This window comes from Thermus brevis (genome assembly GCF_026427635.1).
In the GTDB taxonomy this organism is placed as follows: Bacteria; Deinococcota; Deinococci; order Deinococcales; family Thermaceae; genus Thermus; species Thermus antranikianii.
The window spans coordinates 57,672-109,901 of record NZ_CP102606.1 but is presented as its reverse complement, the minus strand read 5'-3'; the positions used below and the strand labels follow the sequence as shown (position 1 = coordinate 109,901).

Below are 52,230 nucleotides of genomic sequence, written 5' to 3'. Positions count from 1 at the left end.
TTCGGGCCTTATACTCTTTCCATGCTCAATCTAGCGGTGTTGGCGCTGGTCCTGCTGGGGGTGGGGCTCCTCTTTACCCCTAGCCGGAGGTATGGTGCTGCCCAGCGCCGAGTCATTGAGGCCCAGGGGAATGGGATGCGGCCATTCTGCGGGCGGAAGGGGAGGCCAGGGCCATAGAACTCAGGGGCCGGGCTTTGAAAAGCGCTCCCGAGGTGGTCCAGCTCACCTTCGCCGAGAAGCTGGCTCCTGGGGTGCATACCATTTTTGTCCCCAGCACGGGGAACTTTCTCCTGGACCTGAGGGGGATGCAACAGGCCCCTCAAGGGCGCTAGGGTGGGTTGCGGGCAGGCTTAAGGCCTCACACGGTCCCCAGGGGCGATTTCCAGGAGGCCCTCCCGCACCTCCAGCACCCCCCGGTAGGCGAGGCCCGGAGCGTAGGTTTCCCCAGGCTGGAGCCTGGCCACCTTGAGCACCCGGCCTTTGGCGTCCAGAAAGGCCAGCACCACCGGGAAGCGGTAGCCCTGGGCGTTGAAGGAGGCGTCGGTGGCCTCGGGGAACAGGTAAAGGAGGGCCTCGAGCTCCTCCTTCCGCACTCCCAGGCCCCGGCTCCAGGCCTCCGGGGTGCGGGCTATACGGGCCTGGAGCACCCTTTGGCCATGGGCTGTATCCACCACCACCTTTTGGGGTGGAGGAGGGGTTTGCAGCCTCCTGGCGGCGAGCAGGTAGCCCATGAAGGAAAAGACGGAAAGGGCGATCAGCAGGGCAAAGGCCACCAGGGGGAAGAAGGGGTTTCGTTCCACCTTACTTGGGCCAGAGCTTCAGGGCCTCACCCCCCACCCTGGTCCCAGGGGTGAGGCCCCGCCTTTGGAACCAGCCTTGGTTCACCTCGAGGGCTCCTTGGTACACCACCCCAGGGTAGTACACAGGGCAGGGGTCTTTGCGGCAGGGCTCCATGTCTAGAATGCGGAGGATCTGCCCCTGACGGTCAAAGAAGGCGATGGAAAGGGGGATGAGGGTGTTCTTCATCCAGAAGCCTCCGGCCGTGGGGGTAGGGAAGAGGAAGACCATGCCCTCATCCTCCCCCAGGCTTTTGCGGAACATAAGGCCCTGGGCCTGGCGCTCGGGGGTGTCCGCCACCTCCACCCTTAGGAAGTAGCGCTTGCCTCCTTGCTCCATGAAGAGGGTGCTTTTGGGAAAGGTAAGGCCCTGGCCTAAGGCCCAAAGCCCCAGGGCGAGCCAAAGGGCCCCAAGGCTGAGCCGGCAGGCGGGAGGAAAGGGGCGCATAGGGTCATTATGGCAGAAGGGGAAGGATGCCGCTTTGAATGGCGGCCTGCACCTCCTCCACGGGTCGGGTGGCATCCAGCACCCTGAAGCGCTCGGGTTCCGCCGCCGCCAGCTCGAGGTAGCCTTGGCGTACCCGCTGGAAGAAGGGTAGCCCCATCCTTTCCAGGCGGTCCGGGGCCGATACCCGCTTAAGGGCTTCCTCCGGGGGCAGGTCCAGAAGGAAGGTGAGGTGGGGTTTCAAGCTCAGGGTGGCCTCCTTGGCCACCTCCTTAAGCCAGGGGAGGGGAAGGCCTTGGCCATAACCCTGGTAGGCCAGGCTGGAGTCCAGGTAGCGGTCGGAGATGACCCAAAAGCCCTCCTCCAGGGCGGGAAGGATCACCTTGCGCACATGCTCCGCCCGGTCGGCGCTGAAGAGGAGGTACTCGGCTTCCGGGGAAAGGGCTTCTCCCTTTAAAAGGAGGTCCCGCACCCCGGGAAGCCCCCCGCCGGGCTCCCGGGTCAGGCGCACTTTTATCCCCTTTTCCTCCAGGAACTGGGCCAGGAGCCGGGCCTGGGTGGTTTTGCCCGAGCCGTCCAGGCCCTCGAGGGTGAGGAAGAAGCCCTTCATAGCCCTGTGGGATGGTCCAGGAAGACCCAGGGCAGGCCGAAGCGGGCCTCCAGGTGCCGGGCCAGGGCCTTGACCCCGAAGACCTCGGTGTCGTAGTGGCCGGCGTAGATGACGTTTAGGCCCCGCTCAAAGGTTTCGTGGAAGACGCTATGCTTGGGTTCCCCGGTGATGAAGAGGTCCGTGTCCACCTGGCCGATGAGGCTCGCTGCCCCGCCGGATACGATGGTCACCGTTTCCACCAGGCCTTTGCCCCCTTGGTGGACCAAGGGCTGCATCCCGGTGAGCTGGCCCAGCATGTCCGCCACCTGGACCAAGGGAGTGGGAAGGGGAAAGCGTCCTTTCACCCCCACGTCGAAGGGCTCCAGCTCCACCAGGCCTAGGGCCCGGGCCAGCTCGTGGTTGTTGCCCACCTCAGGGTGGGCGTCCAGGGGAAGGTGGGCGGCGTAGAGGTTGATGCCCCCTTGGAAGAGGAGTTCCAGGCGGCGCTTGTGGTGGCCCACGATGGGAAAGGGTTTGCCCCAGAAAAGCCCGTGGTGGACCAGGAGGAAGTCCACCCCCTCCTCGAGGGCCTTCTGGAAGATGGCCTCGGCGGCGTCCACCGCCGCCCCCACCTTGCGCACCTCCTTCTTTCCCTCCACCTGCAGGCCGTTTAAGGAAAGGTCCTGGGGGAAGTCCTTCAGGCGCAGGTACGTGTCCAGGTAGCGCACCAGCTCGTCCCGGTCCATGGCGCCCAGCTTACCGGAAAGGCGGACCTGGGGGCAGGCGAATGACCGGTCAGTATTATGGAGGCATGGAACCGGAAATCCTTTTCAAGCTCCGCTTCCTGTCGGACCTCACCCCTGGCCCCGATGGCTTCCCCCTTTTCCTGCTGACCGATATCCAGGAGGGGGACCCGCCCCGGTACCGCTCGAGGCTGGCCCTTTTTGACGGCACCTTGCGCTTTCTCACCCAGGAGGAAGCCAAAAAGCCCCGCTATGCCCATCCTTACGTCTACTTCCTGCGCAAGGTGGGGGAAGTCCAGGAGCTTTTCCGCCTGGACCTAAGGGGTGGGGAGGCGGAGAGGCTTACGGAAACCCCGGGGGTCTTGGACTACGCCCTAGGTCCTGAAGGGGAGGTGGTTTTCCTGGCCCTGAAGGAGGCTCCCAAGCCGGGTAGCCCCCGCGTGTACGAGGGGTGGCCCTTCAAGTTCGACGGCCGGGGCCTCCTGCCCGAGGGGAATGTGGCCCTTTATGCCCTCGAGGAGGGTCAGCAGAAACTTCTTCTGGACCGCTACCCCGTCCCTAAAGAGATGGTGCCTTCCCCCGAAGGGCTCTACCTGGTGATGGCCGAGGATAAGGGGGCGCAGGCGGAGTGGCGGGATACCCTCTACCTGCTTAAGGAAGGCAGGTTGCAAAAGGTCTACGGCGGCTTTGGCCCCATCTTTGCCCTGGAGTGGAGCCCGGAAGGGCTTTTCTTCCTGGGCCACGCCTTTGAACAGGGAGGGGGCACGGAAGCCCGGCTTTACCACCTGCATGGCGGGGGGGTTCGGGTTCTCTTCGAGGGTAGCCTGCACAACTCCATCAACTCCGATCTCCGCCACGGGGCCCATACCCAGGGGCCCAGGTGGGCCGGGAATGGGGTCTATATCGTGCGCACGGAGGAGGGAACGGGAAGGCTTTACCGGGTGGGCCTCGAGGGGGAGGCCGAGGCCCTGCCCGTGGAGGGGAGCGTCCTCTCCTTTGCCCACACGGAGCGGGGCCTCTTCCTCCTCATCGAGGACTTTACCCATCCGGCCCGGCTTTGGGGTCCCCTGGGGGTCTACGACCCCAACGAGGGGGTTTCCCTGCCCCTGGCCGAGCCCATCTACACCGAGTGGCCGAGCCCGGAAGGGCACCGGGTGCCGGGGTGGGTCCTGCTTCCGGAAGGGCAAGGACCCCACCCGGTCATCCTGTACATCCACGGGGGGCCCCACACCGCCTTTGGGCGGGCACCCATGCTGGAGCTCCAGCTCTTCCGCCAGGCGGGGTATGCGGTGGCCTTTGCCAATCCAAGGGGGTCCACCGGCTACGGCCAGGACTTCACCCTGCTCCAGGGGGAATGGGGGGAGCGGGACGAGCGAGACCTCCTGGGCTTCTTGGACCACGTTCTGGCCCGCTTCCCCCTGGATCCTGGCCGCGTGGGGGTGGCGGGGGGAAGCTACGGGGGCTATATGGTGAACTGGCTCACCGCCCGCCACCCCGGTCGCTTCAAGGCGGCGGTCACCGACCGGAGCATCGCCAACTGGTTCAGCTTCTTCGGGGCCAGTGACATCGGTCCCCGCTACACCTTCATGGAGCTTATGGCCAGGCCCTGGGAGAGGGCGGAAGTGCTTTGGGAGAAAAGCCCCTTGCGCTATGTCCACCAGGTGCGGACGCCCACCCTGGTGGTCCATTCCGAGCAGGACCACCGCTGCCCTATAGACCAGGGGGAAACCTGGTACACCGCCCTCCTCCACCTGGGGGTGAAGGCCCGCTTTTTCCGGGTACCCGAGGAGGGGCACGAGCTTTCCCGCTCCGGAAGGCCAGACCGCAGGATCGCCCGGCTCAAGGCCTACTTGGACTGGTGGCGGGAAAACCTCTAGGGCTACCCCGCCCTGGCACAAGCCAGGGCGGGGACCCGTGGCATTCCTTTAGGCCTGGCTTTCCGCCACCGGCTCGGGAATGGGGCCGAAGGTTTCCTCGTACCGGGCCACGTTTTCCGCCAGGCTCCGGAGAAGGGCCTTGGCGTGCTGGGGGCTCGTGATCACCCGGCTGACCACCATGGCCCCGCCCTGGGGTTGCAACAAGGCGAAGTCCAGGATGAACTCGTTCTTGGTATGGGCGATGAGGGCCAGGTTGGTGTACCGGCCCAGGGCCACGTCCTTGTCGATTTGGATGTCCAGCTTTAGCTCGCTCATCGAAGCGCCTCCTCCAACTTGGGTACGGCCCTTTTCAAGGCTAGGCGTACCCGCCCCAGGCTTCTCACGCTGTCCAGAAGAAGGAGCAGGTGATAGCCAGGAAGGGGCACCAGTAGCAGGGCCCCCTCGGGGTACTCTACCATGACCTCCTCCACCCCTTCCTGGCCCAGGGTCTGGGCCAGGGCCTTGGCGGTGCCCAGCACCGTGGCCGCCCGGGCAGAAAGAAGGCTGGCCTCCGGGGCATCCCCTTCCCGGGCCTCTTCCACCACGAACCCGTCCTCGCTGAGGAGGGCGGCCACCCGTACCCCCTTGGTGGCCTTGAGTTCCTGTAGGGCTTGCTCCACCATGCCTCCTTAACCGTCAGAGGTTCTGCACCTTAAGGGCGATGCGGGTTAACTCCTGGCCCACGGCCTTGCGGTCCATGCCCCGCTCGATGACCGCCCCCAGGACGTACTCCCCCACCCTGAGGGCCAGGATCTCGTGGTTTTCCGTGGCCAGGGTGAAGCGGCGCACCTCCCCGGAGAGGGCTTCCGCCAAGGGGGTCATGTGCCGCACCAGGGAGGCCAGCTCCGCCGCCAGAACCTCAGCCGGGGGGTTGCCCCGGCCCAGGGCCTCGATGACCAGGCCGTCCAGGCCCGTGAGCACCGCCCTCTTGACGCCAAAGGGGGCCAGGCTCTCTAGGTAGGCCATCCCGCCACCTCCGCCAGCTTTTCCACGGCCTTGGCTGTTTGCAGGCGCGCCTGGCCCAGGTTGGCTTCCGGTGCCATGAGAAGAAGGAGGAAAAGTTCCTCGTGTCCCTTGCCTCGAGGCACGGGTCCCTGGGGTCGTGGGCCTGCCCTACGCACCACGTGGACATAGCCTACCACGGGGTGGCCCCCCACCAAAAGCTCGTGCACCCGGGGGGTGCCCAGGCTTCCGGCGTAGGCGGCCTTGGCCTGGCGCAAAAGGGCGGCGTGCTCCGCCACGGCCGCCTCGAGGTCCACCCGCCTGCGCCTGGCTCCTTCCACCAGGAGCCCGTCCAGGGTGCCGATGGCGGCGGCAAAGGCCCCCTCCACCTGGTCCAGGAGGTGTTGCAGAAGCTCCTCCATGCCCTTTCCCCAGGGCCTAAAGGGGTTTCCTCCCCTCCAGGGCCCGGCCTAAGGTTACCTCATCCACGTACTCCAGGCTTCCCCCCACGGGGAGGCCGTAGGCCAGGCGGCTGGCCCTGATCCCCCGGCGCTTGAGCTCCTCCGCCAGGAAGAGGGCGGTGGCCTCCCCCTCTACGGTCATGGAGGTGGCCAGGACCACCTCCTCCACCCTGGAAAGCCTAGGCCAGAGGCTTTCCAGGTTGAGCTCCCTTGGACCCACTCCTTCCAAGGGGTTCAAGGCCCCACCCAGCACGTGGTAAAGCCCGTGGAACTCCCCGCTCCGTTCCAGGGCGTACAGGTCGGAGACCGTTTCCACCACGGCGATCACCGACCGGTCCCGGCTTTCGTCCTGGCAGATGGGGCAAAGTTCCCCCTCCGCCAGGTTGCCGCAGACCCGGCAGACGCCCAGGGCCTCGAGGCCCGCCAGGGCCCTTTCCAGCTCCTCGGCCTCCTCCCGGTGGAAGGCCAGGTGAAGGGAGAGCTTCTGGGCCGTCTTGGGGCCGATCCCAGGTAGGCGGGAGAGGGCGCGGGTGAGCTTAAGGAGGCTTTCCGGGTACCTCATCCTAGAAGAGCTTGCCCAGCATCTGCCCCACGCCGCCAAGCTCCCGGGCCATCTCCTTCTCCGAAAGCTCGTGGGCCTTTCTCTGGGCGTCCTGGATGGCCACCAGCAGGAGGTCTTCCAGGCCCTCGAGGTCCTCTTGGAAGTTCGTGAGCACCTCGGGCTTCAGGCGGACCGCCAGGATCTTGCCGTGGCCGTTGGCTTCCACCTCCACCAGGCCCTGGGCCGTGCCCACCACGGTCATGGTTTCCAGCCGCTCCTGGATCTCGGCGGCTTTCTTCTGGGCTTTCTGCGCTTCCTTCAAGAGCTTCTGCAGGTTCATGCTCCCTCCTCCCTGAGTATAGTGGAAGGCATGGAGCGCCCAAGAAGGCTGCGTTCGCCCCTTTTAAGGCCCTTGGTGGCGGAGGTGGAGCTTAGCCCGAGGCACCTGGTCCTGCCGGTCTTTGTGAAGGAGGGAGGGGAGCCGGAGGAGGTTTCCTCCATGCCCGGGGTCTTCCGGCATCCCCTGGCCCAGCTGCCCCGCTTGGCGGAGGAGGTGCTCAAGGCGGGCCTGGGCGGGGTGATTCTCTTCGGCGTGTTGCCCGAGGAAGAGAAGGATTCCCTGGGGCATGGAGCCTATGCGGAAGAGGGCATCGTCCAGCGGGCCATCCGCCTTCTGAAGCGGGAGTTTCCCGAACTTCTCGTCATGGCCGACACCTGCCTTTGCGAGTACACGGACCACGGCCACTGCGGGGTGGTGCGGGAAGGTCCCTTGGGGTTTTACGTGGATAATGACGCCACCCTGGAGCTTTTGGCCAAGACCGCCCTTTCCCAGGCCCAGGCGGGGGCGGATGTGGTGGCCCCCAGCGCCATGATGGACGGGCAGGTCAAGGCCATCCGGGAGGCCTTGGACCAGGGGGGTTTTGCCCACGTGCCCATCCTTTCCTATGCGGTGAAGTACGCCTCCGCCTTCTACGGCCCCTTCCGGGAGGCGGCAGGGAGCGCCCCCCAGTTCGGGGACCGTACGGGCTACCAGATGGACCCGAGGGCTGGCCTCTGGGATGCCTTGCGGGAGGCCAGCCTGGATGACCTCGAGGGGGCCGACATGCTCATGGTCAAGCCGGCCCTTCCCTACCTGGACGTGCTTTTTGCCCTTAAGGGGCGGTTTTCCAAGCCCCTTTTCGCCTACCAGGTATCCGGGGAGTACGCCATGCTGAAGGCGGCAAGCCAAAGGGGCTGGCTGGACGAAAGGAGGGCGGTTCTGGAAAGCCTTTACGCCCTAAGGCGGGCTGGGGCCCAGGGGATCCTTACCTACTACGCCTTGGAAGTGGCCCGCTGGCTGAAGGAAGCCTAGGTCAAGCTTCCTGGGTTTGGCGGGTTTCCTGGGGTGCGGGGATGCCCCCGGTGAGGAGGGTATAGCCTGCCGCCAGGCTCACCATGGCCCCTGCCAGCAGGAAGACGCGGGGGGCTCCCATCCATCCCTCCAAGGCTCCGCCCCACAGGGTGCCCAGGAGAACGGCGGCGTTCATCACCGCACTGAAGGCGGCAAAGATCCGTCCCCGCATCTCCTGGGGGGTGTTGAGCTGCAGGATGGAGCGGGCGGGGACGATGAAGGCCATGTTGAGGAAGCCGCTTACGAGGAAGGCCAGGAGCACCCAGGCGAAGAGGGGGAAGGCTCCGATGGAGGCTTCAAAGAGGCCAAAGAGGAAAAGCCCCAGGAGGAAAAGCCTCTCCCGGGGAAGGCGCTTTAGGAGATAGGGGATGGCAAGCCCCCCCAGAATGGCCCCTAAAGCCATGGCCGCTTCCATAAAGCCGAATCCCGCCGAGCCCACCTCGAGCCACTTGATGGCCAGCACCACCCCCAGGGCAGTTTCCACGGAGCCGAAAGCAGCAGCCATGAAGAGGGTGCCCACCGCCCGGCGGAGGGCGGGATGGCCTGCGAGGTGGCCGATTCCCTCCTTCACCCGGGCGAAGAAGGTCGCCTTGGGAAGCCTTTGGGGCTTTAGGGAAGGGAGACCCGACAGGATAAGCCCCGAGGCCAGGTAGGTGGCGGCATCCAAATAGAAGGCAAAGGCAGGCCCCACCGCCGCCACCAGCACCCCGGCCGCCCCTACGAAAAGCACCTCGGAAAGACGGTCGGCAAGAAGCACCAGGCTGTTGGCCTCGTCCACCTCTTCCTTGGGGACCAGGTCCGGGACCACGGCGTTTTGGATGGGGTCATGGAGGTCCCGCAGGAGTTCGATCAGGAAGACTAGAAGAAGCAAGATGGGAAGGCTCTTGGCCCCAAGGAGAGGGATAAGGGCCACCAGGGGAGCCCGAAGGAGGTCGGACCACACCAGGAGCCGCTTGCGGTCCTGGGTGTCAGCCCAGGCGGAAAGGAGGGGGGAGAAGACCACGGTGCCCACAAGCTGGACTCCCAGGACCAAGGAAACCCAAAGGGCGTTTTTCGTGAGTAGATAGACCAGCACCAGGAGGGCTACCCGGTGCACCTTGCTCCCCGCCTGGGAAACCAGGTAGGAGAGGATCAGCCGGGCAAAGACTTTGTGCCGCAAAACTTTCATACTACCCCCTTGCTCGGGAGTATACCAGGAATGGCTTTAAGTCAAGGGTTCGCCATGACCAGATACGCAAGCCGCCTTCCCTCCCGGGCCAGGATCACGGTTCCTTCGGGGAGGCGGTAGACCAGGAGGTCCTTGAGCCTTTGGGGTACCTCGCCTGCCTGGCCCACGTAAAGGACGTCCTCCTGGGGGTCGCCGGAAGGGGCGTTCCTGGGACGCAGGGAGAGGACGGTTTGTCCCACCTTGAGGGCCAGGGGTTCGGCCCCGATGGAAAGCAGGTGCACTTCCCCCCCCAGGGTTTCCCGGGTGGGGGGGCGACGGCCCAAGTACTCCCTTAAGGCCTCCGCCAAAACCAGGGCTTCCCGCTCCTGCCCCAGGGCCTGGCCCACCTCCTTGAGGAGGGGGGTGGGGTCCGCCCCGCCCAGGCGTTTCAGGGCGAGCTCCAAAACCTTGCGGGCGAAGTCCTGCAGGGCTTCCCAGGGGGCCTGGCGGTACTTCTCCGCCAGCTCGGGGCCAAAGGCCTGGGGGCTGAACTCGCCTTTCAAGCGGGCGGAAAGGGCCCTGAGGAGGCGCAGGTAGACGTAGTCCTGGTTGGGGCTTAGGAGAAGGGCCAGCATCCGCCCCTCGGCCAGGAGCTCGTAAAGCCTGAGCCCGCTTCGCGCCTCGAGCCTCAGGTGGAGGAGATCCCCCTCCCGCACCGCCAGGACCTCGAGGTCCTCCCAGGGGATCACCAGGGTATCCTCCAGCACATAATCCTCCCCGCCCAAACCCAGGTGCCAGGTCCCTTCCACCTGGCTTAGGGTGAGGGTGAGGGGTCCCAAGGGGATCCGGCCTGGCCTCAGGGGCAAGGTAAGGAGACTTTCCTCCCCCTGGCCGGGCTCGGGAACCCGGGGCCAGGGGGTCTCCCCTTGCGGGGTGGGGAGCAGGTTCAGGAGGGCGATGACCTTTTCCAGGGCCACGCGGAAGCGGCGCCCTTCTTCTTCCAAGAGGAGCTCCCGCCGCCTTTCCTCCTGGGCCTCTTTCCTAAGGCGTTCTTCCAGCCTGGCGATCTCCAGGGCGCTCGCCCCCAGGCGCTTGGCTTCCTCCAGGGCTTTTTTCAAGGACATGAGGTCCCGCTTGGGGGGGAGGCCGTAGGCGTCGTCCCACTCCAGGATGCGGTTCAGGAAGCGGCGGATATAGGTGCGGGTTTCCTCAGGGGGCAGGGGGAGGTCCTTCGGCAGGTGCAGGGCGGTTTCCAGAAACTCCATCACCAGGGCCTCGGCCACCTTGGGGTCCTCGAGGTCCATTAGGCTATCGGAAAGAGAGGGGATGGGGTGGGTGGGGTGGAAGCGGGAGAGGTTGAAGTCCCTCTTGAAGGTTTCCTTTTCCCGGTACTCCAGGTAGTTCTGCAAGAAGGCGTGGATGAGCCTGAGTTCTTCCCGCCTCCCCGCCAGGAGGTCCTTGGCCCGGGCCTTGGCCTCCCGCTCTGCCAGGAGGCGCCATACCTTTAAGGCGATGGCCCGCAAGGGGGAAGGCTTTTGGGTGGCAGGGGGTTCCTCTAGGTTCTCCAGGGCCGGGGTGGGGAGGTCCAGGGAAGGGGGCTCCGGGGGCGGGGAAGGGGTAAGGCTTTGCCGCAGGGCCCGGAAGCGGGCATCGGCCTGGCGGAAGCGCTTGGCCAAAGGCCCTGGCAGGCGGGTTTGGATGAGGAAGGCCCTCAGTTGTAAAAGAGCCCTCTTCCCCCCCTTAGGGGTGCGGCCTGCGGCCAGGTCCTCTACCCGGTACTCGTAGAGGTCCACCAGGTCGGCCAGGTGCTCCACCCATTCATCCTATAATGGGTCCGATGCGCCTTGCTCCCCGGTACAGCGTGGCCGCGGTCTCCCACGTGGGCCGCCGCCAGAACAACGAGGACTTCCACCGGGTGATGCGCCTCGAGGTCCCCCAGGGTAACCTCCTCCTCCTGGCGGTGGCCGACGGCATGGGGGGGATGGAGGCAGGGGAGTGGGCCAGCAAGGTGGCCATAGAGGCTATTTCCGAGGCAGTGCGGGCCTATGCGGAGCACCTGAAGGGAGGCCGGCCAGCGGTGGGCCTCTCCAAGGTGATGGAGAAGGCCTTCACCCTGGCGGCCAGGCGGGTGGAGAAGGAGGCGGAAAGGCTTGGGAAGAAGGGCATGGGCACCACCCTCACCGCCTTCCTCTATGCGGACTGGCTCAAGGAGGGGGTGGTGGGGCACATCGGGGACTCCCGGGCCTACCACCTCACCCCCAAGGGGCTTAAGCGGCTCACCGAGGATCACTCCTGGGTGGCGGAGCGCTTGAGGGAAGGGGTTCTGACCCGCACGGAGGCCGAGCGCCATCCCTACCGCAACGTCCTCACCCGGGCCTTGGGCCTGCCGGAAGCTCGCTTTGACCTCAAGGAGGTGCACTTGGGTCCGGGGGAAGGGGTGCTTTTGGTCACGGATGGGCTTTACGGCCTAGTGCCCGAGGAGGAGTGGGTCTTGGGCAAGGACCTGCAGGCGAGCCTCGAGGGGCTCCTGGCCGAGGCTTTGCGTCGGGGCGGGGACGACAACGTCACCGCCGTGGCCTTACGGGTGGAGTGATGCAGGGGCTTCTGGCCTTCCTCCTGGTTCTCCTCACCGCAGCCCTGGCCTCTCGCCTTTCCCCTTGGCCCCTTTGGTTCCTCCTGCTCCTCCTCTCGGGAGCCGCCTGGGCCACGGGGGCCCGGGCGGAGGTGGTTTTCCCCTGGCTGCTTATGGGCCTGGGGTTGCTGGCCTCACCCCGGGTCTACCTGGGTCCCCGGCGGAGGGTTCAAAGGCGTTCCCGTACCCAGGGACGGGCTTCCTCCGGTTCCAAGACCACGGAGGAGGCCCGGGCTCTGGAGAAGCAGTACGAGATCCTGGAGAAGGTGGGCGTGGGGGGCATGGCCACCGTGTACAAGGCCAAGGATAGGAAAACCGGCCGCCTGGTGGCCCTCAAGGTTCCCCAGGAGCGCTTTGTGGGCGACCCCCGCTTCGTGCGCCGCTTCCACCGGGAAGCGGAGGTCCTGGCCAAGATGGACCATCCCAACATCGTCAAGGTCTACGACCATGGCCAGGTGGATGGAGTGCACTTCATCGCCATGGAGTACCTGGAGGGGGAGGGTCTGGACAAGCTTATAGAGGAAAGGCGCCTTTCCCTGAAGCAGGCGGCGGCCATCCTCGCCCGGGTGGCCGATGCCCTTAAGCACATCCACGCCCAGGGGATCGTCCACCGGGACATCAAGCCGGGGAACATCATGGTGCTCAAAGGGGCCCTCAGGGAGGATGGCGTGGACCCCAGGGGGGTGCGGCTCATGGACTTTGGCATCGCCGCCGGTAAGGTGCTCACCCGCCTCACCATCACCGGGGCTCGCATCGGCACCCCGGTCTACATGAGTCCGGAACAGGCCAAGGGCCAGAAGCTGGACCACCGCTCGGACATCTACTCCCTGGGTATCGTTCTCTACGAGGCCCTCACCGGCCAGCCCCCCTTCACCGGGGGGTATGAGACGGTGATTCACCAGCAGATCTTCCAGGTGCCCACCCCTCCTAAGCAGCTCAATCCCCAGATTCCCCAGGTTCTTTCCGACTTGGTCTTGAAGATGCTGGAGAAGGACCCGGCCAAGCGCCCCTCCTTGGACGAGGTGATCCAGGGCCTTTCCGCCTCCTGGGAGGAGGAGCGGGGCCTGCCCCACCCCTTCTACCTGCTCTTGGGGGTGGAGGCCAAAAAGGGCACGGTGCGGCTTCTGGACCTTTCCGGTACCGCTGCCCGGCTCCTTTCCGGCATTGGCTCGGGGCCGGGTTACTTCCCAGCTCCTCCCCTCTCCGTGGCCGCCGATGGGGAGGGGGGCATCTGGATCTCGGTTTTTGAGCACGGGGCCAAGCTCCTTCACCGCTTTTCCCCGGAAGGGGAGCTCCTCCTTTCCGCCGGGCCTTACGGCATGAAGCCCGGGGAGTTCCTCTTTCCCGCGGCCCTGGCGGTGGCCAACGGTAGCCTGTTTGTCCTGGACTCGGAGACCGCCACGGTGAGCCGGCTCGATTTGAAGGGGCAGTACCAGGAGCGCTTTGGCGGCCAGGGGCCGGGCCGGGGCACCTTCCAGGATCCCAAGGCCCTGGCGGCCACGCCGGAGTTCCTTTTCGTCCTGGACTACGGCAACCGCCAGGTGCAACGCCTGGCCCTGGATGGGCGCTACCTTTCCCGTTATGCCTTCCGCCGTTCCAAGGAAAGCGAGGAGCTGAGGCTTCTCGGTGGGGTGGGGGTGGAGGGGGAGAGGCTTTACCTCTACGATGTGGAGGCGGCCAAGGTGCGGGTGCTGGATCTGGCGGGATCCCTTCTCGCCTCCTACAGCCTGCCCCTGTTGGAGGGGGAGGACCGCATGAGCCTGGTGGAGCTTCTGCCCTTCGGGGGCATTCTCTATGCGGCCAGGCGCGGGGCGAGCCGCATCCATCGCATAGACCTGAAGACCGGGGAGGCCCTGCCGCCCTTGGAGGTGTACGCCCCCGTGCGGGCCCTGGCCCTTTGGCGGAACCCGGCATGAGGGTGCTTCTGGTGGAGGACGACCCAGGGGTTCGGGAGGCCTTGGAGCTTGGGCTTTCCCTCGAGGGGCACGAGGTCAAGGCCACGGAAAGCCCAAAGGAAGCCCTAAGCCTCCTTCCCTGGGCGGAGGTGGTGATTTTGGACGTGCTTCTGCCCGAAAGGGATGGCTTTTCCCTGCTTAAGGATATCCGGGCTCGCTCGGAGGTGCCCGTGCTGATGCTTACCGCCTTGGATGCGGTGGAGTGGCGGGTGAAGGGCCTCAAGGAGGGGGCGGACGACTACCTGGTCAAGCCCTATAGCCTCTCCGAGCTCCTGGCCCGCCTCGAGGCCCTCTGGCGCCGCGCCCATAGGGGGAAGGAGGCCCCGGAAGTTTTGGCCTACAAGGACCTGAGGCTTTATCCCAGGCGCATGGAGGCCTTCCGGGGGGAGAGGAGGCTTTCCCTTCCCCCCAAGGCGTTCCTCCTCCTGAAGGCTTTTCTGGAGTCCCCGGAGGAGGTGCTTTCTAAGGAGGCTTTGATGCTGAGGGTCTGGGGGGAGGAGGTGGATCCCGCCACCTTGGAGGTGCACCTCTCCCTCTTAAGGAAGGCCCTGGGGGAGCCCAACCCCATCCAGACGGTGCGCGGCTATGGCTACCGCCTTTTCCTCCCTTAGGGGGAGGCTTTTTGCCCTTCTCTTCCTGGCCCTCTTGCTTCTGGCCCTGCCCCTGGCCTTTCTTTCCGCCAGGGAGGCGGAAGGAGCGGCCAGCGAGGACCTGCGCCGGGCCCTTTACACCCGGCTTTACCTCCTTGGGGAGGAGGGACCTGGAGAAGAGGAGGCCCTTCTTCTTGAGCTTTTCCGCCTGGCCCAGGTCTATGGGGGCGGCACGGGCTTCGTGATAGGGAAGGAGGGGGTGGCCTTCACCGAGGTGCCCTCCCCCAACCTTCCCCCTGGTCTCCTCGAGGCCCTTGCTCAGGGACGAGCCTACCAGGGAGTGTGGCGGGGGGTACTCTACGTGGCCCTGCCCCGGGAGGAGGGAGGGTTCGGCCTGGCGGTCCCCTTGGAGGGGGTCGCCGGCCTGGGGCGGAGGCTTCTCCTCCTCTACGCCACCTGGGGTGGAGGGGTGCTTTTGGCTATCTTTCTGCTTTCCGCCCTGGGGCTCGCTTGGGCCCTTCGCCCCCTGGGGCAGCTGGCCAAGCTCCTGGAGGCCCGGCGGCCTGAGGACCTAAGCCCTCTTCCCGACCCGGGCCTGGCGGAACTGAGGCCCTTGGTGGAGGCCTTAAACAGCCGCCTGGCCCAGGTGGGGGGGCTTCTTAGGGAGCTTTCCGAGAAGGAGGAGGCGGCCCGCCGGTTTGCCCGCCATGCCTCCCACGAGCTTCGCAATCCCCTGGCTGCCTTGAAGGGGTACTTGGAGGTGCTCCTGCGCAAGCCCGAGCCCAGGGCCCTCACCGGAGCCTTACGGGAGGCGGAAAGGATGGAGGCCTTGCTCTCCGGGCTCCTCAGGTTATCCCGCCTCGAGGCCACCTCCCCCAGGCTCATCCCCCTGGACCTGCGGGCTTTCCTGGGGGGATGGGGCCTGGAGGTGGAAGGGGAAGGCCAGGTTCTGGCGGACCCCGAGCTTCTCGCCCTGGCGGTGGAAAACGTGTTGGACAACGCCCGCCGCCACGGGAAGCTTCCCCTTAAGGCCAGAATCCAGCGGGACAAGGAGGGGGTTTGGCTTTGGCTTGTGGACTCCGGGCCCGGCTTCCCCAACGAGCTTTTGCCCCGGGCCCTGGAGCCCTTTGTCCATGGGGGAAAGGGCACGGGCCTCGGCCTCGCCTTGGTGGCGGCGGTGGCCCGGGCCCATGGGGGAAGGGCGTGGGTGGACAACCAGGACGGGGCGGCGGTGGGGCTCTACCTGCCTTTGGCTTCCCTTAAGGTTTCGCCCGATGCGCCCTTTAGCCAGAGGGGATAGCCTCCAGTTCGGAGGTGATAGGGAATGAAACAGGTGCTCATGGGTTTGGTTCTCCTGATGGCGGGCCTTTCCTTGGCCCAAGGCACGGATTACCAGCAGGCGGCGGTGGCCTCGGCGGCCTTGGCCAGGCTCCAGGCGGTGGCCCAGGGGGCCACGGGGGAGGAAAAGCTTCTCGCCTGGGCCAAGGAGGTGAAGGCTCGGGCGGAGAAGAGCTACGAGGCCAAGGCGTACTTCAAGGCGGCGCGGGAGGCCCAGGCCGCCCTTCTCCTTTTCCGGGCAGCCTCAGGGGAACCCCAGGTGCAGGCCCGGGGGCCGAGGCCAGCCCCCCGTATGGGGATGGGGATGCACCATCCCTTTGGACCCAGGGGCCATGCCTTTGCCCCGTGGGGTAAGGGGCGGCCGGGCCCGGATGCCCGCTTGACCCAGCGGGTCCCGAGTGTGGTGGACCGGGCGGAGAAGGAGCTCGCCTACTACCGGGCCCAGGACAGCCTGGTGAAGGATCTGGTGGCCGAGGCCAAGAATAGGCTTTCCAAGGAGCCTGGACGGGCCTTCCTGTTGGCCCGGGCGGCCTTGGCCCTGATCTCGGCGGAGCGGGGCTTCTAAGCCCACCCCACCCTGGCCAGGCCAGGGTGGGGACCCTGGTTAACCCCATCCCGGGACGGATATGGGCGAGAAGGGGTACAAGGCCAGACCGGTCAAACTGGGAAGGATGCGGTGGCTTGGGGTCTTCCTCCTCCTGGCCCTCGGGGGCTGGGCCCTGGGGGAGGAGGGCCCCAAGGGCTTTGGCCCCTCGCCCGAAGAGGTGCTGACCCAGTGCTTTAAGGTGGTGCGGACCCTCGAGGTCCAGGCCCTCTACCGGGAAGGGGATACCCTGGTCCTGGTCCTGGGCCAGCCGGTGGGGGAGAGGCCCCTGCTTCTCTTGGCCCTCGAGGGGGGCAGGCCCATGCCCTACATGGGCCCCATCCGCGGAAAGCCCATGCGGATGCGCCCCTTCTTCTTCCTGCGGGAGCTTTCCCTGGCCCGGCGGGTGCTGGTCCTGCCGGAGGGGTACCGCTGTTTCGTCCTCCACCGGGGGCGGGTGGTGGGGGTGTTGCGCCTGGGCTTGGATCTCACTCCCCTGCCCCTTTCCCCGGAAGCCATTCCCTGATATAGCGCCAACCTGGTTTTCGCCAGGTTGGAGGCCCCGGAAGATCCCTTCCGCAAGCCTTTTTCTTGGAGGGTGTAAGGGGTAGGGTTCGGCACGAAAGGGTATCACGGGTTCCCGGGCTTTCCGGTTTTAAAATGCCCCCATATGAAGCCGGGCCTCTATCCCCTCCTGGGCCCCCCCGCTTCGGGGAAGACCACCCTGGCCCGGGAATGGGCCCTGGAGGTCCTGAAGCGGCGGGGGAGGGTCTACTGGGTGGGCCTGCCCCACCAAAGGGCCTACGTGTACCGCCTTTTCGGGGGGGAAGGGGCGGTGCTGGGCCTGGAGTTCATGTCCTTCCAGGCCCTTTACTACCGGGTGCTGGCGGAGGTGGGCCGGCTTGGGCCCTTGCTTCCCGGGGCGGGAAGGGTGGCCCTGGTGGGGGAGGCCCTTAGAGACCTCTACGGGGAAGGGGTCGCCCCCGGGGAGGCCCGGCTTTTCGCCCGGGCCATTGCGGAACTCAAGCGCTTTGGCCTTTCCCCCTTCGCCCTGCCCAAGGAGGGGGAGGCGGGAAGGCTCAGGCGGGTTTACTTCGCCTACGAGCGCCTGAAGGAAAAGGCTTTGGACTACGACGATTTCCGCCACCGGGCGGGCCGCGTGCCCCTCCGCCTTTTCCCTAGGCCCGATCTGGTGGTGGTGGACGGCTTCCGGGAGGTGGGTCCTTTGGACCTCCGCTTCCTTAAGCGCCTGGCCCGGGAGGTACCCGTCCTCCTCACCCTGGAGCTTCTTCCGGAGGGGCTGGAACCCTGGCAGACCCTTTCCCAAAGGCCGGTGAAGAAGGAGGTCTGGGCCCTGGCCAACCCGGTGGAGGAGGCTCGCCACCTCCTGAGGGCCCTCAAGCGGGCTTTGGCTTCGAGGGACCTGGGGGGCGAGGGTTTGGACCCCTTTGAGGTGATGGTGGTGGCCCCGGAGGACCGCATCCCTGGGCTTCTCCTCTTTCAGGACGAGTACGGCTTGCCCCTTTACGACGGGCGGGAGGGGGCCTTGGCGGACACGGAGGAGGGGGAAAGGGTCCTGGCCCTCCTGAACCCCATGCCCACCGGGCGGGACCTTCTGGCCCTGGGGTTTTCCGCCCTGGGCCGGAGGGCCCTGCGGCTTGGGCTTGCGGGGGAAGAGGCCCTGGCGCTTTTGGCGGAAAGGGAGGGCTTGCTTCAGGAATGGCAGGCGTTTTTGGCCCTGCGCACTCCCGGGCCTGATCTCCTGGCCTGGGCGGAGGAGGTCTTGGAGCGGCTTGGGGTGGCGGCCAAGGAGCTCTTCCTCTCCCGGCTTCGCCTGGCTTTGCGGGCGGATGGGCGAAACCCCTTGGCCTGGTGGCGGAGCCTCCTTCTGGATGAGGCCCTGCCTAAAGAACCCCTCCGGGGGGTGGCCCTCCTCCCCCCGCTTCGGGCCATGGGGGTGCGGGCCAGGCGGGTTTACGTGCTGGACTGGGTGGCGGGGCGCTACACCCTGGGAGAAGGGGAGGACTACTTCCTTTTGGAGGAGTTGCGGGAGCGGGGGCTTCTCAGGAGGCTCCCTCGGCGCCTCCGGGGCCTTGACCCCCTTTTCCTCCAGGCGCTTTCCACCCGGGGGGAGGAGGTCTATCTCCTCTACCCAGAGGCGGGACCTTCGGGGGCCTACGAACCCCTGGAGAAGGGAATGAGGCCCGAGCCCCTGCTGCCTTCAGGCCGCCTCGAGGCCCTGCCGGAGGAATCCTTCACCCCACCCCTCCCCACCTCCCACGCCCCCCCAGCCCACCTGGAGGTTCTCCGCCGCCACGGGGAGTGCCCCTTTCGGACCTATCTGGAGCGCTTTCCCCTTCGCCCGGAGGATGGGGCCTTGGGCTGGCACCTCTTCCCCGAGAGGGTAGACGAGCTTTCCCAGCATCCGGAGGTGGGTCCTTGGCTGGCTCTCCACCAGGAGCACCTAAAGGGCATGGTCTTTTGGGCTCGCTGGCCGGGGGAGCGCTTCACCCTGCGCCTGGACGGGGTGCGCCGGGAAGCAGGGGGGCGGGTGGTACACCTCTACCGCCTCCTCCCCCCAGGGGGGGATCCCGATCTGAGCCCCCGGCGGCGCTGGACGGAGTGGTACGCCCTCGGGGCCTTTTTGCGGAGGAAGGAGGTGGAGGAGGTCCACCTCTGGACCTGGGCCTTTCTGGGGGAACCCCGTCCTTACCGCAAGAACCCCTACCGCAAGGGGGACAGGCCTCCCCAGCTGGAGGAGGTTCGGGCGCTTGTGAAGGAGGCGCTTCCTCGCTGGGGAAAAGGGGGGTTTTCCCCGAGGCCCGGCTACCACTGCTACGCCTGCGGTCTGGCGGACATCTGCCGCAAGGAGGAGGCATGAGGCTCTACGTGGCTTCCGCGGGCACGGGCAAGACCCACGCCCTGGTGGGGGAGCTCCTGGCGCTCTTGCGCCAGGGGGTGCCCCTCCGGCGCATGGCTGCCGTCACCTTCACCCGCAAGGCGGCGGAGGAGCTGAGGCGGCGCATCCAAGGCGAGGTGATCAGGCTCTCCTCCGCTTCTTGGGCAGAGGAGGCGCAGCGGGAGGTCTACGGGGCAGTCTTCACCACCATCCACGGCTTCATGGCCGAGGCCATCCGCCACACCGCCCCCCTCCTCTCCCTGGACCCGGACTTTGCCCTATTGGACGAGCTTTTGGCCGAAGCCCTCTTCCTGGAGGAGGCGCGAAGCCTCCTTTACCTGAAGGGCCTGGACCCAGCTCTGGAGGGGTCCCTCCTCGCCCTTTACCGGAAGCGCTCCCTGGCGGGGGCGTTTCGGGCCCTGCCCGGGGCGGAGGGGCTTCTTGAGCTGTTCCAGGAGGTCCTTTCCGGCTACCATCGGCGCACGCGGGAGGCCCTGGGGCCAGGGGACCTCGAGGCCCTGGCCCTTCGTCTCCTGGAACATCCCCAGGCGGTGAGAAGGGTGGTGGAGCGTTTTCCCTACCTCCTGGTGGACGAGTACCAGGATGTGAACCCCTTGCAGGGGCGGTTCTTCCGGGTCCTGGAGGAGGCGGGGGTGCAGGTGGTGGCCGTGGGGGATCCCAAGCAGTCCATCTACCTCTTCCGCAACGCCCGGGTGGAGGTCTTCCGCCAGGCCCTCAAGGAGGCGGCGGAGGTCCATCGCCTCGCCGAAACCCAGCGCCACGCCAAAGCGGTGGCACGCTTCCTGAACTGTTTCGTGGAGCGCTTTTTCCCCGAGCCCGAGCGGGTGCCGGTGGTGCCCTTAAGGGAGGAGGAGGGCCTGGTGGAGGTCCACTGGGTGGTGGGGGAGGGGGGCTTGCCGGAAAAACGGGAGAAGGAGGCGGCCCTTCTGGTGGAGCGGCTTGCGGCCCTCCAGGGCCAGGGCCATGCCTACCGGGAGATGGCGGTCCTGGTGCGGAGCCGGGCAAGCCTTCCCTTCCTGGAAAGGGCCTTCCGGGCCCTGGGGGTTCCTTACGTCCTCAGGCGGGGGCAGAGCTTCTTCAAGAGGCCCGAGGTGCGGGATGTCTACCACGCTTTGCGCCTCGCCCTGCTGGAGGGTCCCCCAAGCCCTGAGGAGCGCATTTCCCTCCTGGCTTTCCTGAGGGGTCCTTTCGTGGGGGTGGACCTCGGGCAGGTGGAGGAGGCCCTGCAGGCGGAAGATCCCCTTCCCCTCCTTCCCCCGGAGGTGCGGATGCGCCTGGATGGGCTCAAGACGCTTGCGGGCTTGCGTCCCCTCGAGGCCCTGAAGGCCCTTGTGCGGGACGAGGTCTTCCTAAGGCGGCTTTCCCGGAGGGCCCGGGCCAATCTGGACACCCTTCTCCTCCTGGCCGCGGAGGAGCGCTTCCCCGACCTCGAGGCCCTTTTGGAGTGGCTAAAAGTGCGGGCCGAGGACCCGGAAACCTCCGAGCTTCCCGAGGGGGGAGAAGGGGTGCAGCTCCTCACGGTCCACGCGGCCAAGGGCCTGGAGTGGCCGGTGGTGGCGGTCTTTGACCTCGCCCGCCACGAGGGAGGGAGGTCCGAACCCGTGCTGGTGGGCTTAGACGGCGAGGTGGCCCTGGAGGGGACGGAGGGGTACCAAAACCTGAGAAGGACCCTGGCCCGTGCCCAGGAGGAGGAGTCCCTGCGGCTCCTTTACGTGGCCCTCTCCCGGGCCAGGGACGTCCTCCTCCTCACGGGAAGCCTTTCCGAACGGCCTGGACCCTGGGCCGAGGCTCTCATGGACCTGGGCCTGGGGCCTGCGGACCAGGACCCCCTGGTGCACCGCCACCCCTTGGCGGGCCTTCCTCCCTTGCCCTCCCCCCCACTTCTTCCTGAACCCCAGCCCCCCGCCCCTTACGCGGAGCACCGCATCCCGTCCAAGCGCTTTCCCCCGGTCTTTTCCCCCAGCGCTTACCGCAAGGGGGAGGGGGAGCCTTTGGCTCTTTCCCAGGCCCTCGAGGCCGAAACCCTCCCCGAGTACCCCCGGGCCCTGGGCACCCTGGTGCACTACGCTTTAGCCCGCAACCTGCACCCGGGGGACGAGGAGGCCATGCGGGCCCTCCTCCTGCAGGAGGTGGTCTTCCCCTTCTCCGAGGAGGAGCAAAAGCGCCTCCTTGCGGAGGTGCGGCTCCTCCTTTGGAACCACCGGCGCATGCTGGGGGAAGTCCTTCCCGCTTTGGAAAGCCGGGAGGAGGACCACGCTGAGCTTCCCCTGGTCCTGCCCCTTGCGGGCACCGTCTGGTATGGGGTTCTGGACCGGCTTTACCGGGTGGGGGACAGGTGGTACCTGGAGGACTACAAGACCGACCAGAGGATGGCCCCGGAGCATTACCGCTTGCAGTTAGCCCTTTACTGGGAGGCGGTGCGGCGGGCCTGGGGGGTGGAAGCCGAGGCCCGTTTGGTCTATTTAAGGCACGAAAGGGTTCACGTCTTCTCGCCAGAGGAGCTTCAGGAGGCCCTTCGGGAGTTGGAAAAAGCCCCCGGGATCCTCTCCCAGGGGCTTGAGCCGGACCCTCTTTAGCGCTTGGAGTACTGGGGTGCCCGGCGGGCCTTGTGCTTGCCGTACTTCTTCCGCTCCACCACCCGCGCATCCCGGGTGAGGAAACCCAGGGGCTTCAGCTTGGCGCGGTAGTCGGGGTTGTACTGGAGAAGGGCCCGGGCCACCCCCAGCTTGATGGCGTCGATCTGGCCGCTCTTGCCGCCCCCCTTCACGGTGATGTAGGCGTCAAAGCGCCCCAGGGCATCCACGGCCCTCAGGGGCTCGAGGGCTGCCACCGCCCTTACCAAGCCCTGGAAATAGTCCTGGAAGTCCTGGCCGTTCACGGTGACCTTGCCGCTTCCGGGCCTCAAAAAGACCCGGGCCACCGCCTCCTTGCGCCTACCGGTGCCGTAGTACTGCTCCATCACTTGACCTCCAGCTTAACGGGTTTCTGGGCCTGGTGGGGATGGGTGGGGCCGGCGTAGACCTTGAGGCGCTTGAAGAGCCTCCGCCCCAGAGGCCCCTTGGGGAGCATGCCCTTTACCGCATGCTCCAGCACCCTCTCCGGGTGGGTGGCCAGCATCTTTTCCGCGGGGATCTCCTTCAGGCCCCCCTGGTAGCCGCTATACCGGGTATAGATCTTCTGCTTCAGCTTCTTGCCGGTGAGGCGGATCTTGTCGGCGTTGATCACCACCACGAAGTCGCCCATGGGAAGGTTGGGGGTCCAGTCGGGGCGGTGCTTGCCGCGTAGCAGAGTGGCGATCTGCGTGGCCAGCCGCCCTAAGGTTTTGCCCTCGGCGTCAATGAGAACCCACCGGGGTTCGATCTCCTTGGGTATGTACGTCTTGGGCTGCATGCGTTTGGGCCCTCCTTCAACTCTGTGTGCCAGGCACCATGTTCTTGCCGGGGGATCGGGGGACCCCGCAAGAACGCCAAAGAAAACTGTACCATAACCCCGGGGTCTTTTGCCAGATGTGGTAGGCTGAAGTCCCGTGAACGGGGTTTCCGAGAGCACGCAAAGGCCGAGGAAGTACGTGTTTGTCACCGGGGGTGTGGTGTCCAGCCTGGGCAAGGGCATCCTCACCTCTTCCCTGGGAGCCCTCTTTCGGGCCCGGGGGTATAGGGTTACCGCCATCAAGATTGACCCTTACGTGAACGTGGATGCGGGGACCATGCGTCCCTATGAGCACGGGGAGGTCTTCGTCACCGCCGACGGGGCGGAAACCGACCTGGACATCGGCCACTACGAGCGCTTCCTGGACCTGGACCTCTCCCGGGGCAACAACCTCACCACGGGCCAGGTGTACCTTTCCGTGATCCAGAAGGAGCGCCGGGGGGAGTACCTTTCCCAGACGGTGCAGGTGATTCCCCACATCACCGACGAGATCAAGGACCGCATCCGCAAGGTGGCGGAGGAGCAGGGAGCCGAGGTGGTGGTGGTGGAGGTGGGGGGCACGGTGGGGGATATCGAGAGCCTTCCCTTCCTGGAGGCCATCCGCCAGTTTCGCTTTGACGAGGGGGAGGAGAACACCTTCTACATCCACCTCACCCTGGTCCCCTACCTGGAAACCAGTGAGGAGTTCAAGACCAAGCCCACCCAGCACTCCGTGGCCACCCTGAGGAGCGTGGGCATCCAGCCCGATGCCATCGTTCTCCGCTCGGTGAAACCGGTGCCGGAGGAGGTGCGCAAGAAGGTGGCCCTGTTCACCAACGTGCGCCCGGGGCATGTGTTCAGTAGCCCCAACGTGGAGCACATTTACGAGATACCCCTCCTCCTCGAGGAGCAGGGCCTGGGCCGGGTGGTGGAAAGGGCCTTAGGCCTCGAGGCCGTCTTCCCCAACCTTTCCTTCTGGCAGGAGGCGGTGAGGGTGCTGAAGCACCCCGAGCGCACCGTGAGGATCGCCATCGCCGGCAAGTACGTGAAGATGCCGGACGCCTATCTCTCCCTTCTGGAGGCCTTGAAGCATGCGGGCATCCGGCACGGGGCCCGGGTGGAGGTGAAGTGGGTGGATGCGGAGGGCCTCGAGGGAGCCGATTTGGACGAGGCCTTTAGGGATGTTTCCGGCATCCTGGTCCCCGGAGGGTTTGGGGTGAGGGGCATTGAGGGTAAGGTGCGGGCGGCCCAGTACGCCCGGGAAAAGGGAATCCCCTATCTGGGCATCTGCCTGGGGTTGCAGATTGCGGTCATCGAGTTTGCCCGGCATGTGGCCGGGCTCAAGGGGGCCAACTCCACGGAGTTTGACCCCTACACCCCCCACCCGGTCATAGACCTCATGCCCGAACAGCTGGAGGTGGAGGGGCTGGGGGGCACCATGCGCCTTGGGGACTGGCCCATGCGCATCCGCCCGGGTACCCTCCTCCACCGCCTTTACGGGAAGGAGGAGGCGCTGGAGCGCCACCGCCACCGTTACGAGGTGAATCCCCTCTACGTGGACCAGCTGGAGCGGGCTGGGCTGGTGATCTCCGCCACCACCCCGGGGATGCGGGGCCGGGGGGCGGGGCTGGTGGAGGCCATCGAGCTCAGGGACCACCCCTTCTTCCTGGGCCTGCAGAGCCACCCCGAGTTCAAGAGCCGGCCCATGCGCCCCTCCCCTCCCTTCGCGGGCTTCGTGGAGGCGGCGTTAAAGCACGCGGGGCTTTAAAGCAGGCTTCGGGCGAACTGCCGGGCCACGCGCCCGGAGAAGCCTTTTTGCAGGGCAAAACGCAGGGCCTCCCTTTCCTCCTCCGGGGTCAAGGGGCGGCCCAGGTGGTGGGCCACTGTCTTCAGGTAAAGGGTCTTGTCAAAGGGCGGGAAGGTGAGGATCAGCCCGAAGCGCTCGGAGAGGGCCAGGGTGTCCTGAAGCTCGTCCCAGGCGGTGGGGTCGGCCCCGGGTAAGGGGTTTTCCCCGGTTTGGCGCACCAGGTGGCGGCGGTTGGAAGTGGCCAGCAAGAGAACGTTTTCCGGCGGGCCTTCCAGGCTTCCTTCCAGGAGGGCCTTCAGGTGGTGGAAAGCTTCCTCTTTGGGATCCAGGGAGAGGTCGTCCAGGAAGAGGAAGAAGCGATGGGGAAGGAGGGCCAGCCTTTCCAGCAGGTTTTCCAGGTGGGCCAAGGCCTTGGGCTCCACCTCCACCATGCGGGCTTCTCTAAGGTGCAAAAGGCTTTTGGCGGCGGTGCTTTTGCCCGTGCCCCGGGCCCCGTAGAGGAGGGTGTGGAGGGCGGGTTTTCCCGAGAGGAAACGGAGGGCATTGGTCCTGAGGGCCTTAAGCTGCTCCTCGTAGCCCAGAAGTTCGTCCTCCGGGGGCAGGCGGTAGCTTCCCAGGGGGCGCACCTCGCCAGCGAAGCGGAAGGCCTGGTAGAGGGCAAAGGGATAGGGTCCGTGGGTTTGGAGCACCTGGACTAGGGCCTCGGGGTCGCGGGTGAGGAGGGCGGCCAGGGCCCCTTCCTCAGCGGGGTGGGGAGGGCGTTCCCCTAGGTCGGCTAAAGGGTACTCCTTCCGCCTCCCCTCCAGTTCCAGGGAGAGGACCTCGAGGTCCTGCCGTATCAGCTGGAGAAGCCCCGGGGTGGGCCTTAAAGCCCGCCAGGCCCAGGGGGCTTTGAGGAGGCTTTGGGCAAAGGCATAGCTCCAGGGTTCACCCCGGGGCAGGTCCAGGTCCAGGAGGTCCAAAGGGGTCTTGGGAAGCCTCATGGGCCCCATGGTAAAGGAAAACCCCCGGGGAAGGCCCCGGGGTTCCATGGTGGGCCGCACAGGACTCGAACCTGTAACCCACCGATTAAGAGTCGGTTGCTCTACCGGTTGAGCTAGCGGCCCAAGGTGTGCACGGCGTCGGCCTTGACGCCAAAAGCCAGTGTAGCCTTCCCTTAGGGCTCTGTCAAGGCGGCTAGAACAGGTAAAGCACCGCCCGTCCCCTTTCCACCCGCACCCGGATGGGCCCGAGGGCCTGGTTTTCCAGGGTGAGGGTGGTGGCCTTGAGGGGGGTGGAGGGAAGGTTCCAGCATGCTCCTTCCACAGCCAAGGTGGCCTCGGGGAAGGGCAGGAGGCTGAAGGAACTCCCCTTTTCCAGGGGGAAGGCGTGGAGTCCAGCAAGGAGGGGGAAGGCCCGGGTAAGCCCGTCGGTGAGCTCTACCGTTACCCCCTTTTCCGCCAGCAGAAAGGCCAGCTCCAGGTGGGCCAGGGTGTGGTCCAGGCGGCCCCCAATGCCCCCTAGGAGGAGGACTTCTTCGGCTCCTAGCTCCAGGGCCTTTCGCACCAGGGCTTCGCCGTCCGTCCGGTCCTTATCCCGGGGAAGCACCTCCTTGGGGGCGGGAAGGATTTGCTGCAGCCAAGGGGGGCTTGAGTCGAAGTCGCCAAGCCATAGTTCCAAGGGAAGCCCCAGGGCCAGGGCGTGCCGTCCACCGGAGTCCGCCGCCAGGAGGCGGAGGTCCCTTAGGCGTTCCCGCAAAGCCTCCGTCACCAGGAGGGGGCCGCCTAGGAGAAGGGCGAAGCGCCTCATCCCTCCAAGGGTACCGCCTGGGAAAGATCCAGGTGGAGGTGGACCTGGGCTCCCTCCGGGGGGCCTTCCAGGGCCTCGAGGTAAAGCCGCACCTTCCCAAGCCGCACCCAAAGCCCCACCCTGTTTCCGAAGAAAAGCCGTTCCTCCACCACCCCTGGGTGCTCCCCTCCCAGGCGGAGGGCTTTGGGCAGAAGAAGGTGGGGCTTGGCAGGCAAGCCCAGGGCCTGGCTTTCCTCCGGGGAGAGGAGGTTCTTGTGCCCGAGGAAGCGGGCGGTCCAGAGGTCCTTGGGCCTTGCGTACACCTCTTCCGGAAGCCCCACCTGCACGAGCCTTCCCTGACGCAGGAGGGCTACCCGGTGGGCCAGGAGGAAGGCCTCCCCCTGGTCGTGGGTGACTACCAGGGTGGTCACCCCTTCCGCCCGGAGGGTCCTGCGCAAAAAGAAGAGGAGCTCCTCCCGTAGCCTCAAGTCCAGCGCTCCCAGGGGCTCGTCCAGGAGGAGAAGCCGTGGCCTTGGCGCCAGGGCCCGGGCCAGGGCTACCCGTTGCTGTTCTCCCCCGGAAAGCTCCTGGGGTCGTTTTTGGGCATGAGGGGTGAGCTCCATGCGCTCAAGGAGCTCCTTCACCCGTGCTTCCCGCTCCTTCCCGGGCCAGCGGGCCTCCACCAGGCCAAAGGCGATGTTTTCCGCCACGGTGAGGTGGGGGAAGAGGGCATAGTCCTGGAAAAGAAACCCTACCCCCCGCCTTTCCGGGGGCAGGGGGGTGAGGTCCTGCCCGCGGAAGCGCACGAAACCCCGGTCGGGGGAAAAGAGGCCAGCGATGAGCTTCAGCAGGGTGCTTTTTCCGCTACCCGAGGGTCCCAGGAGGGCCAGGACCTCCCCTTCCCGAACGGTGAGGTCCAGGGCCAGTTGGAATCCCGGGAAGCGCTTCTCCAGGGCAAGCTCCAGCACCCCTCCATTAAAACAAGGAACCCGGGGCACGCCCCGGGTTCCTTGCGGGCCCGCCTTACTTCAGACCCAGCTTCTTGCGCTCCTCCAGCACCTGCTGGGGAGTGAGCTTCTTTTCCCGCAGGGCCTTGACCTCAGCGGCGGTGAAGGGCTTGAAGCCCTGGACCTTCTTGTCGTCGCCCCAGGCGGTGGCGATGTGGTTGAGAAGGGCGGCGATCTCCTCATCCTTCATGCCGTTGAAAGCTGGCATCGCCCCGTTGTACTTCATGCCCTTCACCTCAATCGAGCCCTGGAGGCCCCAGAGGAGCACCTTGATCAGGTACTCCCGTCCGCCCTGCTTGCTCAGGATATCGGACACGTGCCCGGCCAGGGGCGGGAAGGCCCCGGGGAGCCCCTGCCCGTTGGCCTGGTGGCATCCCGCGCACTGGCTGAAAAGCTTGGCGCCGTCTGCCTGGGCGAAGGCCAGGCTGCCGATAAGAAGGAGAGCCGTTAGGGTCCGCTTCATCTTTACCCTCCGGGGTATCAGGGTATTTTGTCCCTGGCTCCTTGTCAAGGCCTCTAATGAAGCCAAATCTTTAGCCATTCTTAAGAGTATAGTCCCGGGGGGTACAGGGGAGGGGCCTTCATAAGTGAGTTTTTATGAAAAGAAGGTTACGTGTCAGAGGAGCTTGACATTGCCCCGGTGGGGGTGCTAGGGTACAAATGTCCTTGGGTGTACCCAGGCGGTGTATAAGATGTACGCATACCGGGTACTTTGGTCCCTAGCCCTACTCGCCCTGGCCGCGGCCTGGGCGGCTCCGGACTTCGGCCGGTGGTATCCCTATGGCATGGCGCTGAACTTGGCCCAGAGCCACGGGCGGGTGGTGATGGTGTACTTTCACTCTCCTCACTGCCCCTATTGCGACCAGATGAACACCTTCGTCCTCTCCGATCCCCAGGTAAGCCGCTTCCTGGAGGACCGGTTCGTGGTGGCCTCCGTGGATACCGAAACCCCGGAGGGTCAGGAGCTTTCCCGGCGGTATCGGGTGCCGGGTACCCCAACCTTTGTCTTCCTCGTCTTCCGCAAGGGGGCGTGGGAAGAGGTGGGCCGGTTTTTTGGCAGCCGGCCCCGGGCGCAGTTCCTTTCGGAGCTGCGCCAGATCTGTGCCAAAGGAGGTGCGTGTGAATAGGCGAGCGTTTCTAAGGACCACTGGCGTAGCCCTCGGGGCCGTTGCCTTGGCGGGGCTTCCCGTAAGGGCGCAGGGTTTGGAGGGTGAGGACCTGGCCAACCTGGAGAAGGCCCTGCAGGCGGTATTGGGCAAGGGGTTCAAGGATCTTACCCCCTCCAACGTCATCAAGCTCACCATGCCGGCCATTGCCGAAAGCGGGGCCAACGTTCCCGCCGAGGTGGAGGTGAACCTGCCCTCGAGCCAGGTGAAGGCCATCCACCTCTTCGCTGACAAGAACCCTACCCCGCACCTGGTGGCCTTTATGCCCATGAAGGCCCTGCCCTACTACGCCACCCGGGTGCGCTTGGCGGAAACCACGGCTATCCGGGCGGTGGTGGAGACGGCGGACGGCAAGTTCCTTTTGGCATCGGCCAGCACCCGCGTGACCGTGGGTGGCTGCGGTTAAGGAGGTAGAAGATGGCCATTCGTACCATTGTTCGTTTAACCCCGGCCAAGCCCAAGGCGGGCGAGAACTTCAAGCTCCAGGTAGTCGCCCAGCATCCCAACGAGCCTGGCACCCGCCGGGATGCCGAGGGCAAGATCATCCCCGCCAAGTACATCAACCAGGTGGAGATCTACTTTGAAGGGGAGAAGGTGGCCGAGGCTAAGCCCGGTCCCTCCACCAGCGCCAACCCCCTTTACGGCTTCATGTTCAAGGCGGAAAAGGTGGGGACGTTCACTGTAAAACTGAAGGACACCGACGGAGATACCGGCGAGGGCACGGTAAAGCTAGAGCTGGCTTAGAGGTGGCGCCCGGGGGGAACCCCGGGCGCTGGGCATGGCGCGGAGGTAAGGGTATGCTCTTACGGTCCTGGTGGATGGTGGGCGTGCTTTTCCTGCTTGGCCTGGCCTTGGCCCAGGGGGAGGTGGATCCGCGGGAGGAGGCCAAGCGGCAAAAGCAACTCCTTTTGGAAACCGCGGGGATCCTGCCCACGGAGCTTATCGTGGAGCAGGGCAAGGAGCTCTTTAACCGCAAGGGGCCAAGCGGAAAGACCATGGCCGAGTGCGACTTTGGCCTGGGGAAGGGAGTTCTGGAAGGAGCGGCGGCCAGGCTACCCCGTTACTTCCTGGACACGGGCAAGGTGGAGGACCTGGATAGCCGCATCGTCACCTGCATGACCCAGGTTCAGGGCTACCGGCCCGACCAGGTCAAGCGGCAGGAGGTGGTGGCCGTTGCCTTCTACATCGCCAGCTTCTCCACGGGCAAGCCCATCCAGGTGCGCCTTCTCTTCCCCCAGGAACGGGAGCTGTACGCCCTTGGGGAAAAGCTTTTCTACGCCCGTAGCGGGGCTCGGGACGTGGGTTGCGCCACCTGTCACGTGAGTTATGTGGGCCGGCGGGCGGGGGTGCTTCCCTACGCCGATGTCCTGGGCAAGGATAAGTCCTGGACCCACTGGCCCGCTTACCGGTACTCCAACGACCAGATCTGGACTATGCAGGACCGCATCCGGGCCTGCTACGGTAACATCGGCCACCCGCAGCCTGCTCTTTACTCCCTGCCCATCCTAGCCCTGGAGCTCTTCATGGCCTACAACAACAACGGGGCCGTCGTGGAGGAGTGGCCGGCCTTTGTGCGATGAGGAGGCGGTGATGAAGGCGAAGAAGCTTATCCCCATCCTTTTGGCCGCGCCCTTGGTGCTGACCCTGGCCCAGTCCTACCTTAGCCCTTCCCAGCTGGAGGCCCTTCAGACGGGTGGCAAGGCCTACGCCGAGGTCTTCCTCAACCAGCGGCCGGACCAGGCCCTGTGCTCCACCTACCACAACCGTCTGCCCGCGGATCTTTTGCCTAAGTTTCTGGAGGAGCAGCGGGCCCTCATCAAGTACCCGGCGAATGGCAAGCTCATGGGGGACTGGAAGAAGGGCGGGGCCATCTTCAACAACCTGCAGAAGGCCAACTGCTTCTCCTGCCACTTTGGCTCCCCGGTGCACCTGGGCGGGGATGTGGGGCCCAGCCTGGAGAAATACGGTCTCAAGCGGGGCCAGTCCGAGGCGGTTCAGCGCTATACCTACGAGGTCGTCTACAACTCCTGGGCTTACTTCCCCTGCACGGTCATGTACCGCTTCGGGGCCCAGGGGCTTTTGACCCCCGAGGAGATCGCAGACGTGGTGGCCTACCTGTTGGATCCGGAAAGCGATTTCAACACCAAGCCGGCGGTGGGGTCTAAATGAACCGAAGGGAGCTTCTTTTTTGGCTTTCTGCCCTGGCGGGGCTCGGGCCCAGGGCTTTAGCCCAGGTTCTGGAGAATCCTTCCCGTCTCTATGACCTTCCCCCTTACGGCAACGCCACCCTCCTCTACTTCTCTGACCTCCACGGCCAGGCCTTCCCCCACTACTTCATGGAGCCTCCCAACCTCATTGCCCCTAAGCCCCTTATGGGGAGGCCCGGCTACCTCACCGGGGAGGCTATCCTGCGCTACTACGGGGTGGAGCGGGAGACCCCCTTAGCCTACCTGCTCAGCTACCTGGACTTCGTGGAACTGGCCAAGGCCTTCGGTCCCATCGGGGGCCTGAGCGCCCTTACCGCCCTTATCCGCAGGCAAAAGGCCCAGGTGGAGGCCGAGGGGGGAAGGGTCCTGGTGTTGGACGGCGGGGATACCTGGACCAACTCCGGCCTCTCCCTTCTCACCCAGGGGGAAGCCCTGGTGGACTGGCAAAACCTCACCGGGGTGGACCACATGGTTTCCCACTGGGAGTGGACCCTGGGGTGGGAGCGGGCCGAGGCGCTCTTCAAGAAGCTTAAGGGCGAGCACCTTTCCTACAACGTGGTGGATGAACTTTTCGGCGACCCCCTTTACCCTGCTTACCGGATCCACCAAATGGGCCGGTACGCCCTGGCTGTGGTGGGGGCCACCTATCCCTACGTGAAGGTGTCCCACCCCGAGCAGTTCACGGAAGGCCTTTCCTTTGCCCTGGACGTCCGCCGCTTGCAGGAGGCCGTGGATCAAGCCCGGGTCGAGGGGGCGGATGCCGTGGTACTTCTCTCCCACAACGGCCTCCAGCTGGACGCGGCTTTGGCGGAGCGGGTGAAGGGCATTGACCTCATCCTTTCCGGGCACACCCACGACCTCACCCCTTCCCCCTGGCGGGTGGGCAAGACCTGGATCGTGGCGGGAAGCGCGGCCGGTAAAGCCCTGATGCGGGTGGACCTGGAGCTTTTCAAGGGAGGTATCGCCAACCTCCGGCTCAGGATCCTGCCGGTTCTGGCCCGCCATCTCCCGGGGGCTCCCGACGTGGAGGCTTTCCTGGAAAAGACCCTGGCTCCTCACCGGCAGCACCTTTTCGAGCCCCTGGCGGTTTCCAACTCCTTACTTTACAAGCGGGATACCCTTTACTCCACCTGGGATGAGCTGGTGGGGCAGGCGGTCAAGGCCCTTTATCCCGAGGTGGACCTGGTCTTCAGCCCGGCGGTGCGCTGGGGCACCACCATCCTTCCCGGCCAGGCCATCACCCGGGACCACCTCTACGCCTACCTGGGTTTTACCTACCCCGACCTTTACCTCTTCTGGCTACACGGGGAGCAGATCCGGAACACCCTGGAGGACATCGCCAGCAATGTCTTTACCCCCGATCCCTTCTACCAGCAGGGCGGGGACGTGAGCCGGGTTTTTGGCCTCCGCTACGTGTTGGACCCCGATGCCCCGGTCGGCAAGCGCATCCGGGAGGTGGAGGTGGGGGGCAAGCCCCTGGATCCCAATCGCCGGTACCTGGCGGCCTCCTATGGGGGGAGGCTCCAGCGGCTGGGGGAGGCCAAGGCCGGGTACGAGCCCAGGCCCATCTACCAGGTCCTCGAGGAGTACCTCAAATCTGCTGGACACGTGAAGGTTTTGCCCAAGCCCAACGTGCGGGTGTTGGGACGCAACTACCGTGTACCGGAGGTGAGTTCATGACCAAAAAAGTGGCAATTCTGTTGGTTTCGGCTCTCATCCTGGGGCTTGGCCTCACCCAGATGAGTCCCTTTAGGGCCCGCTTTGAGGCGGCTTTGCATGCGGGCGGCCACGAGTTCGCCAAGGTGATGCTCTCCCAGGACAAAGGGCAGGCCCTTTGCTCCCAGTACCGGGACAAGCTTCCCCCCGACCTCATCCCGACCTTCCTGGCGGAGCAGAAGGCCCTCATCAAGTACCCGGCAAACGGCAAGCTCATGGGGGACTGGAAAAACGGGGAGAAGGTCTTCACCGATCCCAAGCGGGGTAACTGCTACGCTTGCCACGCCGGGGTGGCCAGCGAGGTGGCTCACGGCACCATGGGGCCGAGCCTGACCAACTATGGGCAGCGGGGCACCTCGGAGGCGGTGGTGCGCTACACCTACGAGAAGATCTTCAACGCCTGGGCCTTCGTGCCCTGCTCCCTGATGTACCGGGGCGGGGTGCACGGCCTCTTTACCCCGGAGGAAACCGCCGACCTGGTGGCCTTCCTGCTGGACCCCGAGTCCCCCATCAACCGGAGGTGAACCATGAAGAGAAGGAATCGCTTGATCTTCCTGGGCGTGCTGGCCTTGGGGACCCTGGTGGGCGTGGGGGCGTACACCCAGCAGCAAAAGCCCCTGGATCCCTTTGAGGAGGCCATGCGCCAGCGGCAGATGTACCTGGAGACCTTCGGCGTGCTCCCGGGGGATCTTTTTGTGGAGGAGGGGAAGGAGCTCTTCTTCCGCAAGGGGCCAAGCGGCAAGACCCTCGAGGAGTGCGACTTCGGCAAGGGGAAGGGAGTCTTGGAAGGGGTCTACGCCATCCTTCCCAAGTACTTCCCCGACAGCAAGCGGGTGGAGGACCTGGAAACCCGGGTGTACACCTGCATGCAGACCGTGCAGGGGTACAAGCCGGCGGAGATCAAACGGGACGAGGTTAGGGCCATCACCACCTACATCGCCTCCTTCTCCTCCAAGGCCAAGATCCAGGTGGTGCCCAAGCACCCGGCGGAGTTGGCCATGTACAACCTGGGGCGGGAGCTTTGGTACACCCGCGCCGGGGCCCGGGACATGAGCTGCGCCGTCTGCCATGATCAGTATGCCGGCCACAGGGTGCGGCTTTCCCCGGTGCGGAGCCCCAAGCAGGGTCTGGGCAACGAGTGGCCCGCCTACCGCTTTGAGGAGGACCGACTCTACACCACGGAGGACCGCATCAACTTCTGCTACGAATCCATCGCCATCCCCAAGCCGGAGTTTTACTCGGATGTCCACATCGCCCTGACCGTGTACATGCTGGCCGAGGCCACCAAGGCCGGGCACTCCTTTGAGGAGCTGCCCTTCTTCACCCGCTAGCCATGCGCCGTCGCGACTTCCTTGCCCTTCTTCCCCTCCTTCCCTGGGCCCGGGCCCAGGGAGGTGGAGGGGACTGGGTGAAGGCCTTTGGGGAGTTCCTCAAGCGCGTGCCCCCCGCCAGCTATTTGGTGTATCCCACCGAGGCCAAGGACCTCCTCCTCTTTGATCCCTTCATCCTGGACGTGCGCACGGAGGAGGAGCGGAAGAAGGGGTATATACCGGGTTCGGTGCACATCTACGCTAGCCAGGTACCTGATCGCCTTCAGGAGTTACCCAAGGACAAGGAGGCCCTGATCCTGGTCTACTGCAACTCGGGAAGCGTCTCAGCGGTGGTGGCCGCATATTTGCAAGCGCTTGGCTACAAGAATGCCAAGAACATCGCTCACGGCTTTAAGGGCTGGCTGGACGCCGGCCTGGAAGTGGAAGGAGGCTCGCAATGAGGAAGCTTTTGGCTCTGGTGGCCCTTTTGGGGTTGGGTTTGGCGCAGTCTTTGGTGGTGGGGGTTAAGGGCTCCTTGGAAGAGGTGGAGGCCAAGACCCTCTCCGCCCTGAAGTCCGTGGGCCTCGAGGCGGACCGGGTCCTGAACCTGGGGGAGCAGGTGCGCCAGGTGACGGGCCCGGGCTTCCCCGAGTACCGTCTGGTGGTGCTGAAGCCGGATAAGGGAAGCATCGAGGCGGTTTCCAAAAACCCCATGGCCGCCATCGTCCTGCCTCCCACGGTCTTCATCACCGGCCAGGGGAACAGCTTCACGGTGGGCACTTTTGACGGGCGCCTGCTCTTTTCCATGCTCCAGGTGTACGGGGGTGAGGTGGAGCGGCTGGTGTGGCGCCTCGAGGCGGCCCTGGGACGGCTTGGCATCGTGAAGCGCCTGTCCCCCGCCATGATGCCCGATCCTTCTAGCGGCATGATGCCCGCCCTCTTGTACCGGGTGCCCTCCGCCAAGGTGGAGGATGTGGTGCTCATGGTGGAAACGGAGCTCACCTCCAACGGGCTTAACCTTTTGCCCAACGTGAAGGTGGGCCCGGTCACCGTGATCATGCCCTGCAAGAGCGAATGGGCCCGGATCATGTTCCTCACCCAGCCTGCGGGAGGTTTCGCCGCTCCTTGCCGCTTCTTTGCCATGCAGATGGGCAATGACGTCCTGGTGGGTGCCATCGAGCCCATGCTCATGACCATCATGCCCGGGGTGATGGGCACGCCGGCGGTGTCCATGCTCCAGGAGGCCCGCCAGGTCATGAGCCAGATCCTGGAAGCCACGGGCGGGACTCCTTACCGCCCTGGCCGATAAGAGGCTGGTCAAGAAGAGGGAGGGAGTATGGGCAAGGTTAGTCGGCGTCAGGTTTTGAAGACGGGGGCGGCTTTGGCCGCTGCTGGGGCGATCTCGAGCCCAGCCTTTGCCCAGGAGTTCTACAGCCGCCCGGCCACCCTTCTCCCCCGCACCCGCAAGCCGAGGGTGGTGGTGATCGGGGGTGGCTGGGGTGGCACCACAGTGGCCCGGAAGCTGGTCCAGTCCGGGGTGGATGTGGAGGTGGTGCTCATCGAGCAGAAGCCCATCTTCATGTCCTGCCCCATGTCCAACCTCTTCCTGGCCGGGGTCAAGCCCCTGGAGTGGCTGGTCTTTGACTACACCAACGTGGTCAAGGACGGGGTGATCTTTGTCCAGGAGAGGGTGTTGGACATCAACCGGGACCGCCGCCTGGTGCGGACCGCTGGCGGGTACATCGGTTATGACTACCTGGTCCTGGCCCCGGGCATCGACTACATGTACGAGGCCATCCCGGGCTACGCCGAGGTGAAGCACCTCATGCCCGTGGGCTTCAAACCCTTTGAACATATCGCCCTCAGGAGGCTCCTGGACCAGTTTGACGAAACCGGTGGGGAACTGGTCATGTACATCCCCAACCCTCCCTACCGCTGCCCTCCCGGGCCCTACGAGCGGGCGGCCATGCTGGCCTGGCGGCTCAAGACCAAGGGAGTTAAGGGGAAGCTTATCGTTTTGGACGCCAACCCTCAGCCTGTTTCCAAGGCCCCGGGCTTCCTGGCTGCCTACAATGAGCTCTACAAGGACTACCTGGAGTACGTTCCCAACACCCGGATCACCGGCCTGGACTACGGGAAGAAGGTGGTGAAGACGGAGCTCGGGGATGTCCCCTTCACCGTGGCGGACATCATTCCTCCCATGAAGGCGGGGGAGCTGGTGCGCACCGCGGGCCTGGGGGAGCGCTGGGCCAACGTGAAGGTCCCCTACTTCCTCTCGGAGAAGGACGACCGCGTCTACCTGGTGGGGGACATCACCGGGAACACCCCTTACCCCAAAAGCGGCATGGTGGCCTACGTTTCCGGCACCATCGTGGCCCGGCACCTGGCAGAGCGGCTCAAGGGCAAGCCTTTGGCGGAGATTCCTCCGGAGCTTCCCCACAACATCTGCTACTCCTTCGTGGACAAGGAGGAGGCCATCTGGGTGGCGGCCAACTACTCCTGGGACGAGGCGGCCAAGCAGATCAAGTCCCAGGGCTCCGTGGACAACCAGCGCTCGGCGGCCAACGGCACCGCCGCCATTGGCTGGGCCACAGGGCTTTGGAACGACATGTTCGGCCCGGCCTAAGGGTTTTCCCCCGCCCCCAATGGGGGCGGGGTTTTTTGTAGTCTGGAAATACCATAGGAGGGTATATGGACCGAAGGAAGTTCTTCCGGCTTTTGGGTGCAGGAGGCGTGCTGGGCCTTCTTAAGGCCAGGGCCCAGACACCCCCTTGGGACGAGGAAACCTTTGCCCCCATGAAGACCCTGGGGGCTCCCCTCTCCGAATATGGCCAAAGGAGCCCCTTTGAGGAGGGAGTGGTGCGCTACATCTCCCCCAACCTGCGCACCCGCCACTCCGGGGCCGACTTCGCCCCCCTGGAGAAGCTGGAAGGGGTTATCACCCCCAACGGCCTCCACTTTGAGCGGCATCACGGAGGGGTGCCCCAGGTGGATCCGGCCAAGTACCGCCTGGTGATCCACGGGATGGTGGAAAGGCCCTTGGTCTTCACCTTGGAGGACCTGAAACGCTTCCCCTCCGTGACCCGCACGTACTTCATTGAGTGCGCTGGCAACGGGCAAAACGGCTACCGCAATCCCCCGGACCCTAACCTCACCGCCACCCGGAGCCGGGGCCTGGCCTCCAACGCCAGCTGGACGGGGGTTCCCTTGGCCTTGCTCCTCAAGGAGGCGGGGGTGAAGCCCGGGGCCAAGTGGCTCATCCCTGAGGGCATGGATGCCGCCGCCTACACCCGCTCCCTGCCCCTGGAGAAGGCCATGGAGGACGTGCTGGTGGCCTACGCCCAAAACGGGGAGGCCTTGCGCCCTGAGCAGGGTTATCCCGTGCGCCTGGTGGTGCCGGGCTGGGAGGGAAGCATCCAGGTGAAGTGGCTGAGGCGCATCCTGGTCACGGACCTTCCCGCCATGGCCAAGGATGAAACCAGCGAGTACACCGACGTGATGGCCGATGGCAAGGTGCTGGCCTTCACCTGGGTTATGGACCCCGAGTCCATCATTACCTACCCCTCGGGCCTGCAGCAGATCAAGCCGGGCTTCCATGAGATCCGCGGCCTGGCCTGGAGCGGGTACGGGCGGGTCACCAAGGTGGAGATCTCCTTCGACGAGGGGAAGACCTGGCGCCAGGCTACCCTGGAACCCCCGGTGGAGCGCTACGCCTTCGTGCGCTTCAAGATGCCCTGGCACTGGGATGGCAAGGAGGTGGTCCTATGGAGCCGGGCCTGGGACGAGAAGGGGAACACCCAGCCCACCCGGGAGGAGTTCTTCAAGAAGTGGGGCAGGAACAACCGTTACCACTACAACGCCATCCAGGCCTGGCGCATCCTGCCCGACGGACGGGTGGTGAACGGGGATAGGCCCTTGGGCCAGCAGGCGTTTGGACCCGTGGGGGGTTGCGACGGGGAGGTGTTCGATGGTTAAGCGCATCCTGGTTCTTTTGGCCCTTTTAGGCCTGGCGGTGGGAGCCCGGTACAACCTGGGCACCCCTATCTCGGAGGAACTGGCGGCCCAGTACGACCTTAGGCCGGTGGTCCTCCCCGACGGCCGGGGGCTTCCCCCGGGAGAGGGGAGGGTGGATGAAGGGGAGCGCATCTATGCGGAGAAGTGCGCCTCCTGCCACGGGGCCCGGGGGGAGGGGTACCCCTTCAACCGGCTGGTGGCCGAGCCCTTCCCCATCACCCCCGCCACCGAGCCAGCGGAGTTCGCCATCGGCAACTACTGGCAGTACGCCACCACCCTTTACGACTACATCCGGAGGGCCATGCCCTTTGGGGCTGAAGGCACCCTCACCAATGAGGAGGTTTACCACCTGGTGGCCTTTCTCCTCTACATGAACGGGATCATAGATGCCCACGAGCCCATCAACCAGAAGACCCTGCCCCAGGTGAAGATGCCCGCGCGGGAGCTTTTGCAGTTGGACCCTGAGACCAAGCGCCGTTTCCCCTGGCTCACCTTGCCCTAGGATGGAGGCATGAGCGTTTCCTTGGCGGCAGCTTTTTTGGCGGGGGTGCTCTCCTTTCTCTCCCCTTGCGTTCTTCCCCTAGTGCCCACTTACCTTTTCTACCTGGGGGGAGAGCGGGGGCGCCCCCTTTTCAACGCCCTTTTCTTTGTGCTGGGCTTCGGGGTGGTTTTTTTCCTCCTGGGTTTGCCCTTTACCCTGGTGGGCGGACTTCTGTTTGAGCACCGCCAAACCCTGGCCCGGGTGGGGGGGGTGATCCTGATCCTCTTCGGCCTGTACATGCTAGGCCTGAGGCCCAGGTGGGGGGTAAACCTCCGCTACGAGGGGGAGACGGGGCGTCCCTTGGGGGCCCTGCTCCTGGGAGCCAGCCTGGGCTTGGGCTGGACCCCTTGCATCGGGCCCATCCTGGGAGCCATTCTTACCCTGACGGCGGTGGGGGGCGGGGTGGGGCTTCTTTTGGCCTATATCCTGGGCCTGGCGGTGCCCTTTTTGCTGGTGGCCCTTTTCGCCGACCGGCTTAAGGGGTGGCTGAGGCGAGCCGGGCGGCTTTCCCACTACGTGGAGTTGCTGGCGGGGGTGGTGCTCCTTGTGGTGGGGGTTTTGCTTCTCACAGGGACCTACACCGCCCTGAACTCTTTTTTCCTCCGGATTACGCCGGAGTGGCTGCAGAAGAACCTGTAGGGGTGAGAGAACCTCGGGGGTCTTTTCCTCTAAGAGGGACGAATGGCCCTCGAGGATACCCCTAAACTGGTATAGGCATGTTGCTTCGCTTGCAGGGGATCTCCAAGCGCTTCGGCCGGGACTGGGTGGTCCGGGACCTTTCCTTTACCCTGGAGCGGGGGGAAGTGGTGGCCCTCTTGGGGCCCAACGGCTCGGGGAAGACCACCCTCTTGCGCCTCATGGCCGGGCTTCTCAAGCCCACCCGGGGGCAGGTGGAACGGGCGGGCAAGGCTCTTTTCCTAGCCAATCCCCCGGCCTTCCACCGCCACCTTACCGCCCGGGAGCACCTCCTTTACGACCTGGCCTTCCACCACCAGGGTAAAGAACCTGCAGAAGCCCTGGATCGCTTTGGACTGCCCGGGGACCTTCCCCTTTACGCCTTCTCCAGCGGCATGAAGAAGAGGCTCGCCTTAGCCCGGCTTACCCTTCTCTTCCCCGACATCTGGCTATTGGACGAGCCCGAGACCGCCCTGGACAAAGGGGGGAGGGAGCTTCTTCTTTCCACCTTGGCCGAGGCCCGGAAGAAGGCGGGGGTGGTGCTGGCCACCCACGACCGCACCCTGGCCGAGCGGGTGGCGGACCGCACCCTGGAGCTGGGGGTGGCATGAAGCTTCCCGTGGAAGGGTGGCCCGAGGCTGCCGGGCAGGGTAGGGTAGGGGTGGTGCGCCGGGTGGTTTTGCTGGCCTTAAGGGATCTTCGCCTCGAGGTGCGCGACCGCGCGGGGCTTCTTTCCATCCTGGCCTTTTTTGCGGTGATGCTCTTCATCATGGCCTTGGCTTTGGGGCCGGAGGAGGAGCCCTTGCGCCGGGCTGCCCCCGGGGTGCTTTGGGTGGCCTTGGCCTTCGGGAGCACCCTGCTTTCCACCCGGGCCTTTGCCCTCGAGGTGGAGGAGGGCACCTTGGACGACCTCCTCCTGGCTCCCGGGGGCAAGGAGTGGATCTACTTCGGCAAGCTTCTTTTCCAGATGCTTCTTCTCCTGCCCCTGGCTGCCCTTGCCCTTTTGATGGCGGCGGGCCTCTTCTACCTGCCCCTGGAGCGCCTTTTCCCCCTCTTCCTGACCCTGGTCCTGGGGGTCTTGGGCTACGCCAGCGTGGCCACCTTTTACGCCGGCCTCCTGGCCCGGCTCCGGGGACGGGAGGTGCTTTTGCCCCTGCTCCTCTTCTCCTTGGTGGTCCCCGTGGTCCTGGCCTCGGTGCGGGCCACCACGGGCCTGGCAGAGGGCCTTCCCGTGGCGGAGATCTCCGATTGGTGGCAGCTTCTTTTGGTCTTTGATGTGGTCTACCTCACCGCCAGCGCCCTCCTTTTCCCGGTGGTTATGGAAGGTTAGGTTTGGCGGTATGGAGGCCACAGATTTTTAACCCTTCCCTTGGCTATGCTAGGGGTCATGGAGGTACAGGCATGCTGAAGGTTGCGCAACCCGACCGCCCGGACGCCCTCACCTGGGTTTTCCTGGGGTTGGGGCTTCTGCTCCTCCCCGTGGGGCTCTACCTGGCCCTTTCCGCTCCCCCCGACGTGAACCAGGGGTATCTGGCCCGCATCATGTACCTGCACGTGCCCGGGGCCTGGCTTGGCTATCTGGCCTTCTTCGTCACCTTCCTCTACTCCCTCCTCTACCTCTTCCACCAGGATCCCCGCCACGACCGGGTGGCCAGCTCAAGCGCCGAGATCGGCCTGGTTTTCATGGGGCTCGCCCTGGTGACGGGGATGCTCTGGGCCCGGCCCACCTGGGGGGTCTACTGGACCTGGGAGCCCAGGCTCACCACCACCGCCATCCTCTTCGCCGTTTACGTGGGGTACTTCCTCCTTAGAGGGGCCATAGAGGACCCCGAGCTCAGGCGGAAAGCGGCGGCGGCGGTGGGTATCTTAGGCTTCATCAACGTGCCCATCAGCTACATGTCGGTGAAGTGGTGGCGGAGCCTGCACCAAACCCAGTCCATCGACCTCACCACGGGGAAGATCCACATGGACCCCGCCATGCTCCAGGCCCTCCTCTTCAACCTTTTCGTCTTCACCCTCCTCTACCTGGGCTTCGTGCGCTTCCGCTCCCTGTTGGCCGCTTTGGAGGCCAGGAAGGAGGAGGCGTGAGCGAGGTCTTCGTCACCTGGGTCTACGCCCTCACCTACCTCACGGTCTTCGGCTACCTGGCCTACCTCTTCTGGCGCTACCGGAGGGCGAAATGAGGGCCAAGTACCTGATCGGACTCGGGGTCATCCTGGGGGCCTTGGCCTACCTCATCTTCGGCGGCCTGGGGCAGAACCTGGTCTACTTCCTCACCCCCTCCGAGTACCTGCAGGACCAGGGGCGCTACCAGAACCGTCCCGTACGCCTGGGGGGCTTGGTCAAGCAGGGCACGGTGCACTACGACAAGGATAAGCTGGAGCTTCGCTTTATCCTCACCGATGGGGTGGCGGAGGTGCCCGTGGTGCACAAGGGCACGCCGCCGGGCATGTTCAAGGAGGGGCAGGGGGTGGTGGTGGAGGGCCGCTTCCGGGAAGGGGTCTTCCACGGCACCAACCTCCTGGTGAAACACTCCGAGGCCTACCAGGCCCCCAAGGCGGGCTGGACTCCGGAGGAAGTGCGCAAGCTCATTGAGGAGGCCAAATGACCCCTGCTCTGCTGGGCAACCTGGGCGTCAGCCTGGCCTTGGCCTTTAGCCTTCTGGGCCTGGCCCTTTCCCTCCTCGCCTACCACCAGGGGGACGGGCGCTTCCTGAAAGGGGCCAAGGCCTTGGTCCTTCCCGCCTTCCTGGCGGCCTTGACGGCCTTCTTGGCCCTGGAATGGGCCCTTCTCACCCACGACTTCAGCCTGGCCTATGTGGCCCGCAACCACTCCACCCATGGCCCCCTCTGGGTTACCCTGGTGACTCCCTGGGCGGCCCTCGAGGGGAGCATCCTCCTTTGGGGCCTGCTGCAAACCCTCTACACCCTTTTGGCCAGCCGCAAACCCCTGGACCCCTGGCGGGCCGCCTTGGTCCTGGCGGTCCTCTTTGGGGTTCAGGTCTTCTTCTTCGGGGTGATGGCCACCATCGCCAGCCCCTTCCAAACCCTCCCCAACCCGCCAGCGGATGGCACTGGACCCAACCCCCTCTTGCAGAACCATTGGATGATGGCCGTCCACCCGGTCCTCATGTACCTGGGCTTCGTGGGCCTGAGCGTACCCTTCGCCTATGCGGTGGCGGCCATGGTGGTGCGCCGCTACCAGACCTGGGTGGGGGAGACCCGGTGGTGGACCCTGATCGCCTGGGGTTTCCTCACCGCCGGGAAGGTAGCGGGGATGTGGTGGAGCTACGAGGTCCTGGGCTGGGGTGGGTACTGGGCCTGGGACCCGGTGGAAAACGCCAGCTTCATCCCCTGGCTGTTGTCCACCGCCTTTTTGCACACCGCCATCGTCCAGGAGACCCGGGGGGCCTTTAAGGCCTGGAACTTCGCCTTTGTCACCCTGGCCTTCGCCGCCACGGTGCTGGGTACCTTCCTCACCCGAAGCGGGGTGATCCAGTCGGTGCACGCCTTCGCCGAGGGGCCGGTGGGGCCTGCCTTCCTGGGCTTCTTCCTCCTGGTTACTGGCTTGGGTCTTGGCCTTCTTTCCCGGGTCAGCCGGGAGGTGCGGGACACCGCGGTTTTCCGGCTCCTTTCCCGGGAAGGGGCCCTTCTCCTCGGGGCCTTTTTCTTCGCCGGATGGGCTTTGGTGGTGGTGCTTGGCACCTTCTATCCTTTGCTGGCTGAGGCCTTCACTGGGGCCAAGGTGAGCGTGGGGGCCCCCTTCTTTAACCAGGCTTCCGTGCCCATCGGGGTGGGCATCCTCCTCCTCATGGGGGTGGGGCCCATTTTGCCCTGGCGGAGGCCTAGGGCGGAGGTTTTCCGAAACCTCTACATGCTCCTGGCTGTCCTTCTCCTGGGTACCCTGCTTGGGCTTCTTCGGGGCTACACCTTCGGGGCTTCCTTGGCGGTGGGGCTTTTCCTCTACAACACCGCCGCCATCCTTCTCCTGGTGCGGGAGGGGGTGCTGGCCCGCCTTAGGGCGGGGCTTTCCCCCTGGGGGTTTTTGGAAAACCGCAGGCGGGTGGGAAGCCTGTTGGTCCACTTCGCCGTGGCCCTCATGGGCCTCGGCATCGCCTTCAGCCAGACCTACCGTCTGGAGAGCGAGAAGACCCTCTACCGGGGGCAGGCCTGGGAGGTGGGCGGAGTGCGCATGGAGTTCCTGGGGGTGCGGGCCTTGGACGAGGGGAGGCGGTTTGCCGTGGAGGCTTCCTTGCGCACGGACCGCTTCGGGGAGGTGCGTCCGAGGCTTCACTTCTACCCGCAGATGAACTCCCCCTTGCCGGCCCCCAAGGTGGTCTACACCCCGGGCAACGACTACTACTTCCTCCTCATGGACTTTGACCGGGAGAAGGGAGAGTGGGCTTCCATCCGCCTTATCGTTACCCCCTTGGTCTTCTGGATGTGGGTGGCGGGGGGGCTTCTGGCCCTGGGAACCCTGTACATCCTTTGGCCGGCGGCGGGGCGGGAGGAGCTTAAGGGGGTGAGCCCAGCGTGAGGTTTCCCGCAGGGAACACCTTGAGGAGCTGGCTATGGCTCCTTGTGGTCTTGGCCCTGGGGGGGCTTTTCTACTGGGGAATGCAGCGAAACCCCAAGGAGCTTCCCTCGGTGCTGGCCAAGGAGCGCCGTCCGGCCCCGGACTTCACCCTGCCCGTGCTTCCTCCTTACCAAAAGGAGTGGGGGGAAACCTTCAAGCTTTCCGACCATCTCGGTGGGAAGCCCATCGTGCTCAACTTCTGGGCCAGCTGGTGCTACCCTGCCTGCTACGAGGAGGCTCCGGTCCTCGAGGCCACCTGGCGCCGGTATAAGGACCGGGTGCTTTTTGTGGGCATCAACACCCAGGACAAGGAGGGGGATGCGTTGCGCTTCATAGAGCAGTTTGGCCTCACCTTTCCCCAGGTCTTTGACCCCAGGGGCCGGGTGGGGGTGGACTACGGGATGTACGGGGTCCCGGAAACCTTCGTTATCGACCGGGAGGGCCGGGTGGTGGTCCGCCACGCCGGGGCCATCGACCAGGCCACCTTGGAGCAATACCTGAAGGAGGTGTTGCCATGAGGGTTTGGGCGCTTTTGTTCTTCCTGGCCCTAGGGGCTTGGGCCCAGGAAAACCCAGCCTCCCCGCCCCCCGATCTCTCCCCCGAGGTCTTCGCCATCGCCCGGGAGCTTCGTTGCCCCGTGTGCCAGGGGGAGTCGGCGGCGGAGAGCAACTCCGGGGTGGCGGTGGAGATGCGCCGCCTCATCGCCGAAATGCTCAAGGAGGGGAAAACGGAGGAGGAGATCAAGGCCTTCTTCGTGGATCGGTACGGGGAGTGGATCCTCTACGAGCCTCCCAGGCGGGGAGTGACCCTTTGGGTCTGGGTGTTGCCGGTTTTGGGTCTGGTCCTTTTGGGCTTGGGGCTCTTCGCCTACTTCCGGCCCAAGAAACCCCTGCCTCCTGAGCTTCTGGAGGAGGCGGAGCGCCGGCTTAAGGAGCCTCCCGCATGATGGCCACCCTTATCTTTCTGGCTCTATTTTTTCTTGGTCTCTACTTGGCTTTAAGGCCTCTTCGGGGGCCCCGGGAACCCTTCCCCGAGCCTCCCCGGCGGGAGGAGCTTCTCAAGGAGCTCGAGGTCCTGAAGGAGGAGGTGAAGAGCCTGGAGGGGGAGGAGAGGAAGTTGGCCATGGCCCGGATGGTGGAGCTGGAACGGGCCTTGGACGGTTGGCGCCCCCCCAAGCCTCGCCCCTTCAATCCCTGGCCCGTGGCCCTGGCCCTGGGGGTGGTGGTCCTGCTGGGGGTGGGGCTTTGGCGCTACACCCTGCCCAGGCTTCCCGGGGAAACCACGGTGACCGCCCGGGCCGAAGCCCGGGAACTTAAGGCGCTTCAGGACAAGGCCAGGCGCACCGGGGAGGTGGCGGACCTCCTGGCCTGGGGAAGGCGGGCCTATGAGCTCCAGGCCTTTGACCAGGCGGCGGAGGCCTACCTGGAGGTGCTTAAGAAGGATCCCACCAACATCGAGGCCGTGCGCCGGGTGGGGATCCTCCTCTTCATGGGGGGGCGGCTGGAGGAGGCCCAGATGTTCTTGGAGATCGCCCAGCACGCTGACCCCAAGGCCGCGGAGGGCTGGCTTTTCCTCGGTAACATTTACTTCCAGAAGGGCCAGGCTAAGGAGGCCATCGCCGCCTGGGAAAAGTACCTGGAGGTGGGCGGGGAGGCTAGGGAAAGGGTGGAGGGCCTCATCGCCATGGCCCGCGCCCAGGCCCAGGGGGGAACGGACGGGAAAACGGTCTACCAGGCCCGCTGTGCCGCCTGCCACGGAGCCGAGGCCCAGGGGGGAGTGGGGCCTAGGCTTAAGGGAAACCCCATCCTGAAAGCCCCGGAGGCGGTGAGGGAGATCGTGCTCAAGGGCCGGGGCCAGATGCCGGCGGTGCCCTTAGGCGAGGGGGAGCTGAAGGCCCTTCTGGACTACCTATCCGGCCTATGAGGCGGCGGGACCTTGTCTTCTACATCCCGGTGGCGGTGGCCGGGGGGTTTTTCCTCTGGCTTGGGGTGCGCACCTATAACCTCCGCTTCCGCCCAAGGCCCGGGGTAGGAGAGCCCGTGTGGAAGGAGGGGCCGAAGGTGGCGGTGGCCCGGCGGGGGGAGCTTGCCGTGTGGCAGGCGAAGCCCTTTGAGTACCCCTTGCCCTTAGGGCCCTTGAAGGCCTTCCTCCTCCGCCTGCCCGAGCCTGTTTTGGGAGGGCTTTCCCTGGGGGAGGAACACTACCTGGCCTTAAGCCGCATCTGCACCCACCAGGGGTGCACCGTGAACTATGTGCCCGATCCCGAGGCGGCCTCTATCCTCTACAATGTGCGCTTTGAGAGGCCCTTTTTGGGCTGCCCCTGCCACTTTGGGGCCTTTGACCCCCTCCTTGGGGGGAAGGCGGTGTACGGGCCCCCCCGCTATCCCCTGCCCCGTTTGCGCCTCGAGGCGGAAGGGGATACCCTCTACGCCACCGGGCACGAGGTGCCCCTGAGGCCCATGGAGGGTTCCTAGGGACTTGCATGGAAGCCTTAGGGGGAGTCTGGGCTGGAACCGACGGGGGCTAAGGGGAGGAGGCGATGCCCTTCCTCAGCCATCTTTTTCCTGCTCCTCCATAGGGGAAGACCTTGGCCCTCAGGTGTTTCTCCCGCAAATGAAAACCCTTCCCTTTTCCCTTTTGGCAGCGGAAGCCCTAAGAACCTTAGGAGAGGGTCTTTTTGCCCTTCCCTTGTTCGCCATGGCTGCCTTGCAAAGCCCTGCTCCATGGCAGGCCACCTTGCCCTTCACCATGGCCCGGCTGGCAAACCTCCTAGCCCTGCCCCTGGGCGCGGTGGTGGATCGCTGGGAACGGGGAAGACTCCTGGTGGTCGCCGTGCTCCTCCAAGCCCTCCTCGCCCTGGGCCTCCTTTTGGGGATGCCCTTCCTCCTTGTCCTCGCCGCACCCTTCTTTCTTCTCTCCACCTTGGTGGGTCTGGGAACGGCTGCCCTCCTAGCCGACATGGTGCGCAAGGAGGAACTGGAAAGAGCCCGGGGCCGGGTGGGAGCTGTTCATATCGCCGTTGATTCCCTCAAGGATCCTCTGGCGGGTTTCCTCCTTACGCGGTCGCCCTGGTTGCCCCCGTTCCTGGCCTTTGCTGCTTTCTCCCTAGCGAGCCTCCTCTACTTGGGACTCCCCCGGGGAAAGCTGCGCGCCATGCGGCCTTCTTTCAACAGGGGTGAGGTTCTTTCGGGGCTTCGCTTTCTCTGGCAAGCCCCTTCCTTGCGTAGGGTCCTTATAGCAGAAATCCTGTACACCTTTTCCTTTGCCTTGGTGGTGAGCCTCATACCCTTCCTCATCCTAAGGGTCTTGGAACAGACCCCATTTGTATACGGAGTAGCCTCTCTCTTTCTTGGGGGAGGAAGCTTCTCGGGAAGCCTTTTGGGCGGCGAGCTCACCGCAAGGATGGGGAGAGGAAGGATGCTCCGCACGGCCCTCCTGGTGGGGAGCGCCGGATGTTTCTTCATGGCTTGGCCCATGCATTGGGGTCTGGTGGCCGTGGGAGCCTTCCTCTTGGGCCTTGGTGCCCTGGCTTTCTTCGTGGTAGCTGGGGCGATACGGCTTGGGGAAGCGCCTTTCGAACTCCGGGGTAGGGTGAGTGGGGGATTTACCTTTCTCAGCGGCATATTGGCTCCTCTAGGGCCCATCCTGGGCGGTGTGCTGGCAACAGTGAGCCTTCCCCTGCCCTTTGCTCTCATGGGAATCCTCCTTTTGGTTCTGGTGCCCTTTGTGGGAAAGCAAATGCGGTGAAGGCCCCTGTTTTAGCCCGAGGGCTCCTCGGTGGGGACCTGGCAGCTTCGGGCAAAACCCAGCACCCGATTCCTTCTGGGCCTAGGGAAAATCCCTAGTGGTCACCTTTCTCGCCAATAGCCTTTCCAAGGAGGCCTTGGCCTGCGCCAGAGGGTAGCTGAAAGGTTTCCTACACAGCCCCCGATGCCCGCTGCAACCTTGGGCGGGGCCCTAGGCCCTGGATCGGCCCGTGGAAGGGCCTCACAATGTTGGCTAAAGTTAGGCGGCATGATTGGAAAATGGGCAAAAGATTTTCCCTGGCTTCTTTAGGTTTTCTTCCTCGCCTTCCTCTTGCGGGGGAGGCGTTGGGGACCTTGGCTTTTAGCCAGGCGTTTGCCGCTTTAGCCCTTCTTCTGGCCCGGGCGGACGATCCCTGGGTCATGTCCTGGTTCCTGGCCTTGGGCTACCTCACCTTCCCCGCCCGCCTGGTGGCGGGGGCCCTTTTGGACCTATGGGATGCCCGGCGCCTTCTGCTCCTTGGCGCCCTCCTCCCGGCTTTTCTCTTCCTGGGGATGGGCCTTCTGGCCTCCCTGCCCCTTCTCCTCCTCCTCGCCTACCTGGCCCTTTCCCTGAGCGCTCTCCAGCTCTCCGCATGGGACACCCTCCTGACCCGCCGCTTTGCGGAGCGTCTGGAAGGGGAAATGGGCCGGCTCCGGACCTACCGGGGCGTGGCCGACCTCTTGGGGGACCTGATTGGGCCCTCCTTGCTGACCCTTGCGGGCCAGAAGGCCAGCTTTGTGCTGGCCGCTGGCCTCTAGCTCCTCGGAGTCCTCCTCCTGCGCCCCCTCCCCCCGGCCTCCCCTCCGCAGACCTCCCAAAAGGGAGGGATGGCATCCCTCTTCCTGGGCGGGCTGGCCCACCTCCTGCGGGATCCTCGCCAGCTCCCCCTTATCGCCTTTAACCTCTTTTTGGTATTCCTCACCGGCCTGGCCATGGCCCAGCTTCCCCGTGTGGCCCTAGCCCAGGGGACGCCGGAGGCACTTTACGGTTTGGTTCCCGCCGCCTGGAGCCTTGGGGAAACGCTTGGCTACCTTTTGTCCGGGCGGATGGGGAGTGTCCCTGGAGTTATGGCCGCCCTTGGTTTGAGGCTTTTGGGCCTGGCTTTGATCCTTCTCCCCTTTCCCTTTCTGGTCCTCGGCGTCTTGGTCCATGGGGTGGGCCTGGCCTTGGGAGCCGTGCACCTGGCCTCCCTTCGCCAGCGCCTGGCTCCCCCCGCCCTCCTGGGCCGCACCGTAGCCGGGGCCAATGCCCTCTTGCTCCTGGGAGGTTTCCTGGGCACCCTCGTGGCGGGGGGCATTGGCCAGAATCCCTTGACCCCCGTACGCGCGGCCTTAGCCCTTGGGGTGCTCCTTATCCCCACGGGGCTTTGGGCGCTAAAAAGCGTGGGGCGATAAGGGGGGATGCAGACGGCCTGCCAATCCAACCTCGCCGGGTGCGCTCCAGCTGCCCGCTTTGGTGGGTCCACCGACCCCCATTTTGGATTTTGGAGGGGCTGCTGTCTCCTGGTTGGGCAAGGGGAGGGACGGGAGGTGCGCTAGGAGGCGCCGGGTCCAGAAGGCCTATTCTCCCAGCCGCACCCGCACGAAGCGGTCCTTCCCCCGCTGGAGTATGCGGGGGCGGGAGAGGTCCACCTCGAGGCCCGCATCCTCTATAAGCTCCCCATCCAGCCTGAGGCCCCGGTTCTGGATGAGCCTTCGGGCCTCGGCGTTGGAAGGGGTGAGGCCTGCCAGGGTGAAAAGCCTCGCCACCCAGATGCGCCCCTCCTTGAGCTCGGAAGCGGGGATGACCACCTCGGGGATGTTCTCGGGAATGGCTCCCTTGGCCACCTGGTCGTAGCGGGCCTCCGCCTGGCGCACGGCTTCCGGCCCGGCTTCCTTGTCCTTGCCCAGGGCTTCAAAGCTGTAGCCAAGGCTTTCGTAAAAGGCCCGGTCGATGCGGGCAGGGATGGTGGGGAGGGCGTAGGCGGCGGTGAGGAGGCGGGCCAGGACCCGGTGGGCGGGGACGGGCCCCGCCTTTAGAAGGGTTTGGATCTCGGCCTCCTCCAGGTCGGTGAGGAGGCGGAAGTAGCTTTCCAGAAGGGCGTCGGGCACCCACATGAGCTTCTTGAACATCACCTCGGGGGGCTCCGCCACCCCGATGTAGTTGTCCAGGCTTTTGCTCATCTTCTCCCGCCCGTCCAGGCCCACCAAAAGGGGCATGAGGAAGGCCACCTGGGGGGGTTGGCCGTAGGCCCGTTGCACCTCCCGGCCCACCAGGAGGTTGAACTTCTGGTCCGTGCCCCCCATCTCGATGTCCGCACGGATGGCCACGGAGTCGTAGGCCTGGGCGAAGGGGTAGAGGAACTCGTGCAAGGAGATGGGGATGCCCTCCTCGTAGCGCTTCTTGAAGTCCTCCCTCTCCAGCATCTGGGCCACGGTCATGAGGGAGGTGAGGCGCACCACCTCCTTGAAGGTGAGTCCTTCCAGCCACTCGGAGTTGTAGCGGAGCTCAAAGAGGTGGGGCTCCTGCCTGAGGATCTTCCCCGCCTGCTCCACGTAGGTCCTGGCGTTTTCCCGGGTTTCCTCGAGGGTCAGGGGAGGCCGGGTCTTGCTCCGCCCCGAGGGATCCCCGATCATGCCCGTGAAGTCCCCGATGATGAGCACCACCTTGTGCCCAAGCTCCTGGAACTGGCGCATCTTCCTCAGGACCACCGCATGCCCCAGGTGCAGGTCGGGCCGGGTGGGGTCGGCTCCCAGCTTGACCACCAGCGGACGGCCCTCCTTTAGTTTTAGGAGGAGTTCCTCCTCGGGGATGATCTCCTCGGCCCCCCGCTTGAGGAGGGCCAAGGCTTCTTCCGGAGAAGGCTTGGTGTCGGCGCCTGCCATGAGCCCAAGTATACTTAAGGCAATGCGGACCCTGCTTCTTTTGGCCCTCCTGGCCCTTGGCCTTTACTGGTATGCGGAGCGGTATGGCCTGGCCGTGGGCTACCCACCCTTCCTGCCGGTCTTCTACTGGAAGTACACCGGGGAGGCCCAGTACCCCATCCGGGTGAGCGGCCTTTACGATGCGGTGAAGGTCAAGGTGTCCGGGGACCTCGAGGAGGGGCGGCTTTACGTGGCCCTTCTCCGGGACGGGCGCGTGGTGGGGGAGAGGGTCTACTCGGGGAGCTTCCAGGAGGAGGCGCGGTTTCCCGCAAGCCCCGGGGAGTACCTCCTCCGCTTCCAGCTTCAAGGAGCCAAGGGCCGGGTGCGCTACGACTGGGTCACCACCAAGTTTGCCCCTTGAGGCGGGGTATGCTACACTTAGGCCTGGTCTGCCCCTAAGGGGCACGAGGGGAGAACGATGGCGCAGAAGAAGCCCAAGAGGAACCTTTCCGCTCTGAAGCGGCACCGGCAGTCTTTGAAGCGCAGGCTTCGCAACAAGGCCAAGAAGTCGGCCATCAAGACCTTGAGCAAGAAGGCCGTGCTTCTGGCCCAGGAGGGCAAGGCCGAGGAAGCCTTGAAGATCATGCGCATGGCGCAAAGCCTGATCGATAAGGCGGCCAAGGGGTCCACCCTGCACAAGAACGCCGCTTCTCGGAGGAAGTCGCGCCTTATGCGCAAGGTGCAGAAGTACCTCTCTGCGGTGAGCGCCTAGGAGGGAGGGCATGGGTAAGGGCGACCGTCGCACCCGTAGGGGCAAGATCTGGCGGGGCACCTACGGCAAGTACCGTCCGCGCAAGAAGAAGTAGGACCACCCCCTTGGGCGAAGCCAGGGGGGTAGGATCCTTGGAGGCCGAGGGCCTAGGGGGTTTCCTCTAGGCGCTCTCCTCTTTTTCCATCTCCCAGGTGAGGTCCCTCAGGAGCCATCCCCGGCCCGGGGGGGCGAGTTCCCCTGAGGCTAGGGCCTGCACCAGGTACCGGCGCACCAGGCCGATGGGCACCCCCGAGGCGATCACTTCCCCTAGGTTGCGGGTGCCGTCCAGGAGGGCCTGAAGCTGGCCGAACTCCTCCAGGGTCTTACCCTTCCTTCCCTGGTACTTGATCCTTAGGGCGTACCAGGCATAGCGGCGAAGGGGGTAAAGGTCCCCTTCCCTTACCCCCATGTAGGCCCGTTCCATGGCGATGAGGAGGGGAACCTGCCAGGTCTTGGCGGCCGCCCGGACGCTTCTCCCCCCCTGGAAGACCTCGTAGGGAGGCTTGGGCCGGATGGCCTCCAGGACCCGGCTGGGCGAGTCCACCAGGGTGCGGAACCGGTCCCACTCGTCGTTGACCCGGGCCCACTCCCCTAAGAGGGCGGAGAAGGGCATGAGGGGTTTGTCCGCGGCGGGCGGGGTTACCCCGAAGCGGAAAACCCCTTCCTGGGGATGCAGGGGGAAGCTGAAGAGGGCCTCGAGGCCTTCCCAGTCCAGGATGGCCGCCCCCACCACCTCCCCCCCGGCGAAGCGCAGGGAAAGGGGCAGGGAGCCCACGGAGAGCTCCAGGACTCCGGAGCGCCGGTGGCCGTGGATCAGCTCCAAAAGCTCCACAAGAGGGATGGCGTTCAGGTTTCCTTCCAGAAGTATCCCTCCCCTATACCCAAGATTAGGGTACGCCCCTCGCCCCGGTAGCCCTCCAGGGCCTTCGCCACCTCCTCCAGCTCATCCTCCCGGGACAAGGCGGCCACGGTGGGACCCGCTCCCCCCACAAAGGCTGCCAGGGCTCCCGCCTCGAGGACAGCTTCTATGGCCTCCAGCATCCCCGGCATCAAGTGGGCGCGGTGGGGCTGGTGGAGGCGATCCCGGCAGGCTTCCCGTAGGGCCTCGAGCCTTCCTGAGTAGAGGGCAGCAGGCCAAAGGGCACTGCGGGCCAGATTGAACACCGCATCCTTTAAGGGAACCTTCTCGGGCAAGGCCGCCCGGGCCAGGGGGGTGGGCACTTCGTAAGGGGGTACGGCCAATACAAAGTAGACCCCTTGGGGCCTGGGAAGGGGGATGGCCAGGGGAGGATCGGCCAGGGCGGCCACGAACCCCCCGTAAACCGCCGGAGCCACATTGTCGGGGTGGCCTTCCAAGCTGGCGGCCACCTGGAAAACCCCTTCGCGTCCCAGCTTTCCCCCGGAGTACTGGTTTGCCAACGCTACCCCAGCCACCAAGGCGGCGGAAGAGCTTCCCATTCCCCGGGCCAGGGGGATGGGGTTGAAGGCCCGGATGAGGAGGGGTTCAGGATGCAGGCCTAAAGCCCGCATCCCTGCCCGGTAACCCTGGTGGATCAGGTTGTCCTTGCC

The 52,230-nt window shown here is 65.3% G+C and carries 61 protein-coding genes, 1 tRNA gene and 1 pseudogene (1 of these 63 cut by a window edge); 41 read left to right on the top strand and 22 right to left on the bottom strand.

Translation table 11 applies throughout. The features are described 5' to 3' along the window. Positions 1-96 precede the first annotated feature (96 nt). Positions 97-332 (top strand): annotated as a pseudogene (locus KQ693_RS00615) (prohibitin family protein); the annotation flags it as partial. Positions 333-350: 18 nt separating this feature from the next. Here KQ693_RS00615 and KQ693_RS00610 read toward each other — a convergent pair. Genes KQ693_RS00610 through KQ693_RS00595 form a run of 4 tightly spaced genes read right to left on the bottom strand, consistent with a single transcriptional unit; the run spans position 351 to position 2,616 of the window. Beyond that, positions 351-800: a DUF192 domain-containing protein gene (locus KQ693_RS00610; protein ID WP_267261611.1), complete on the bottom strand. Its 450-nt coding sequence runs from the start codon at positions 798-800 to the stop codon at positions 351-353. Between the two features lies 1 nt (position 801). Next, entirely contained in the window at positions 802-1,284 is a 483-nt protein-coding gene (locus KQ693_RS00605; protein ID WP_267261610.1) for a DUF192 domain-containing protein, read from the bottom strand. A gap of 7 nt (positions 1,285-1,291) precedes the next feature. Further along, a complete protein-coding gene (gene tmk / locus KQ693_RS00600) occupies positions 1,292-1,891 on the bottom strand; it encodes a dTMP kinase (RefSeq protein ID WP_267261609.1) in 600 nt (199 codons plus the stop codon). Continuing rightward, positions 1,888-2,616: a Nif3-like dinuclear metal center hexameric protein gene (locus KQ693_RS00595; protein WP_015718006.1), complete on the bottom strand. Its 729-nt coding sequence runs from the start codon at positions 2,614-2,616 to the stop codon at positions 1,888-1,890. Before KQ693_RS00595 ends, tmk begins: the two co-directional genes overlap by 4 nt. 65 nt (positions 2,617-2,681) lie before the next feature. On the opposite strand from KQ693_RS00595, the gene KQ693_RS00590 reads away from it, so the two are divergent. After that, positions 2,682-4,490: a S9 family peptidase gene (locus tag KQ693_RS00590; RefSeq protein WP_267261608.1), complete on the top strand. Its 1,809-nt coding sequence runs from the start codon at positions 2,682-2,684 to the stop codon at positions 4,488-4,490. A 48-nt stretch (positions 4,491-4,538) separates the two neighbouring features. Here KQ693_RS00590 and KQ693_RS00585 read toward each other — a convergent pair whose 3' ends face one another. From KQ693_RS00585 to KQ693_RS00560, 6 genes are read right to left on the bottom strand one after another with little or no spacing between them, the layout of a single operon-like run. Beyond that, positions 4,539-4,805 (bottom strand): DUF3467 domain-containing protein, encoded by a 267-nt coding sequence (locus KQ693_RS00585; protein ID WP_015718004.1) that lies wholly within the window; start codon positions 4,803-4,805, stop codon positions 4,539-4,541. Then, a complete protein-coding gene (locus tag KQ693_RS00580; protein ID WP_371180293.1) occupies positions 4,802-5,152 on the bottom strand; it encodes a roadblock/LC7 domain-containing protein in 351 nt (116 codons plus the stop codon). The genes KQ693_RS00585 and KQ693_RS00580 overlap by 4 nt, the downstream gene beginning before the upstream one ends. Before the next feature lie 13 nt (positions 5,153-5,165). Beyond that, complete coding sequence (locus KQ693_RS00575) at positions 5,166-5,495, bottom strand: roadblock/LC7 domain-containing protein (protein WP_015718002.1); 330 nt, start codon at positions 5,493-5,495, stop codon at positions 5,166-5,168. Next, a complete protein-coding gene (locus KQ693_RS00570; RefSeq protein WP_219759641.1) occupies positions 5,483-5,893 on the bottom strand; it encodes a roadblock/LC7 domain-containing protein in 411 nt (136 codons plus the stop codon). The genes KQ693_RS00575 and KQ693_RS00570 overlap by 13 nt, the downstream gene beginning before the upstream one ends. A gap of 16 nt (positions 5,894-5,909) precedes the next feature. Next, complete coding sequence (gene recR, locus KQ693_RS00565) at positions 5,910-6,494, bottom strand: recombination mediator RecR (RefSeq protein ID WP_267261607.1); 585 nt, start codon at positions 6,492-6,494, stop codon at positions 5,910-5,912. Between the two features lies 1 nt (position 6,495). Then, positions 6,496-6,813, bottom strand: a complete 318-nt coding sequence (locus tag KQ693_RS00560; protein ID WP_105316954.1) for a YbaB/EbfC family nucleoid-associated protein — start codon at positions 6,811-6,813, stop codon at positions 6,496-6,498. Positions 6,814-6,843: 30 nt separating this feature from the next. Here KQ693_RS00560 and hemB point away from each other — a divergent pair, with 30 nt between their 5' ends. After that, a complete protein-coding gene (gene hemB, locus KQ693_RS00555) occupies positions 6,844-7,824 on the top strand; it encodes a porphobilinogen synthase (RefSeq protein ID WP_267261606.1) in 981 nt (326 codons plus the stop codon). A 1-nt stretch (position 7,825) separates the two neighbouring features. Here the strand turns inward: hemB and KQ693_RS00550 are convergent, their stop codons facing one another. Both KQ693_RS00550 and KQ693_RS00545 read right to left on the bottom strand, forming a co-directional pair. Further along, positions 7,826-9,031 (bottom strand): MFS transporter, encoded by a 1,206-nt coding sequence (locus KQ693_RS00550; RefSeq protein ID WP_219759638.1) that lies wholly within the window; start codon positions 9,029-9,031, stop codon positions 7,826-7,828. Positions 9,032-9,072: 41 nt separating this feature from the next. Then, positions 9,073-10,824, bottom strand: a complete 1,752-nt coding sequence (locus KQ693_RS00545; protein ID WP_267261605.1) for a hypothetical protein — start codon at positions 10,822-10,824, stop codon at positions 9,073-9,075. A gap of 23 nt (positions 10,825-10,847) precedes the next feature. Here KQ693_RS00545 and KQ693_RS00540 point away from each other — a divergent pair, with 23 nt between their 5' ends. The 8 genes from KQ693_RS00540 to KQ693_RS00505 all read left to right on the top strand — a co-directional run bounded on the left by KQ693_RS00540 (position 10,848) and on the right by KQ693_RS00505 (position 21,604). Further along, positions 10,848-11,603 carry a PP2C family protein-serine/threonine phosphatase gene (locus KQ693_RS00540; RefSeq protein WP_015717995.1) on the top strand — a complete coding sequence of 252 codons (756 nt, stop codon included), beginning with the start codon at positions 10,848-10,850 and terminating at the stop codon, positions 11,601-11,603. Further along, a complete protein-coding gene (locus KQ693_RS00535) occupies positions 11,603-13,558 on the top strand; it encodes a protein kinase domain-containing protein (protein ID WP_015717994.1) in 1,956 nt (651 codons plus the stop codon). The genes KQ693_RS00540 and KQ693_RS00535 overlap by 1 nt, the downstream gene beginning before the upstream one ends. After that, positions 13,555-14,208 (top strand): response regulator transcription factor, encoded by a 654-nt coding sequence (locus tag KQ693_RS00530; RefSeq protein ID WP_015717993.1) that lies wholly within the window; start codon positions 13,555-13,557, stop codon positions 14,206-14,208. The genes KQ693_RS00535 and KQ693_RS00530 overlap by 4 nt, the downstream gene beginning before the upstream one ends. Beyond that, positions 14,183-15,487 (top strand): sensor histidine kinase, encoded by a 1,305-nt coding sequence (locus tag KQ693_RS00525; protein ID WP_015717992.1) that lies wholly within the window; start codon positions 14,183-14,185, stop codon positions 15,485-15,487. The genes KQ693_RS00530 and KQ693_RS00525 overlap by 26 nt, the downstream gene beginning before the upstream one ends. Before the next feature lie 24 nt (positions 15,488-15,511). After that, positions 15,512-16,090: a hypothetical protein gene (locus KQ693_RS00520; RefSeq protein ID WP_015717991.1), complete on the top strand. Its 579-nt coding sequence runs from the start codon at positions 15,512-15,514 to the stop codon at positions 16,088-16,090. A 106-nt stretch (positions 16,091-16,196) separates the two neighbouring features. Then, positions 16,197-16,634, top strand: coding sequence for a hypothetical protein (locus KQ693_RS00515; protein WP_038031287.1), 438 nt, complete (start codon positions 16,197-16,199; stop codon positions 16,632-16,634). Positions 16,635-16,778: 144 nt separating this feature from the next. Beyond that, on the top strand, positions 16,779-18,989 hold the full coding sequence (locus tag KQ693_RS00510; protein ID WP_015717989.1) for a PD-(D/E)XK nuclease family protein: 2,211 nt from the start codon (positions 16,779-16,781) through the stop codon (positions 18,987-18,989). Further along, positions 18,986-21,604, top strand: coding sequence for a UvrD-helicase domain-containing protein (locus KQ693_RS00505; protein WP_267261604.1), 2,619 nt, complete (start codon positions 18,986-18,988; stop codon positions 21,602-21,604). Before KQ693_RS00510 ends, KQ693_RS00505 begins: the two co-directional genes overlap by 4 nt. Here the strand turns inward: KQ693_RS00505 and rpsI are convergent. Continuing rightward, a complete protein-coding gene (gene rpsI, locus KQ693_RS00500; protein ID WP_015717987.1) occupies positions 21,601-21,987 on the bottom strand; it encodes a 30S ribosomal protein S9 in 387 nt (128 codons plus the stop codon). The two genes, KQ693_RS00505 and rpsI, sit on opposite strands and share 4 nt — an antisense overlap. Continuing rightward, positions 21,987-22,418 carry a 50S ribosomal protein L13 gene (gene rplM, locus KQ693_RS00495; RefSeq protein ID WP_015717986.1) on the bottom strand — a complete coding sequence of 144 codons (432 nt, stop codon included), beginning with the start codon at positions 22,416-22,418 and terminating at the stop codon, positions 21,987-21,989. Before rplM ends, rpsI begins: the two co-directional genes overlap by 1 nt. Before the next feature lie 136 nt (positions 22,419-22,554). On the opposite strand from rplM, the gene KQ693_RS00490 reads away from it, so the two are divergent. Beyond that, positions 22,555-24,204: a CTP synthase gene (locus KQ693_RS00490; RefSeq protein ID WP_054392189.1), complete on the top strand. Its 1,650-nt coding sequence runs from the start codon at positions 22,555-22,557 to the stop codon at positions 24,202-24,204. Here KQ693_RS00490 and KQ693_RS00485 read toward each other — a convergent pair. The 5 genes from KQ693_RS00485 to KQ693_RS00465 form a co-directional block, all read right to left on the bottom strand. Further along, positions 24,201-25,226 (bottom strand): DUF815 domain-containing protein, encoded by a 1,026-nt coding sequence (locus KQ693_RS00485; protein WP_267261603.1) that lies wholly within the window; start codon positions 25,224-25,226, stop codon positions 24,201-24,203. The genes KQ693_RS00490 and KQ693_RS00485 overlap by 4 nt on opposite strands. 47 nt (positions 25,227-25,273) lie before the next feature. Then, positions 25,274-25,349: transfer RNA gene (locus KQ693_RS00480), tRNA-Lys, on the bottom strand. 70 nt (positions 25,350-25,419) lie between these two features. After that, a complete protein-coding gene (locus KQ693_RS00475; RefSeq protein WP_267261602.1) occupies positions 25,420-26,031 on the bottom strand; it encodes a thiamine diphosphokinase in 612 nt (203 codons plus the stop codon). Beyond that, positions 26,028-26,978, bottom strand: coding sequence for an ABC transporter ATP-binding protein (locus tag KQ693_RS00470; protein ID WP_267261601.1), 951 nt, complete (start codon positions 26,976-26,978; stop codon positions 26,028-26,030). Before KQ693_RS00470 ends, KQ693_RS00475 begins: the two co-directional genes overlap by 4 nt. Before the next feature lie 55 nt (positions 26,979-27,033). Beyond that, complete coding sequence (locus KQ693_RS00465; protein WP_267261600.1) at positions 27,034-27,480, bottom strand: c-type cytochrome; 447 nt, start codon at positions 27,478-27,480, stop codon at positions 27,034-27,036. A 229-nt stretch (positions 27,481-27,709) separates the two neighbouring features. Here KQ693_RS00465 and KQ693_RS00460 point away from each other — a divergent pair, with 229 nt between their 5' ends. The 26 genes from KQ693_RS00460 to KQ693_RS00335 all read left to right on the top strand — a co-directional run bounded on the left by KQ693_RS00460 (position 27,710) and on the right by KQ693_RS00335 (position 48,401). Then, entirely contained in the window at positions 27,710-28,144 is a 435-nt protein-coding gene (locus KQ693_RS00460; RefSeq protein ID WP_267261599.1) for a SoxW family protein, read from the top strand. Then, entirely contained in the window at positions 28,137-28,589 is a 453-nt protein-coding gene (soxY, locus tag KQ693_RS00455) for a thiosulfate oxidation carrier protein SoxY (RefSeq protein WP_015717979.1), read from the top strand. Before KQ693_RS00460 ends, soxY begins: the two co-directional genes overlap by 8 nt. Positions 28,590-28,600: 11 nt before the next feature. After that, complete coding sequence (gene soxZ, locus KQ693_RS00450; RefSeq protein ID WP_219760096.1) at positions 28,601-28,927, top strand: thiosulfate oxidation carrier complex protein SoxZ; 327 nt, start codon at positions 28,601-28,603, stop codon at positions 28,925-28,927. A gap of 53 nt (positions 28,928-28,980) precedes the next feature. Then, on the top strand, positions 28,981-29,763 hold the full coding sequence (soxA, locus tag KQ693_RS00445; RefSeq protein WP_267261598.1) for a sulfur oxidation c-type cytochrome SoxA: 783 nt from the start codon (positions 28,981-28,983) through the stop codon (positions 29,761-29,763). A gap of 10 nt (positions 29,764-29,773) precedes the next feature. Continuing rightward, complete coding sequence (gene soxX, locus KQ693_RS00440) at positions 29,774-30,352, top strand: sulfur oxidation c-type cytochrome SoxX (protein ID WP_267261597.1); 579 nt, start codon at positions 29,774-29,776, stop codon at positions 30,350-30,352. Further along, positions 30,349-32,070: a thiosulfohydrolase SoxB gene (soxB, locus tag KQ693_RS00435; RefSeq protein ID WP_267261596.1), complete on the top strand. Its 1,722-nt coding sequence runs from the start codon at positions 30,349-30,351 to the stop codon at positions 32,068-32,070. The genes soxX (KQ693_RS00440) and soxB overlap by 4 nt, the downstream gene beginning before the upstream one ends. Beyond that, the gene (gene soxX, locus KQ693_RS00430) at positions 32,067-32,630 is read left to right on the top strand and encodes a sulfur oxidation c-type cytochrome SoxX (protein WP_267261595.1); all 564 of its coding nucleotides are present in this window, start codon (positions 32,067-32,069) and stop codon (positions 32,628-32,630) included. Before soxB ends, soxX (KQ693_RS00430) begins: the two co-directional genes overlap by 4 nt. 3 nt (positions 32,631-32,633) lie before the next feature. Further along, positions 32,634-33,437, top strand: a complete 804-nt coding sequence (gene soxA, locus KQ693_RS00425) for a sulfur oxidation c-type cytochrome SoxA (RefSeq protein WP_267261594.1) — start codon at positions 32,634-32,636, stop codon at positions 33,435-33,437. A gap of 2 nt (positions 33,438-33,439) precedes the next feature. Further along, positions 33,440-33,877 carry a rhodanese-like domain-containing protein gene (locus KQ693_RS00420; RefSeq protein ID WP_267261593.1) on the top strand — a complete coding sequence of 146 codons (438 nt, stop codon included), beginning with the start codon at positions 33,440-33,442 and terminating at the stop codon, positions 33,875-33,877. Continuing rightward, on the top strand, positions 33,874-34,725 hold the full coding sequence (locus tag KQ693_RS00415; RefSeq protein ID WP_267261592.1) for a translation initiation factor 2: 852 nt from the start codon (positions 33,874-33,876) through the stop codon (positions 34,723-34,725). Before KQ693_RS00420 ends, KQ693_RS00415 begins: the two co-directional genes overlap by 4 nt. 27 nt (positions 34,726-34,752) lie before the next feature. Further along, on the top strand, positions 34,753-36,042 hold the full coding sequence (locus tag KQ693_RS00410; protein ID WP_219760104.1) for an FAD-dependent oxidoreductase: 1,290 nt from the start codon (positions 34,753-34,755) through the stop codon (positions 36,040-36,042). 65 nt (positions 36,043-36,107) lie between these two features. Continuing rightward, complete coding sequence (gene soxC, locus KQ693_RS00405; protein ID WP_219760105.1) at positions 36,108-37,391, top strand: sulfite dehydrogenase; 1,284 nt, start codon at positions 36,108-36,110, stop codon at positions 37,389-37,391. Next, positions 37,384-37,932, top strand: a complete 549-nt coding sequence (locus KQ693_RS00400) for a c-type cytochrome (RefSeq protein WP_267261591.1) — start codon at positions 37,384-37,386, stop codon at positions 37,930-37,932. Before soxC ends, KQ693_RS00400 begins: the two co-directional genes overlap by 8 nt. Positions 37,933-37,941: 9 nt before the next feature. Continuing rightward, complete coding sequence (ccdA, locus tag KQ693_RS00395; RefSeq protein WP_219760108.1) at positions 37,942-38,610, top strand: cytochrome c biogenesis protein CcdA; 669 nt, start codon at positions 37,942-37,944, stop codon at positions 38,608-38,610. A gap of 77 nt (positions 38,611-38,687) precedes the next feature. Then, positions 38,688-39,257 carry an ABC transporter ATP-binding protein gene (locus KQ693_RS00390; protein ID WP_267261590.1) on the top strand — a complete coding sequence of 190 codons (570 nt, stop codon included), beginning with the start codon at positions 38,688-38,690 and terminating at the stop codon, positions 39,255-39,257. Then, positions 39,254-39,976 (top strand): heme exporter protein CcmB, encoded by a 723-nt coding sequence (locus KQ693_RS00385; RefSeq protein ID WP_051909133.1) that lies wholly within the window; start codon positions 39,254-39,256, stop codon positions 39,974-39,976. The genes KQ693_RS00390 and KQ693_RS00385 overlap by 4 nt, the downstream gene beginning before the upstream one ends. A gap of 71 nt (positions 39,977-40,047) precedes the next feature. Next, positions 40,048-40,734: a cytochrome c biogenesis protein CcsA gene (gene ccsA, locus KQ693_RS00380; RefSeq protein ID WP_267261589.1), complete on the top strand. Its 687-nt coding sequence runs from the start codon at positions 40,048-40,050 to the stop codon at positions 40,732-40,734. Positions 40,735-40,825: 91 nt separating this feature from the next. Beyond that, a complete protein-coding gene (gene ccmE, locus KQ693_RS00375; protein WP_267261588.1) occupies positions 40,826-41,254 on the top strand; it encodes a cytochrome c maturation protein CcmE in 429 nt (142 codons plus the stop codon). Next, positions 41,251-43,182: a heme lyase CcmF/NrfE family subunit gene (locus tag KQ693_RS00370; RefSeq protein ID WP_267261587.1), complete on the top strand. Its 1,932-nt coding sequence runs from the start codon at positions 41,251-41,253 to the stop codon at positions 43,180-43,182. Before ccmE ends, KQ693_RS00370 begins: the two co-directional genes overlap by 4 nt. Before the next feature lie 20 nt (positions 43,183-43,202). Continuing rightward, on the top strand, positions 43,203-43,739 hold the full coding sequence (locus KQ693_RS00365; protein WP_267262392.1) for a TlpA family protein disulfide reductase: 537 nt from the start codon (positions 43,203-43,205) through the stop codon (positions 43,737-43,739). Continuing rightward, entirely contained in the window at positions 43,736-44,167 is a 432-nt protein-coding gene (locus KQ693_RS00360; RefSeq protein WP_267261586.1) for a cytochrome c-type biogenesis protein, read from the top strand. Before KQ693_RS00365 ends, KQ693_RS00360 begins: the two co-directional genes overlap by 4 nt. Next, on the top strand, positions 44,164-45,144 hold the full coding sequence (locus KQ693_RS00355; protein ID WP_267261585.1) for a c-type cytochrome: 981 nt from the start codon (positions 44,164-44,166) through the stop codon (positions 45,142-45,144). Before KQ693_RS00360 ends, KQ693_RS00355 begins: the two co-directional genes overlap by 4 nt. Then, a complete protein-coding gene (locus tag KQ693_RS00350; protein WP_219760121.1) occupies positions 45,141-45,695 on the top strand; it encodes a Rieske 2Fe-2S domain-containing protein in 555 nt (184 codons plus the stop codon). Before KQ693_RS00355 ends, KQ693_RS00350 begins: the two co-directional genes overlap by 4 nt. 139 nt (positions 45,696-45,834) lie before the next feature. Then, the gene (locus KQ693_RS00345; protein WP_267261584.1) at positions 45,835-46,968 is read left to right on the top strand and encodes an MFS transporter; all 1,134 of its coding nucleotides are present in this window, start codon (positions 45,835-45,837) and stop codon (positions 46,966-46,968) included. Positions 46,969-47,312: 344 nt separating this feature from the next. Beyond that, positions 47,313-47,765, top strand: coding sequence for a hypothetical protein (locus KQ693_RS00340; protein WP_267261583.1), 453 nt, complete (start codon positions 47,313-47,315; stop codon positions 47,763-47,765). A 69-nt stretch (positions 47,766-47,834) separates the two neighbouring features. Beyond that, positions 47,835-48,401 carry an MFS transporter gene (locus KQ693_RS00335; RefSeq protein ID WP_267261582.1) on the top strand — a complete coding sequence of 189 codons (567 nt, stop codon included), beginning with the start codon at positions 47,835-47,837 and terminating at the stop codon, positions 48,399-48,401. Positions 48,402-48,566: 165 nt separating this feature from the next. Here KQ693_RS00335 and tyrS read toward each other — a convergent pair whose 3' ends face one another. Next, positions 48,567-49,871: a tyrosine--tRNA ligase gene (gene tyrS, locus KQ693_RS00330; protein WP_267261581.1), complete on the bottom strand. Its 1,305-nt coding sequence runs from the start codon at positions 49,869-49,871 to the stop codon at positions 48,567-48,569. A 22-nt stretch (positions 49,872-49,893) separates the two neighbouring features. On the opposite strand from tyrS, the gene KQ693_RS00325 reads away from it, so the two are divergent. From KQ693_RS00325 to KQ693_RS00315, 3 genes are read left to right on the top strand one after another with little or no spacing between them, the layout of a single operon-like run. Then, entirely contained in the window at positions 49,894-50,271 is a 378-nt protein-coding gene (locus tag KQ693_RS00325; RefSeq protein WP_267261580.1) for a hypothetical protein, read from the top strand. Between the two features lie 57 nt (positions 50,272-50,328). Beyond that, complete coding sequence (gene rpsT / locus KQ693_RS00320; RefSeq protein WP_015717955.1) at positions 50,329-50,622, top strand: 30S ribosomal protein S20; 294 nt, start codon at positions 50,329-50,331, stop codon at positions 50,620-50,622. A 10-nt stretch (positions 50,623-50,632) separates the two neighbouring features. Further along, positions 50,633-50,716: a 30S ribosomal protein THX gene (locus tag KQ693_RS00315; protein ID WP_008632889.1), complete on the top strand. Its 84-nt coding sequence runs from the start codon at positions 50,633-50,635 to the stop codon at positions 50,714-50,716. A gap of 66 nt (positions 50,717-50,782) precedes the next feature. Here KQ693_RS00315 and KQ693_RS00310 read toward each other — a convergent pair whose 3' ends face one another. Next, complete coding sequence (locus KQ693_RS00310) at positions 50,783-51,523, bottom strand: DUF4388 domain-containing protein (protein ID WP_267262391.1); 741 nt, start codon at positions 51,521-51,523, stop codon at positions 50,783-50,785. Next, a protein-coding gene (gene thrB, locus KQ693_RS00305) for a homoserine kinase (RefSeq protein WP_267261579.1) crosses the window boundary here: on the bottom strand, positions 51,508-52,230 show its 3' portion. Its footprint extends 156 nt past the window's final position; only the last 723 of its 879 coding nucleotides appear in the window; its start codon lies off the right edge, out of view; its stop codon occupies positions 51,508-51,510. Before thrB ends, KQ693_RS00310 begins: the two co-directional genes overlap by 16 nt.

Coding starts and splice junctions, on each gene's coding strand:
- KQ693_RS00605 (WP_267261610.1), bottom strand. CDS start 1,284: ATGCGCCCCTTTCCTCCCGCCTGCCGGCTCAGCCTTGGGGCCCTTTGG.
- tmk (WP_267261609.1), bottom strand. CDS start 1,891: ATGAAGGGCTTCTTCCTCACCCTCGAGGGCCTGGACGGCTCGGGCAAA.
- KQ693_RS00595 (WP_015718006.1), bottom strand. CDS start 2,616: ATGGACCGGGACGAGCTGGTGCGCTACCTGGACACGTACCTGCGCCTG.
- KQ693_RS00590 (WP_267261608.1), top strand. CDS start 2,682: ATGGAACCGGAAATCCTTTTCAAGCTCCGCTTCCTGTCGGACCTCACC.
- KQ693_RS00585 (WP_015718004.1), bottom strand. CDS start 4,805: ATGAGCGAGCTAAAGCTGGACATCCAAATCGACAAGGACGTGGCCCTG.
- KQ693_RS00580 (WP_371180293.1), bottom strand. CDS start 5,152: ATGGTGGAGCAAGCCCTACAGGAACTCAAGGCCACCAAGGGGGTACGG.
- KQ693_RS00575 (WP_015718002.1), bottom strand. CDS start 5,495: ATGGCCTACCTAGAGAGCCTGGCCCCCTTTGGCGTCAAGAGGGCGGTG.
- KQ693_RS00570 (WP_219759641.1), bottom strand. CDS start 5,893: ATGGAGGAGCTTCTGCAACACCTCCTGGACCAGGTGGAGGGGGCCTTT.
- recR (WP_267261607.1), bottom strand. CDS start 6,494: ATGAGGTACCCGGAAAGCCTCCTTAAGCTCACCCGCGCCCTCTCCCGC.
- KQ693_RS00560 (WP_105316954.1), bottom strand. CDS start 6,813: ATGAACCTGCAGAAGCTCTTGAAGGAAGCGCAGAAAGCCCAGAAGAAA.
- hemB (WP_267261606.1), top strand. CDS start 6,844: ATGGAGCGCCCAAGAAGGCTGCGTTCGCCCCTTTTAAGGCCCTTGGTG.
- KQ693_RS00550 (WP_219759638.1), bottom strand. CDS start 9,031: ATGAAAGTTTTGCGGCACAAAGTCTTTGCCCGGCTGATCCTCTCCTAC.
- KQ693_RS00540 (WP_015717995.1), top strand. CDS start 10,848: ATGCGCCTTGCTCCCCGGTACAGCGTGGCCGCGGTCTCCCACGTGGGC.
- KQ693_RS00535 (WP_015717994.1), top strand. CDS start 11,603: ATGCAGGGGCTTCTGGCCTTCCTCCTGGTTCTCCTCACCGCAGCCCTG.
- KQ693_RS00530 (WP_015717993.1), top strand. CDS start 13,555: ATGAGGGTGCTTCTGGTGGAGGACGACCCAGGGGTTCGGGAGGCCTTG.
- KQ693_RS00525 (WP_015717992.1), top strand. CDS start 14,183: ATGGCTACCGCCTTTTCCTCCCTTAGGGGGAGGCTTTTTGCCCTTCTC.
- KQ693_RS00520 (WP_015717991.1), top strand. CDS start 15,512: ATGAAACAGGTGCTCATGGGTTTGGTTCTCCTGATGGCGGGCCTTTCC.
- KQ693_RS00515 (WP_038031287.1), top strand. CDS start 16,197: ATGCGGTGGCTTGGGGTCTTCCTCCTCCTGGCCCTCGGGGGCTGGGCC.
- KQ693_RS00510 (WP_015717989.1), top strand. CDS start 16,779: ATGAAGCCGGGCCTCTATCCCCTCCTGGGCCCCCCCGCTTCGGGGAAG.
- KQ693_RS00505 (WP_267261604.1), top strand. CDS start 18,986: ATGAGGCTCTACGTGGCTTCCGCGGGCACGGGCAAGACCCACGCCCTG.
- rpsI (WP_015717987.1), bottom strand. CDS start 21,987: ATGGAGCAGTACTACGGCACCGGTAGGCGCAAGGAGGCGGTGGCCCGG.
- rplM (WP_015717986.1), bottom strand. CDS start 22,418: ATGCAGCCCAAGACGTACATACCCAAGGAGATCGAACCCCGGTGGGTT.
- KQ693_RS00485 (WP_267261603.1), bottom strand. CDS start 25,226: ATGAGGCTTCCCAAGACCCCTTTGGACCTCCTGGACCTGGACCTGCCC.
- KQ693_RS00475 (WP_267261602.1), bottom strand. CDS start 26,031: ATGAGGCGCTTCGCCCTTCTCCTAGGCGGCCCCCTCCTGGTGACGGAG.
- KQ693_RS00465 (WP_267261600.1), bottom strand. CDS start 27,480: ATGAAGCGGACCCTAACGGCTCTCCTTCTTATCGGCAGCCTGGCCTTC.
- KQ693_RS00460 (WP_267261599.1), top strand. CDS start 27,710: ATGTACGCATACCGGGTACTTTGGTCCCTAGCCCTACTCGCCCTGGCC.
- soxZ (WP_219760096.1), top strand. CDS start 28,601: ATGGCCATTCGTACCATTGTTCGTTTAACCCCGGCCAAGCCCAAGGCG.
- soxA (WP_267261598.1), top strand. CDS start 28,981: ATGCTCTTACGGTCCTGGTGGATGGTGGGCGTGCTTTTCCTGCTTGGC.
- soxX (WP_267261597.1), top strand. CDS start 29,774: ATGAAGGCGAAGAAGCTTATCCCCATCCTTTTGGCCGCGCCCTTGGTG.
- soxB (WP_267261596.1), top strand. CDS start 30,349: ATGAACCGAAGGGAGCTTCTTTTTTGGCTTTCTGCCCTGGCGGGGCTC.
- soxX (WP_267261595.1), top strand. CDS start 32,067: ATGACCAAAAAAGTGGCAATTCTGTTGGTTTCGGCTCTCATCCTGGGG.
- soxA (WP_267261594.1), top strand. CDS start 32,634: ATGAAGAGAAGGAATCGCTTGATCTTCCTGGGCGTGCTGGCCTTGGGG.
- KQ693_RS00420 (WP_267261593.1), top strand. CDS start 33,440: ATGCGCCGTCGCGACTTCCTTGCCCTTCTTCCCCTCCTTCCCTGGGCC.
- KQ693_RS00415 (WP_267261592.1), top strand. CDS start 33,874: ATGAGGAAGCTTTTGGCTCTGGTGGCCCTTTTGGGGTTGGGTTTGGCG.
- KQ693_RS00410 (WP_219760104.1), top strand. CDS start 34,753: ATGGGCAAGGTTAGTCGGCGTCAGGTTTTGAAGACGGGGGCGGCTTTG.
- soxC (WP_219760105.1), top strand. CDS start 36,108: ATGGACCGAAGGAAGTTCTTCCGGCTTTTGGGTGCAGGAGGCGTGCTG.
- KQ693_RS00400 (WP_267261591.1), top strand. CDS start 37,384: ATGGTTAAGCGCATCCTGGTTCTTTTGGCCCTTTTAGGCCTGGCGGTG.
- ccdA (WP_219760108.1), top strand. CDS start 37,942: ATGAGCGTTTCCTTGGCGGCAGCTTTTTTGGCGGGGGTGCTCTCCTTT.
- KQ693_RS00390 (WP_267261590.1), top strand. CDS start 38,688: ATGTTGCTTCGCTTGCAGGGGATCTCCAAGCGCTTCGGCCGGGACTGG.
- KQ693_RS00385 (WP_051909133.1), top strand. CDS start 39,254: ATGAAGCTTCCCGTGGAAGGGTGGCCCGAGGCTGCCGGGCAGGGTAGG.
- ccsA (WP_267261589.1), top strand. CDS start 40,048: ATGCTGAAGGTTGCGCAACCCGACCGCCCGGACGCCCTCACCTGGGTT.
- ccmE (WP_267261588.1), top strand. CDS start 40,826: ATGAGGGCCAAGTACCTGATCGGACTCGGGGTCATCCTGGGGGCCTTG.
- KQ693_RS00370 (WP_267261587.1), top strand. CDS start 41,251: ATGACCCCTGCTCTGCTGGGCAACCTGGGCGTCAGCCTGGCCTTGGCC.
- KQ693_RS00360 (WP_267261586.1), top strand. CDS start 43,736: ATGAGGGTTTGGGCGCTTTTGTTCTTCCTGGCCCTAGGGGCTTGGGCC.
- KQ693_RS00355 (WP_267261585.1), top strand. CDS start 44,164: ATGATGGCCACCCTTATCTTTCTGGCTCTATTTTTTCTTGGTCTCTAC.
- KQ693_RS00350 (WP_219760121.1), top strand. CDS start 45,141: ATGAGGCGGCGGGACCTTGTCTTCTACATCCCGGTGGCGGTGGCCGGG.
- KQ693_RS00345 (WP_267261584.1), top strand. CDS start 45,835: ATGAAAACCCTTCCCTTTTCCCTTTTGGCAGCGGAAGCCCTAAGAACC.
- KQ693_RS00335 (WP_267261582.1), top strand. CDS start 47,835: ATGGCATCCCTCTTCCTGGGCGGGCTGGCCCACCTCCTGCGGGATCCT.
- tyrS (WP_267261581.1), bottom strand. CDS start 49,871: ATGGCAGGCGCCGACACCAAGCCTTCTCCGGAAGAAGCCTTGGCCCTC.
- KQ693_RS00325 (WP_267261580.1), top strand. CDS start 49,894: ATGCGGACCCTGCTTCTTTTGGCCCTCCTGGCCCTTGGCCTTTACTGG.
- rpsT (WP_015717955.1), top strand. CDS start 50,329: ATGGCGCAGAAGAAGCCCAAGAGGAACCTTTCCGCTCTGAAGCGGCAC.
- KQ693_RS00315 (WP_008632889.1), top strand. CDS start 50,633: ATGGGTAAGGGCGACCGTCGCACCCGTAGGGGCAAGATCTGGCGGGGC.